This is a genomic window from Acinetobacter sp. 766875, from assembly GCF_000582055.1.
Lineage (GTDB): Bacteria > Pseudomonadota > Gammaproteobacteria > Pseudomonadales > Moraxellaceae > Acinetobacter > Acinetobacter nosocomialis.
In genome coordinates, this window is sequence record NZ_JEXX01000031.1 from 1 (window position 1) to 43,739 (window position 43,739).

42 protein-coding genes and 1 pseudogene are annotated in these 43,739 nt (G+C 40.5%); 34 read left to right on the top strand and 9 right to left on the bottom strand.

Features of this window, described 5'->3' with window-relative positions:
• The 17 genes from J576_RS20105 to J576_RS18060 form a co-directional block, all read left to right on the top strand.
• Positions 1–108, top strand: a 108-nt coding sequence (locus J576_RS20105; protein ID WP_001987077.1) for a CoA-transferase, incomplete at its 5' end; no start/stop codon positions are given.
• A gap of 18 nt (positions 109–126) precedes the next feature.
• Positions 127–780, top strand: coding sequence for a 3-oxoacid CoA-transferase subunit B (locus J576_RS17985; protein ID WP_033855716.1), 654 nt, complete (start codon positions 127–129; stop codon positions 778–780).
• A 12-nt stretch (positions 781–792) separates the two neighbouring features.
• Positions 793–2,004 carry a 3-oxoadipyl-CoA thiolase gene (pcaF, locus tag J576_RS17990; RefSeq protein WP_033855717.1) on the top strand — a complete coding sequence of 404 codons (1,212 nt, stop codon included), beginning with the start codon at positions 793–795 and terminating at the stop codon, positions 2,002–2,004.
• A 2-nt stretch (positions 2,005–2,006) separates the two neighbouring features.
• Positions 2,007–3,362 carry a 3-carboxy-cis,cis-muconate cycloisomerase gene (gene pcaB, locus J576_RS17995; protein ID WP_002048872.1) on the top strand — a complete coding sequence of 452 codons (1,356 nt, stop codon included), beginning with the start codon at positions 2,007–2,009 and terminating at the stop codon, positions 3,360–3,362.
• A complete protein-coding gene (pcaD, locus tag J576_RS18000) occupies positions 3,359–4,144 on the top strand; it encodes a 3-oxoadipate enol-lactonase (protein WP_002048876.1) in 786 nt (261 codons plus the stop codon). The genes pcaB and pcaD (J576_RS18000) overlap by 4 nt, the downstream gene beginning before the upstream one ends.
• 42 nt (positions 4,145–4,186) lie before the next feature.
• On the top strand, positions 4,187–5,542 hold the full coding sequence (gene pcaK / locus J576_RS18005; RefSeq protein WP_002048835.1) for a 4-hydroxybenzoate transporter PcaK: 1,356 nt from the start codon (positions 4,187–4,189) through the stop codon (positions 5,540–5,542).
• Positions 5,543–5,557: 15 nt separating this feature from the next.
• The gene (gene pcaC / locus J576_RS18010; RefSeq protein ID WP_000997505.1) at positions 5,558–5,971 is read left to right on the top strand and encodes a 4-carboxymuconolactone decarboxylase; all 414 of its coding nucleotides are present in this window, start codon (positions 5,558–5,560) and stop codon (positions 5,969–5,971) included.
• A gap of 10 nt (positions 5,972–5,981) precedes the next feature.
• The gene (pcaH, locus tag J576_RS18015; protein ID WP_000077913.1) at positions 5,982–6,707 is read left to right on the top strand and encodes a protocatechuate 3,4-dioxygenase subunit beta; all 726 of its coding nucleotides are present in this window, start codon (positions 5,982–5,984) and stop codon (positions 6,705–6,707) included.
• Positions 6,708–6,721: 14 nt separating this feature from the next.
• Positions 6,722–7,351, top strand: coding sequence for a protocatechuate 3,4-dioxygenase subunit alpha (gene pcaG, locus J576_RS18020; protein WP_002048841.1), 630 nt, complete (start codon positions 6,722–6,724; stop codon positions 7,349–7,351).
• A 69-nt stretch (positions 7,352–7,420) separates the two neighbouring features.
• Positions 7,421–8,248: a type I 3-dehydroquinate dehydratase gene (aroD, locus tag J576_RS18025; RefSeq protein WP_081400889.1), complete on the top strand. Its 828-nt coding sequence runs from the start codon at positions 7,421–7,423 to the stop codon at positions 8,246–8,248.
• Positions 8,249–8,267: 19 nt separating this feature from the next.
• Positions 8,268–9,719 (top strand): NosD domain-containing protein, encoded by a 1,452-nt coding sequence (locus tag J576_RS18030; protein ID WP_033855718.1) that lies wholly within the window; start codon positions 8,268–8,270, stop codon positions 9,717–9,719.
• 61 nt (positions 9,720–9,780) lie between these two features.
• Positions 9,781–11,100 (top strand): carbohydrate porin, encoded by a 1,320-nt coding sequence (locus J576_RS18035; RefSeq protein ID WP_002048877.1) that lies wholly within the window; start codon positions 9,781–9,783, stop codon positions 11,098–11,100.
• Between the two features lie 82 nt (positions 11,101–11,182).
• Positions 11,183–13,612 (top strand): glucose/quinate/shikimate family membrane-bound PQQ-dependent dehydrogenase, encoded by a 2,430-nt coding sequence (locus J576_RS18040; RefSeq protein WP_002048874.1) that lies wholly within the window; start codon positions 11,183–11,185, stop codon positions 13,610–13,612.
• A gap of 629 nt (positions 13,613–14,241) precedes the next feature.
• Positions 14,242–14,709, top strand: a complete 468-nt coding sequence (locus J576_RS18045) for a DUF6438 domain-containing protein (RefSeq protein ID WP_002048825.1) — start codon at positions 14,242–14,244, stop codon at positions 14,707–14,709.
• Between the two features lie 134 nt (positions 14,710–14,843).
• Positions 14,844–15,257: a YeeE/YedE family protein gene (locus tag J576_RS18050; RefSeq protein ID WP_002048868.1), complete on the top strand. Its 414-nt coding sequence runs from the start codon at positions 14,844–14,846 to the stop codon at positions 15,255–15,257.
• 4 nt (positions 15,258–15,261) lie between these two features.
• A complete protein-coding gene (locus J576_RS18055; protein ID WP_002048828.1) occupies positions 15,262–15,675 on the top strand; it encodes a DUF6691 family protein in 414 nt (137 codons plus the stop codon).
• Positions 15,676–15,679: 4 nt separating this feature from the next.
• On the top strand, positions 15,680–16,546 hold the full coding sequence (locus J576_RS18060) for an MBL fold metallo-hydrolase (protein ID WP_002048859.1): 867 nt from the start codon (positions 15,680–15,682) through the stop codon (positions 16,544–16,546).
• Between the two features lie 90 nt (positions 16,547–16,636).
• Here J576_RS18060 and pcaU read toward each other — a convergent pair whose 3' ends face one another.
• Entirely contained in the window at positions 16,637–17,449 is an 813-nt protein-coding gene (pcaU, locus tag J576_RS18065) for an IclR family transcriptional regulator PcaU (RefSeq protein WP_000030961.1), read from the bottom strand.
• 42 nt (positions 17,450–17,491) lie between these two features.
• Entirely contained in the window at positions 17,492–18,412 is a 921-nt protein-coding gene (locus tag J576_RS18070) for a LysR family transcriptional regulator (RefSeq protein WP_002048846.1), read from the bottom strand.
• An 88-nt stretch (positions 18,413–18,500) separates the two neighbouring features.
• On the opposite strand from J576_RS18070, the gene J576_RS18075 reads away from it, so the two are divergent.
• From J576_RS18075 to J576_RS18090, 4 genes are read left to right on the top strand one after another with little or no spacing between them, the layout of a single operon-like run.
• Positions 18,501–19,742, top strand: coding sequence for an acyl-CoA dehydrogenase family protein (locus J576_RS18075; RefSeq protein ID WP_002048860.1), 1,242 nt, complete (start codon positions 18,501–18,503; stop codon positions 19,740–19,742).
• Between the two features lie 17 nt (positions 19,743–19,759).
• On the top strand, positions 19,760–20,881 hold the full coding sequence (locus J576_RS18080) for a phosphotransferase family protein (protein ID WP_002048867.1): 1,122 nt from the start codon (positions 19,760–19,762) through the stop codon (positions 20,879–20,881).
• Positions 20,878–21,576 carry a histidine phosphatase family protein gene (locus tag J576_RS18085; protein WP_002048842.1) on the top strand — a complete coding sequence of 233 codons (699 nt, stop codon included), beginning with the start codon at positions 20,878–20,880 and terminating at the stop codon, positions 21,574–21,576. The genes J576_RS18080 and J576_RS18085 overlap by 4 nt, the downstream gene beginning before the upstream one ends.
• A gap of 15 nt (positions 21,577–21,591) precedes the next feature.
• Positions 21,592–22,335: an SDR family oxidoreductase gene (locus J576_RS18090; RefSeq protein ID WP_002048818.1), complete on the top strand. Its 744-nt coding sequence runs from the start codon at positions 21,592–21,594 to the stop codon at positions 22,333–22,335.
• A gap of 35 nt (positions 22,336–22,370) precedes the next feature.
• On the opposite strand, the gene J576_RS18095 is transcribed toward J576_RS18090, so the two are convergent.
• The 3 genes from J576_RS18095 to J576_RS18105 form a co-directional block, all read right to left on the bottom strand.
• Positions 22,371–23,627 (bottom strand): OprD family outer membrane porin, encoded by a 1,257-nt coding sequence (locus J576_RS18095; RefSeq protein WP_002048849.1) that lies wholly within the window; start codon positions 23,625–23,627, stop codon positions 22,371–22,373.
• A gap of 116 nt (positions 23,628–23,743) precedes the next feature.
• Positions 23,744–25,093: a spinster family MFS transporter gene (locus J576_RS18100; protein WP_002048847.1), complete on the bottom strand. Its 1,350-nt coding sequence runs from the start codon at positions 25,091–25,093 to the stop codon at positions 23,744–23,746.
• A gap of 410 nt (positions 25,094–25,503) precedes the next feature.
• The gene (locus J576_RS18105) at positions 25,504–25,971 is read right to left on the bottom strand and encodes a MarR family winged helix-turn-helix transcriptional regulator (protein ID WP_002048831.1); all 468 of its coding nucleotides are present in this window, start codon (positions 25,969–25,971) and stop codon (positions 25,504–25,506) included.
• 148 nt (positions 25,972–26,119) lie between these two features.
• On the opposite strand from J576_RS18105, the gene J576_RS18110 reads away from it, so the two are divergent.
• From J576_RS18110 to J576_RS18170, 13 genes and pseudogenes are all read left to right on the top strand, one after another.
• Entirely contained in the window at positions 26,120–27,229 is a 1,110-nt protein-coding gene (locus tag J576_RS18110; RefSeq protein ID WP_002048839.1) for an amidase, read from the top strand.
• 36 nt (positions 27,230–27,265) lie between these two features.
• Positions 27,266–28,414: an acyl-CoA dehydrogenase family protein gene (locus tag J576_RS18115; RefSeq protein WP_081404081.1), complete on the top strand. Its 1,149-nt coding sequence runs from the start codon at positions 27,266–27,268 to the stop codon at positions 28,412–28,414.
• Positions 28,415–28,442: 28 nt separating this feature from the next.
• The gene (locus tag J576_RS18120; protein WP_000387550.1) at positions 28,443–28,802 is read left to right on the top strand and encodes a hypothetical protein; all 360 of its coding nucleotides are present in this window, start codon (positions 28,443–28,445) and stop codon (positions 28,800–28,802) included.
• A gap of 10 nt (positions 28,803–28,812) precedes the next feature.
• Positions 28,813–29,340, top strand: a complete 528-nt coding sequence (locus tag J576_RS18125; protein ID WP_002048820.1) for a nuclear transport factor 2 family protein — start codon at positions 28,813–28,815, stop codon at positions 29,338–29,340.
• 29 nt (positions 29,341–29,369) lie between these two features.
• Positions 29,370–30,647, top strand: a complete 1,278-nt coding sequence (locus tag J576_RS18130) for an aromatic ring-hydroxylating oxygenase subunit alpha (protein WP_033855720.1) — start codon at positions 29,370–29,372, stop codon at positions 30,645–30,647.
• A gap of 10 nt (positions 30,648–30,657) precedes the next feature.
• Entirely contained in the window at positions 30,658–31,143 is a 486-nt protein-coding gene (locus J576_RS18135; protein ID WP_002048853.1) for an aromatic-ring-hydroxylating dioxygenase subunit beta, read from the top strand.
• A 10-nt stretch (positions 31,144–31,153) separates the two neighbouring features.
• Entirely contained in the window at positions 31,154–31,891 is a 738-nt protein-coding gene (locus J576_RS18140) for an SDR family NAD(P)-dependent oxidoreductase (protein ID WP_000815905.1), read from the top strand.
• Positions 31,892–31,926: 35 nt separating this feature from the next.
• Positions 31,927–32,880, top strand: coding sequence for a PDR/VanB family oxidoreductase (locus J576_RS18145; protein WP_002048865.1), 954 nt, complete (start codon positions 31,927–31,929; stop codon positions 32,878–32,880).
• 45 nt (positions 32,881–32,925) lie between these two features.
• Positions 32,926–33,882, top strand: coding sequence for a p-hydroxyphenylacetate 3-hydroxylase reductase component (locus J576_RS18150; protein WP_002048875.1), 957 nt, complete (start codon positions 32,926–32,928; stop codon positions 33,880–33,882).
• A gap of 198 nt (positions 33,883–34,080) precedes the next feature.
• Positions 34,081–34,995 (top strand): transcriptional regulator FeaR, encoded by a 915-nt coding sequence (gene feaR, locus J576_RS18155; protein ID WP_002048844.1) that lies wholly within the window; start codon positions 34,081–34,083, stop codon positions 34,993–34,995.
• 209 nt (positions 34,996–35,204) lie between these two features.
• Positions 35,205–37,520: pseudogene (gene tynA / locus J576_RS18160) on the top strand (primary-amine oxidase).
• A gap of 144 nt (positions 37,521–37,664) precedes the next feature.
• Entirely contained in the window at positions 37,665–38,882 is a 1,218-nt protein-coding gene (locus J576_RS18165; protein WP_081400891.1) for a hypothetical protein, read from the top strand.
• A gap of 32 nt (positions 38,883–38,914) precedes the next feature.
• Positions 38,915–40,402, top strand: coding sequence for an NAD-dependent phenylacetaldehyde dehydrogenase (locus J576_RS18170; protein ID WP_002048861.1), 1,488 nt, complete (start codon positions 38,915–38,917; stop codon positions 40,400–40,402).
• Positions 40,403–40,458: 56 nt separating this feature from the next.
• Here the strand turns inward: J576_RS18170 and pcaD (J576_RS18175) are convergent, their stop codons facing one another.
• From pcaD (J576_RS18175) to J576_RS20110, 4 genes are all read right to left on the bottom strand, one after another.
• Complete coding sequence (gene pcaD, locus J576_RS18175; protein ID WP_002048857.1) at positions 40,459–41,238, bottom strand: 3-oxoadipate enol-lactonase; 780 nt, start codon at positions 41,236–41,238, stop codon at positions 40,459–40,461.
• Between the two features lie 10 nt (positions 41,239–41,248).
• Complete coding sequence (gene pcaF, locus J576_RS18180; protein ID WP_033855721.1) at positions 41,249–42,463, bottom strand: 3-oxoadipyl-CoA thiolase; 1,215 nt, start codon at positions 42,461–42,463, stop codon at positions 41,249–41,251.
• 496 nt (positions 42,464–42,959) lie between these two features.
• The gene (locus J576_RS18185; protein WP_002048850.1) at positions 42,960–43,613 is read right to left on the bottom strand and encodes a 3-oxoacid CoA-transferase subunit B; all 654 of its coding nucleotides are present in this window, start codon (positions 43,611–43,613) and stop codon (positions 42,960–42,962) included.
• Positions 43,614–43,631: 18 nt separating this feature from the next.
• On the bottom strand, positions 43,632–43,739 hold a 108-nt coding region (locus J576_RS20110), incomplete at its 5' end, for a CoA-transferase (protein ID WP_001987077.1).

Consider the following 43,739-nt stretch of genomic DNA (forward strand, 5'->3'; position numbering starts at 1 on the left):
ATTGCCCAGGTTTCTGAAGTGGTTGAGCTGGGGGGATTAGACCCTGAACACATCATCACCCCAGGCATTTTTGTACAGCATGTTGTACAAGTACAGCCCGCACAGTAAGCAATAAGGAGAAATAACATGAGCTACCAGAAACTCAGCCGTGACCAGATTGCACAACGTGTGGCACAAGATATTCCCGATGGCGCCTATGTAAACTTGGGCATTGGCTTACCGACTAAAATTGCCAGCTACTTACCTAACGATAAAGATATTTTCCTTCATTCTGAAAATGGCCTATTGGCATTTGGCCCACCACCAGCTGTAGGTGAAGAAGACCCTGAACTGATTAATGCGGGTAAAGAGTTTGTGACCATGCTAGAAGGCGGCAGCTTTTTCCATCATGGCGACTCATTTGCCATGATGCGTGGTGGTCACCTTGATATTGCCGTGCTTGGAGCTTTTCAGGTTGCAGCGAATGGTGACTTGGCGAACTGGCACACAGGTGCACCAGATGCGATTCCTGCCGTAGGTGGTGCGATGGATTTGGCAGTTGGTGCCAAGAAAGTATTTATCACTACAGACCATGTGACCAAACAAGGTGAGCCAAAGATTGTGGCTGAGCTCACTTATCCGGTAACGGGTAAGCACTGTGTGGATCGTATTTACACTGACCTGTGTGTGATTGATGTGACCAAAGACGGTTTAAAAGTGATTGAGAAAGTTGAAGGTCTTAACTTTGATGAGTTACAGGCTTTGACTGGTGCAACTTTGATTGATGCGACTCAAGGGTAAGGACGTAGGGAAATGACATTAAAAAACGCTTATATCATCGATGCCATCCGTACTCCATTCGGCCGTTATGCCGGTGGCCTTGCACCTGTCCGTGCCGATGACCTTGGCGCTGTGCCGATTAAAGCTCTTATGCAGCGTAACCCAAATATTGATTGGGAGCAGGTCGATGATGTGATCTATGGCTGTGCCAACCAAGCCGGTGAAGACAACCGTAATGTCGGCCGTATGTCAGCACTGCTTGCTGGGTTACCTTATCAGGTGCCGGCAACCACCATTAACCGTTTGTGCGGTTCATCACTCGATGCAATTGCCATTGCTGCCCGTGCCATTAAAGCAGGTGAAGCGAACTTGGTGATTGCAGGTGGTGTGGAAAGTATGAGCCGTGCACCCTATGTGATGGGTAAATCTGACAGTGCCTTTGGCCGTAGCCAGAAGATTGAAGACACCACCATGGGTTGGCGCTTCATTAACCCGAAACTTAAAGAATTGTATGGTGTAGACACCATGCCCCAGACTGCCGAAAACGTGGCTGAACAGTTCAACGTCAATCGTGCAGATCAGGACCAGTTTGCCTTGGTGAGCCAACAACGCACCGCAAGCGCGCAAGCCAAAGGCTTTTTTTCTAAAGAAATCGTGGCAGTTGAAATCCCTCAGCGTAAGGGAGATGCTGTTGTGATTGATACCGATGAACATCCACGTGCATCCACCACACTTGAAGGCTTAAGCAAACTTAAACCAGTTGTAAAAGCAGATGGTACAGTCACTGCAGGCAATGCTTCAGGTATTAATGATGGGGCAGCAGCTCTACTGATTGCTTCTGATGAGGCAGTTCAGGCTTACAACCTCAAACCACGTGCCAAGATCATTGCTCCAACAGGGGTGGTTGTAGACCCCCGTATTATGGGTTTTGCCCCGCCCCCCGCCATTAAAAAATTACTTAAACAAACCAACCTGACTTTAGAGCAAATGGATGTAATTGAGCTGAATGAAGCCTTTGCTGCACAGGCTTTGGCAGTGACTCGTGATTTAGATTTACCAGACAACTCTGACAAGGTCAATCCAAACGGTGGTGCCATTGCTTTGGGTCATCCGCTTGGTGCATCAGGTGCACGCCTCGTAACCACTGCCTTAAACCAGCTTGAACAAACAGGCGGCCGTTATGCCTTATGTTCAATGTGTATTGGTGTGGGACAAGGTATTGCTTTGATTATTGAGAGAGTCTAATCATGAGTCAGTTATATGCCAGCTTGTTTTACCAAAAAGACGTCACGGACATCTTTAGTGACTCATCCTTAATCGCATACATGGTTCAGGTTGAAGTTGCGTTAGCCCAAGTGCAGGCACAAGTTGGCGTGATTCCTCAAAATGCAGCAAATACCATTGCTCAAGTAGGTGAGCAGGCGCTAGAAAAGTTTGATTTTTCGGCTTTAGCGGTAGCAACTGGCTTAGCTGGGAATATCGCAATTCCGTTTGTAAAGCAGCTTACGGCAATTGTTAAAGATACTGATGAAGATGCTTCCCGCTATGTGCATTGGGGTGCAACCAGTCAGGATATTTTAGACACAGCTTGTATTTTGCAATGCCGTGATGCGTTAAATATTGTGGAAGCTCAAATTCAACAATGCTATGCGACTGCATTACAGCAAGCCAAGCAATATCGCCATCAAGTCATGATTGGACGTACATGGTTACAACAAGCTTTACCAATTACGTTGGGACATAAACTTGCTCGTTGGGCTTCTGCATTTAAACGTGATTTAGACCGTATACAAGCTATGAAATCACGTGTGCTCACTGCTCAGTTAGGCGGTGCTGTGGGTTCATTAGCTTCTTTGCAAGACCAAGGTTCGCTTGTGGTCAGCGCATTTGCGAAGCAACTGAATCTGACTGTACCAACAAGTACATGGCATGGTGAGCGTGACCGTATTGTAGAAATTGCAAGTGTGCTTGGCATGATTGTCGGGAATACGGGCAAGATGGCACGCGATTGGTCACTCATGATGCAAACTGAAATTGCAGAGTTGTTTGAGCCAACCGCAAAGGGTCGTGGTGGTTCATCGACCATGCCTCATAAGCGTAATCCGGTTGCGGCAGCATCCGTATTAGCCGCGGCGAATCGTGTGCCTGCACTGATGTCTAGCATTTATCAAAGCATGGTACAGGAACATGAACGTAGCTTAGGTGCATGGCATGCAGAATGGTTAGTAGTTCCAGAAATCTTTCAGCTTTGTGCTGGAGCATTAAGCCGTACTAATGAAGTTCTACAAGGTTTTGAAGTTAATGCTGAGCATATGCAACAGAACCTTGAGTGTACCAACGGATTAATTATGGCAGAAGCTGTGATGATGGCACTTGCCCCCAAGATTGGCCGTTTAAATGCTCATCATTTAGTTGAAGCTGCATGTAAAACAGCGGTAGCACAAAACCAGCATTTGTTTGATGTTGTTAGCCAACTAGATGAAGTAAAAGGACAGTTTAGCCAGCAAGAAATACGAGATATTTTCAAACCAGAAAATTATTTAGGCAATATTCAGCAACAGATTGATGCGGTTTTGCAAGAAGCACAAGGAGAGTCAAAGTGAAACAGACTATTCGTAATCGTCAAGGAAAACAGTTAGCAGTTTATACAGATGGTCTAAAAGATGCTCCTGTGCTTGTGTTTTCTAATTCATTAGGAACAGACCATGGTATGTGGCAACCTCAGCTGAATGAGTTAAAAAGTCATTTTAATGTCATTACATACGACACACGTGGTCATGGTGAAAGTGATGTAATTAGTGACACCACATTGCAAAACTTAGCTGAAGATGTTGTTGATATTTTAGATGCCTTGAATATTGAAAAAGCTCATTTTTGTGGCATTTCAATGGGTGGTATTACAGGGCTGTGGTTGGGTATTCATCATCAAAATCGTTTTAATAGCATTACGGTTGCAAACTCAGCAGCCAAAATTGGTCAAACTGAGGCTTGGTTGAGTCGTGCTGAATCGGTAGAACAAGATGGTTTAGCTGAGCTGGTTAAAACCACGCATACCCGCTGGTTCAGTGAAAAATTCGACTATCAACATAATATTGTTGCACAGACAACGATTCAAAGTCTGGCAAACACACCAGCACAAGGTTATGCCAATGCATGTCGTGCTTTAGCGTATGCCGATTTAAGAGATGAAATTGCACAAATTCAAATTCCAGTACTGCTGATTGCAGGAACAGAAGATCCAGTAACTACAGTAGCAGATGCCGAATTTATGCAGAAGGCAATTAAGAACAGTCAGCTAGCAAAACTGGAAGCATCTCATCTTTCTAATATTGAGCAACCACAGAAATTTACTCAGGAATTGACTAGGTTTATTCAGCAAATCTAATCGCTTAGTAATTTAAAAGGAATTGGCCTTAAGGAGGCAAATATGGCGTCTCAGGATTACGCTACACCAAACAAAAGCATCGATGCTCAAGCACTGATTAATGATGCTCCACTTAGTAAATATCAATGGATGATCGCAATCATCTGTTTCTTAATTATTTTTACTGATGGTATCGATACAGCTGCGATGGGCTTTATTGCACCAGCATTGGCACAAGACTGGGGAATTGATCGTTCTCAGTTAGGACCGGTGATGAGTGCAGCACTTGGTGGAATGATTATTGGCGCTTTAGTTTCTGGTCCGACAGCGGACCGTTTCGGTCGAAAAGTTGTTTTAGCTGTGGCAATGCTTGTGTTCGGTGGTTTTACTTTGGCATCTGCTTATGCAACCAACTTGGATAGCCTTGTCGTTTTACGTTTTTTAACCGGTATTGGCCTTGGTGCAGCAATGCCAAATGCCACCACTTTATTTTCTGAGTACTGTCCAACCCGCATTCGTTCATTACTCGTGACATGTATGTTCTGTGGCTACAACTTGGGTATGGCTACCGGCGGTTTTATTAGTAGTTGGCTTATCCCGACCTACGGTTGGCATAGCTTATTTTTGCTCGGCGGCTGGTCACCTTTAATTTTAATGATTTTAGTGATTGTAGTGCTACCTGAGTCTTACCGCTTTTTAATTGTGAAAGGTAAGAATCCTGAAAAAGTACGCAAAATCTTAAATCATATTGCGCCAACACAAATTCAGAATGCGACTGCATTTCACGTTCCTGAAGAAAAAACTGAAACAGCTCAAAAGAAAAATGTCTTTGGAATTATGTTTTCTAAGCCATATGCCAAAGGAACAATTTTACTTTGGGTAACTTACTTCATGGGACTCGTGGTTGTGTACTTGCTGACAAGCTGGTTACCAACACTTATGCGTGAAACAGGTGCTTCGATGGAGCGTGCTGCATTTATTGGAGGTTTGTTCCAGTTCGGTGGTGTGGTGAGCGCATTGTTCATTGGCTGGGCAATGGACAAATTCAACCCGAACCGAGTTATCGCCATTTTCTACTTTGCCGCAGGTCTATTTGCAATTGCTGTCGGTCAAAGCTTAGGTAACTCAACCTTACTTGCCGTATTGGTGCTTTGTGCGGGTATCGCCATTAATGGTGCGCAATCTTCGATGCCGGCATTAAGTGCACGCTTCTATCCAACTCAGTGCCGTGCAACGGGTGTGTCTTGGATGACTGGTATTGGGCGTTTTGGTGCGGTATTTGGTGCATGGATTGGTGCGGTGCTACTCGGTAATGATTGGTCATTCACCGCTATTCTCAGTTTATTACTAATTCCAGCGACTGCTGCGGCTGTTGCTGTATTTGTTAAATCACTTGTTGCGCATACCGATGCAACTTAATAGAGGTCTATCACAATGAATGATGAACAACGCTATAAACAAGGCATTGAAGTGCGGACTGAAGTTTTAGGTGAAAAGCATGTTGGTCGGTCTTTGCAAAACCTAAATGACTTTAACCAAGATTTTCAAAATTTTATTAGCCGTTACGCATGGGGTGAGGTGTGGTCGCGTCCGGGCTTGCCACGTCATACACGTAGTTTAGTGACTATCGCAATTTTATTGGCACTGGGCCGTGAAGATGAACTACGCATGCATTTACGTGCTTGTTTCAACAATGGTGTAACCAAAGAAGATTTAAAAGAGCTGATCTTACACAGTTCACTCTATGCAGGTTTACCTGCTGCAAACGCTGCAATGCACATGGCTGAAGAAGTCTTTAAAGAGTTGGGAATAGAAGTAAACCCAATTGCAGCGAAAGAACAGGATTAAGGAGATAAAGATGTCACAACATAGCTGGGGTGCCTACGCCCAACGTAATACAGATGATCATCCACCAGCGTATACGCCAGGTTATAAAACAAGTGTATTGCGTTCGCCAAAAAATGCATTGATCTCTATTAACGAGACTTTAACTGAAGTTACTGCACCGCATTTTTCTTCAAATCTGTTTGGTCCAAAAGATAACGATTTGATTTTGAACTATGCCAAAGATGGTTTGCCAATTGGTGAGCGTGTCATTGTTCATGGCTATGTTCGTGATCAGTTTGGTCGTCCTGTAAAAAATGCACTTCTAGAAGTATGGCAAGCCAATGCTTCTGGTCGTTATCGTCATCCAAATGACAAGTTTATTGGTGCAATGGACCCTAACTTTGGTGGTTGTGGTCGTACCTTAACAGATGAAAACGGTTTTTATATTTTCCGTACCATTAAACCGGGTCCGTACCCATGGCGTAACCGTATTAATGAATGGCGTCCTGCCCATATTCATTTCTCATTAATTGCTGATGGTTGGGCGCAGCGTTTGATTTCGCAATTTTATTTTGAAGGCGACACGCTCATCGACACTTGCCCGATCTTAAAAACAATTCCTTCTGAAGATCAACGTCGTGCATTGATTGCACTAGAAGATAAAAACAACTTTATCGAAGCCGATAGCCGTTGTTACCGTTTCGACATCACTTTGCGTGGTCGTCGAGCGACTTACTTCGAAAATGAATTGACTTAATCGGGAGCACGAGCATGAATAACTGGAATTTTCAGGAATTAAAAGAAACTCCATCTCAAACAGGTGGTCCTTACGTTCATATTGGGTTATTGCCACAACAAGCAAATATCGAAGTGTTTGAAAACAACTTTAATAACCAATTAGTACAAGACCAGACTCAAGGTGAACGTATTCGTCTTGAAGGTCAAGTGTTTGACGGGTTAGGTCTACCTTTACGTGATGTGCTTATCGAGATTTGGCAGGCCGATGCAAATGGTATCTACCCAAGTCATGCCGATACACGGGAGCAAAAAGCTGATCCTGCATTTCACGGCTGGGGTCGTACAGGTGCAGACTTTGAAACAGGTATTTGGAGCTTCAATACGATTAAACCGGGCGCGACAGCAGGCCGTAAAGGCTCAACTCAGGCACCACATATTGCATTAGTCATTTTCGCTCGCGGTATTAACTTAGGTCTTCATACACGTGTTTATTTTGACGATGAAGCTGAGGCAAATGCTAACGACCCAATTCTAAATAGTATTGAATGGGCACCACGTCGCCAAACACTTATTGCGAAACGTTTTGAAGAAAATGGTGAAGTTGTTTATCGCTTCGATATTCGCATTCAAGGCGATGATGAAACTGTATTTTTTGATATTTAAGAAACACCTAAGGCTACACCTGATTATTCAAGGATGTGTGTAGCCTTTTTAAGGATGAACTCTATGAACATGAAAACATTATTAAGCCTAAGTTTGCTTGTAGTCCCATTTTTTACAGCACAGGCAAATGCTGAACCTGTCGTTTTGGCTGCTCAAACACAAACTGCATCTACAGCTGTTAAAACGATTGTTCCGATTACCGCAAAAACCAAAGAACAAGCTCTGGCACAGGCTCAAGTGATTGCAAACACAGCAGATGTTGATTTGGCAGAGTTCCGTATCGATTTATTAAGCTTTGCCAGCGATACAAAACAAGTCATTGCCTTAGGTCATGAGTTGAAAAAGATTTTAGGCAACAAGCCATTGATTGCCACCATTCGTACGAAAAACGAAGGAGGTCAGCTTGAAATTAGTGATGCGGATTATGGTAAGACCTATCAAGCTTACTTAAAAAATCCGTTCATGGACTGGTTAGATGTTGAAATGTTCCGTGATCAAAAAGTAGTTTCAGAAATTGTTCAAAAAGCACATCAAAAGAAAGTGCTCGTTGTCATGTCTAATCATGACTTCCAAAAAACACCAAGCCAAGATGAAATTGAAAAACGCTTGTTAAAACAAGATCAAATGGGCGCAGATGTTCTCAAAATTGCTGTAATGCCTAAATCTAAACAAGACGTTTTCACTTTAATGAACGCAACTTTAAAGGTAAGCCAGCAGACCACTAAACCTTTATTGACGATGTCGATGGGCCAATTAGGTACGATTTCTCGTGTTGCAACTGCCAATATGGGCGGAAGTTATAGCTTTGGCATGATTGGTCAGGCTTCTGCACCGGGTCAAATTGATGTGACTAAGCTCAAACAGATTTTACAAACCGTTCAACCAACAAATCCATAAATCATAAGGATATGATGAAATGAATACATTACGTTTAACTACTCTTGCATTAGGTTTGATGGTTTCAGGAGTAGCTGCAGCACAAACTTATGTGGTTGACCGTTATCAAGACGATAGCAATAAAGGCTCTTTACGCTGGGCAATTAAACAAGCCAATGCGAACCCAAGCGAAGCTAGCGATATCTTGATTCAAGCAGTAGGCAAAGCACCTTATGCAATTAAATTAAACAGCCCGCTTCCTGAAATTAAAGCACCTATCAAAATTATTGGAACCCAGTGGGATAAAACTGGTGAATACATTGCAATTGATGGTTCAAATTATATTAAAGGTGAAGGTGCAAAAGCTTGCCCGGGAGCAAATCCTGAGCAGTATGGTACCAATGTACGTACTATGACTTTACCGAGTTTTGTACTACGTGATGTCAATAATGTGACTTTAAAAGGCCTAGATATCCACCGGTTCTGCATTGGCGTATTGGTTAACCGTTCAAGCAATAACCTCATTCAACACAACCGTATTAGTAATAACTATGGTGGAGCTGGGGTCATGATCACGGGCGATGATGGTAAAGGCACCCCAACTGCAACCACGACTAATAACAACAAAGTTTTAGATAACATTTTCCAAGACAATGGTGATGGTTTAGAACTAACACGTGGTGCAGCATTTAACCTGATTGCAAATAACCATTTTGTTTCTACCAAAGTAAATCCAGAACCATCACAAGGTATTGAAATCTTGTGGGGCAATGACAATGCTGTAGTTGGAAATAAGTTTGAAAATTATTCGGATGGCTTACAGATTAACTGGGGTAAGCGTAACTATATTGCCTACAACGAAATGACCAATAACTCGATTGGTTTTAACATGACGGGTGATGGCAATATTCTTGATAGCAATAAAGTGCATGGCAATCGTATTGGTGTTGCCATTCGCTCAGAGAAAGATGCAAATGCAAGAATTACACTGACGAAAAATCTAATTTGGGACAACGGTAAAGATATTAAACGCTGTGAAGCAGGTGGTTCATGTGTACCAAATCAGCGTTTAGGTGCAATTGTATTTGGAGTTCCTGCGCTTGAGCATGAAGGATTTGTTGGTTCTCGTGGTGGTGGTGTGGTGATTGAGCCATCTAAACTACAAAAAACATGTACTCAGCCAAATGAACAAGGCTGTAATGCGCAGCCGAATCAGGGTATTAAAGCGCCTAAGTTAACAGCAAATAAAGGTTCAGTTAATATAGAAGTAAATGGTTTACCAAACCAACGTTACCAAGTTGAGTTTTTTGGCAACCAGAGTACGACATCAAAAGAAGCTGAGCAGTATTTAGGGACTATAACAGTTGCCACAGACGTACAAGGCAACGCAAAAGCCAATTGGAAGCCAACAGTCAAAGTTGCCTCAATTACAGCAAATGTAACGGATCACTTTGGTGCAACTTCTGAGCTTGGGTTTGTGCAAGTTAAATAACAAAAAAATAAAGCGCCTCAAAACAGGGGGCGCATTTTAGAAAAGATAAAAGGGACTTGAAATGCCAAACGTAATCAAACTGAGTGTATTAACAATCGCTGTATTAAGTAGCCAATTTGCACTTGCGAATGAGCCGTGGTCACAAGACCGCCAATGGTTACTGGGTGACTGGAATGGTGAGCGTCAACAATTAGAGCAACAGGGTTATAAATTTACAGCTTCTATCATGAGCCAAGCTGCCACAAATTTAGATGGTGGGTATAACGACAGCAATACTTTTGAGAATGCTGCGCAGCTTTCTTTGGGTGCAACTTTCGATTTAGACAAAATTGCTGGATGGAAAGATACAACCGCGAGCTTAGTTGTGACTAAACGTGACGGTAATGCGCTTACTTTAGAGCGTATTAAAGACCCACGCTCTAGCCAACTTGGTAACGCACAAGAGATTTATGGTCGTGGCAAAATCTGGCGTTTATCTCAAGCATGGATAAAAAAAGGCTTTGCTGATAATACCGTACAAGTCAAATTTGGTCGTATGGGAATGTCAGAGGACTTTAATAGTTCTCAATGTGAGTTTCAGAACTTATTGCTTTGTGGTGGGCAGTTAGGAAAATCAATTGGTTCAATTTGGTATAACTCACCAGTTGGTGTTTGGGCTGCAAACGTTAAATATCAGTTTGCACCTGAATGGACTTTGGGTGTTGGTGTTTATGAGGTCAATCCAGACAATATTAAAACCGAATCAAACAGTGATGGTTTTAATCTGGATATGAATAACGTCAAGGGCGCTACTATACCGGTTGAACTTGCATGGAAACCAAAACTTGCTGCTTTCAATGGTTTACCGGGTGAATATAAAGTAGGTGCACTTTACTCAACCGCAGAAGCAAATGATATTAAAACTGCAGGTAAAGTTCATGACGGAAAACAAAGCTTCTGGATTAATGCACAGCAACAACTTAGCCATGCCGGCCAAGATCCGAAACGCGGTTTATATGTAAGTTTTAATGGCGTTGTAAATGATAAAGCAACGACCTTTGTACAAAGTACACAACAACTTGCACTTTGGTATAAGGGGCCATTTGACAGCCGACCAAATGATTCAATTGGTTTTGGTATTGCCAATTATGTCGTTAATGACCGTGCTAAAGATAAGCAGATCGCGACAAATGAAAGCCGCGGATATTATAGCTATGATCCGATCGCATCTAACTATATTCCAATTCAGGACGACGAACTAAACGTTGAATTGAACTATACCTATCAATGGTCTCCGGCCGTCATGCTGCGACCAAATATTCAATATATCCATCAACCTGCTGGTGTAAAAGAAGTTGATGATGCTTGGGTGGCGGGTTTGAGTGTAAAAGTTAATTTTTAACAATATTGATGGCTGGTTAGACATAGTTTAACTGGCCCAAATGCTTGAACTATTTGTGTTCAGTATATGTGGAGTAGGATCTATGTCTGAGTCAGATTCTAAGTTTCATATTTTATTCAAAATATGGTGTTTTATTTTAGGTCTAGTTTTATTGGCTACCGGTGTTTTTTACATTGTAGGTGGTGGAAAACTAGTATCACTCGGCGGTTCTTGGTATTTCCTTATCTCAGGACTGTTTATAACCATTTCGGCAATTAGTATCTTCCGTAAAAAAGCACTTGGTGTCTGGATTTTTGCAGTTGTTTTTATCGGTACGGTAATTTGGTCACTGATTGACGCTGGATGGGAATTTTGGCCGTTATTCTCGCGCTTAATGTTTCCTGCTGGTCTTTTTGCTGCATTGTTATTTACCTTACCTTCAATTCGACGTTACCAATTTCAAAATGGTTCAGCATCTTCAGCATATGCTGTTGGTGGACTAGTCGTTGTCGGTATGTTGATTGCGCTTTACCAAATGTTTCAACCGCACCCGACAGTAGCAAGCTCAGGTCAAAAGCTACCTTTAGTGCCAGTTGACCCTGCTAAAAAACAGGTGAATTGGGAAAATTATGGTAATGATTCTGGCGGTAGTCGCTTTGTTGCTCTCGATCAAATTAATCGAGATAACGTTCATAAGTTAAAAGAAGCATGGCGCTTTAGAACAGGTGATTTTACAACGGGTAGCGGTAATGGTGCTGAAGACCAAATGACCCCACTACAAGTTGGAAATAAAGTCTTTTTATGTACGCCGCATAACAATATTTTTGCAATAGATGCTGATTCGGGTAAACAGCTTTGGAAAGCTGAGGTGAACTCTAAGGCCGATGCTTGGGAGCGTTGCCGTGGTGTTGCATACTTTGATTCAACAAAAACGCTTGTACAACCAACTTTAGCTGGTGCAACTCCGGTCACTACTGTTGCGGCCAACACAGCATGTCCACGCCGTGTATATACCAATACTCCCGATGCTCGTTTAATTGCAGTCAATGCAGATACTGGTGAACGTTGTGCTGACTTTGGTGTGAATGGAACAGTTAACCTGCTCGAAGGTTTAGGCGATGGAACAAAAGCTCCACGTTTTGAAGTGACTTCTGCACCAACGATAGCAGGTACTACTATTGTAGTCGGCAGCCGTATCGCAGATAACGTGGCAGCAGATATGCCGGGTGGCGTAATCCGAGGTTATGATGTGATTACAGGTAAACTCCGCTGGGCATTTGACCCACGTAACCCTGATCCTAACCATGTTCTAAAACCAGGTGAAACGTATAAACGTAGTTCGGCAAACTCTTGGGCCGCTATGTCGTATGACCCACAAATGAATACAGTGTTCTTACCGATGGGGAGTTCATCTGTTGATATTTGGGGTGGTAACCGTAATCCGTTAGATCACAAATACAATACTTCTGTGTTGGCACTCGATGCGACAACGGGTAAAGAAAAGTGGGTATATCAAACTGTTCATAATGACTTATGGGACTTTGATTTACCAATGCAACCAAGTCTAGTCGACTTTCCATTAAAAGATGGTACGACTAAGCCAGCTGTTGTGATTGGAACCAAATCAGGCCAATTCTTTGTTCTTGACCGTGTAACTGGTAAACCACTTACTAAAGTGATTGAACAGCCAGTGAAAGCTGCGAATATTCCGGGTGAGCAATATAGTTTAACTCAACCACGTTCTGTTGAAATGCCTCAAATTGGTAATCAGACTTTAACTGAGTCAGATATGTGGGGTGCTACACCGTTTGATCAGCTCATGTGCCGTATTAACTTTAAGTCAATGCGTTACGAAGGTTTATTTACTGCACCGGGTACTGATGTTTCATTAAGTTTTCCTGGTTCTTTAGGTGGCATGAACTGGGGAAGTATTGCTTTTGACCCGACTCATCGTTACATGTTCGTAAACGACATGCGTCTTGGTTTATGGGTTCAACTCATTAAACAAACCCCTGAAGATATTAAGATTCAGGCGAGTGGCGGTGAAAAAGTAAATACAGGTATGGGTGCTGTACCAATGAAAGGTACACCATATAAAGTGAATAAAAACCGCTTTATGTCTGCTTTAAGTATTCCTTGTCAAAAACCACCATTTGGTACCATGACTGCAATTGATATGAAAACTCGTCAGGTTGCATGGCAAGTACCACTTGGCACAGTTGAAGATACTGGACCTTTAGGTATTAAGATGGGCTTAAAAGCACCGATTGGTATGCCGACTATTGGTGGACCGATGGCAACTCAAGGTGGCTTAGTCTTCTTTGCTGCAACTCAAGATTACTACTTGCGTGCTTTTGATTCATCTACAGGTAAAGAGCTGTGGAAGTCACGTATGCCAGTAGGTAGCCAAGGTACACCAATCAGCTATGTCTCACCTAAAACAGGTAAACAATATGTAGTGGTTACCGCGGGTGGTGCACGTCAGTCTCCAGACCATGGTGATTATGTGATCGCATATAGTTTAGAGAAGTAATTAAAGAGGGCAAAAGGATAAATTTTCTTTTGCCCTTATTTTTTTAATATCTTTTTTCTATTAGAGTGTTTGCGGAAATTCTATAATTTTAGTGAGATAGCTTTACCAAATAGTAAAAAAGTGCTTGAAGTTATTGCTAAACTTAAAATATACCTATAAATGTTTTATTCTGAACGCTAGAGATAGCCGAACTATTAAGCATTTTTTATAATGTTTTACCTATAAATAAGATTAATAAGTTTATTAAGTTTTGTTTAACTTAAGATTGTGAATTTTAATTAAAAATAAACATTATTAGCTTTTTAGGCTTGAAAAACATGTTTTTTTTGTTGGAAAAACAAGCGTAAATATATACTTATATTATATTTAAATAATGTATTGCATTACTATAGAATGGTTGGCGCAGGTTATTACTACCCAGTAATAATTTGTATTTCAGGAATTTAAGCTTTAATTGGCTTAAGGCTCATCGAAAGATGGGCCTTTTTTTATGTGCTTTGTATTACAATTTCTTTATAAAATTAAAAATAGCCTAGTCTTATTAAATAAAAATATGAAAAATGAGTCTTTAATGACAATTTGGATCTGATTTGTTAGATTAAAGCCACTTGATAATAATAGGTGATGTAATGAGATTTTTAGTTCTTGCAACTTTATCCGGTTTGGCTTTAATGGGTTGTGCTTCTGTTCAGCAAGCACCTAATACACAAGAAACCATTCGTTATGCTTCTAGTCCATGTTTCGGCGCATGTCCAATTTATTCAGTAGAAGTGGCGCCTACAGGCTTAATTCGTTTTGAAGGTAAACAATATACAAAAACACTTGGTGTTAAAGAAATCCAAGGTAGCGTAAAAGATTATCAAAAACTTGCTGATGAATTAAAAACTTATCGTCCACAAACAGGAACTCAATCTAAAACTGCGGGTTGCCAGCAAACTGCAACTGACATGTCTAGCTATTACATTACTTGGATTCAACCAAATGGTACAGAAACAAAATTAAGCCATTACACAGGTTGTATCTCTCCAGCAAATAATAGATTAAATAAAGTCATGGAAAAATTACCTGAACAATTAGGCATTAAAGATCTAATTTAATGATAAAGCCCCAAAATCTTGGGGCTTTTTCTTGTTAAGAAGAATTATAGACTTAAAAGTTTTATATTAAGTATTTCTAAAAGAATCAGCGTATAATACAGATTACAAAAACATATATTGTTAAGAGTAGCTATATGTCAAATATTGTCTATGCTTTTTTGGGTGGTTTATTACTCGGCATCGCAACAGTTGGATATTTATATATAAATGGTCGTATAGCCGGAATTAGTGGTTTGATGGCACAACTTATTAGACCAACTAAAGATACTTTTAAAAGTTCTGCATTCTGGTTTATTGCAGGTCTCGTAATTACGCCTTTCATATACAGTTATTTTTATCAGCCCGACATTGAAATTAAAGCCAATTCATTTGCACTTATTCTGGCAGGGTTACTTGTTGGTTTTGGAACACGGCTAGGCTCTGGATGTACAAGTGGTCATGGTATTTGTGGTATGAGTCGGCTCTCAAAACGCTCAATAATAGCGACAGCAGTTTTTATGTTTGCTGGCATGTTAACCGTTTATATCATTCGCCATGTGTTGGGGTAATCTTATGAAAAATGTCTTTGCTTTTATATTTGGTGGTTTGTTTTCATTGGGGTTAATGATTTCTGGTATGTCTAACCCTGCAAAGGTTTTAGGGTTTCTAGATATTTTTGGGCAATGGGATATTAGCTTAATGTTTGTGATGCTAGGTGCAATTGCTGTGGCATTTATTCCGTTTCAAAGGGCTATTAAAAAACCAAAAACGATTTTTAATGAACAAATTCAATTACCAACGAATACACAGATTGACCAAAGGTTAATTGTAGGCGCTTTTATTTTCGGTATAGGCTGGGGAATAGCAGGTATATGTCCAGCGCCTGCCTTAACTCTTGTTGGATTAGGACATTTTGAAGCACTTTATTTTATTGTCGCGATGTTAGTAGGAATGTTTATTTTCCGAATTTTAAATAAAGGAAATTAAAGATATGCAACAACCTCTAGTAAAAGATTTTTTTGATGAAAATACCAATACTTTTAGCTATGTTGTTGCGGATTTAGCGACTCGTCAATGCGCGATTATTGATAGTGTGCTTGACTATGATCCCGCGTCGGCCACTACAAAAACGACTAATGCTGATTTAATTATTGATTATGTCTTGGCGCAAAACTTCAAAGTACAATGGATTTTAGAAACCCATGTACATGCCGACCATATGACTGCGGCTCAATATTTAAAATCTAAATTGGGTGGTACAGTTGCGATTAGTCAAAAAATCTCAGTTGTACAAAAAACATTTTCGACTATTTATAATTTTGATTTTAAGAAATTTAATGAAAATCAGCCCTTTGACTATTTGTTTGAAGATTATGAACATTTCAAAATAGGGGAGATAGAAGCCTATAACATCCCTACACCAGGGCATACACCCGCTTGCTTAAGCTATGTGATCAGTGATGCTGTTTTTGTAGGTGATACTTTATTTATGCCTGATTATGGTTCGGCCAGATGCGACTTTCCTAAAGGAAGTGCTGCTGCACTTTATGATTCGGTACAAAAACTTTACACACTTCCAGACGATATGCGTATGTTTTTATGTCATGACTATAAGCCCGAAGGTCGTGATGAATATGTCTGTCAAACTGATATAAAAACTCAAAAACAAAGCAATATCCATTTAAATCGACGAGTTTCCAAAGACTCATTCATAAAAATGCGTCAGGAAAGAGATGCGACTTTGGCAATGCCAAAATTAATTCTGCCTTCAATTCAAATTAATATGAACGGTGGAAATTTTCCGGAACCTGAAGCAAATGGTATCCGCTATTTAAAAATCCCATTTAATTACTTTTAGAAATAGCCTAAGTGTTCATTCAATCATTTTAGGTACTCAAATAGCCTAAGCAAAGTAAAATTAATTTTATGAAAATAGCCTAAGTAAGATTTAAAGAACTTGCCTTAAATCCCTCGCAGTCTCTTGCAATAATGGCAGAATATGTTGAATTAAATATTCTTCAGTTGTTCTCATGGTTGGAGAAACAATATTTAAAGCAGCCACCACTTTAAAGTCTTGTCCATAAATCGGTACGGCGAGCGCATGAACACCTAATTCGTGTTCTTCACGCGAATAACACCAATCTTGTTCTCGGATTTCTTTTAGTAACTCTAAAAATTTATCATTTTCGACATGCGTATATTTAGTTAAACGCTGAAGTGGATATTTTTGGAGCCAGTCCAATTGTTCTTCTTGGCTTAAATGTGCTAGTAAAATTTTACCCGCCGAAGTTGCATGAGCAGGTAAGCGGTTACCCAAATGCAAACCATATGGATTTACACGGTCAGTTTGTTGGTGGGCAGCACTACGGGCAATGGTAATGGCTTCATAACCATCAAGTACCATCACTGAATAAATGAGAGAGGTTTGGTTAGTTAGAAGATTTAATAAAGGCTGAGATACTTTTGGAAGCTGAGCTGCACCTAAATAAGCTCCTGAAAATTTGAGTACTTTTGGAGTTAAATAGTAATAGTGGCCATCTGACTCAAGATACCCTAAATATTCTAAAGTTAATAAGTGACGTCTTGCTGCTGCTCGGGTGAGTCCGGTTTTTTCAGCCGCCATAGAAATATTTAAACGATGTTGATTACTACTAAAGCTATCTAAAATCGCCATGCCTTTACCAATGCCAGCAATGTAATCTTCATGACGAATCGTTTTTTTGTTGTCCTGATTCTGGATTATCCGTTCATCTTTACTCATTACTGGTCCTTGTACGATAGAAGCTTAGTAGATCAATTTGCTTTACTGAAAAAGTTTAATAATTTCATGTCGCAAAAATTGATGCCTTAAATTATCCCTCAAATCTTCATGCCAAAACATACCCATTTTAATATTGGTCATCTCAAAAGGCAGAGAATGTAGGTGAATATCAGGGCTATAAGATAAATGCTGCAAAATCATACGAGGCATAGTGAGTATTGCGTCGGCTTGGGCTCCCAAAACTTGTAACGCTGTTGAGTAGTTTTGACAGCGCATAAATACATTTCTTGAAATTTTTTGATATTGGTTTAAATAAATATCTTCAAGTAAAGCGCCTGTACGGCGTGACGAAACACCAATGTGCCGACCACTGATATAACGAGCTAGATCGACTTCTTTAAGTTGACTACAAATGACAAACTCATCTGTGACCAGAAGATCAAAGGTAATTTTCGGAGACAAGTATTGTTCTAGGTCAATTACGAAATCGAGCTGTTGTGTCGCCAAGTCCGCCATAATATGTTTTCGATCGAGCTTCATACTGACAAACTGCAAATCTAAATTAAGATTTTGAAAATGTTGAGCCAATCTTGGGAGAATAATTGGCTCAATTTCGTCATGCACGGCGATTTTTAAGCTTTTTAAACTTGTTGGGTCGAACACATGTTTCTGCTGGCTAATATTTTGAATGGTTAAAAGTGCTTGCTTAACAGTTGGATAAATCTGTTCTGCAAAAGGCGTTGCAGACATTTTATTACCTACACGTATAAATACATCATCTTCAAGTTGCTGGCGTAAACGCTGCAAAGCATGACTTGCTGCCGATTGTGTAATATTGAGACTACTTGCCGCATTTGAAATACTTTTTTGCTCATAAATCGCGATAAAAAGCGGATATAAATTGATATCAATTCGGTGAAAAAAACTTAAGTCTAGGCCATGTAGGTTATGAATATTATTCATGAGACATTATTTAATAAAATCATTTCATTCATATTAAGTTTCAAGTTATGTTGATGTAAAGACCAGATAATGATGTAAAGGAAAAAGAATGTTTGAACTTTCAAAAAAAGCTCAAGATTTTACTGAGCGAACAAGAAAATTTATGCAAGAAGAAATAGAACCTGTCGAGGCAAAATTTTGGGAAGAAGTTCATGAGTTAAATCCAGATGGAAACTGGAAAAAATGGCAATGGCCAGACCTTTTAGAAACTCTAAAATCTAAAGCCAAACAGGCAGGCCTTTGGAATATGTTTTTACCCGATGAAAAGCTAGGTGCTGGGTTAACTGTTCAAGAATATGCACATATTGCTGAATTGACTGGCCGCAGTTTATTGGCACCAACCGTTTTTAACTGTAATGCACCAGATACGGGAAATATGGAGGTGTTATGGCGTTATGGCAGTGAACAGCAAAAACAGCAATGGTTAGAGCCTTTATTGGACGGAAAAATTCGCTCTGTTTTTTGCATGACTGAACCAGATGTTGCATCAAGTGATGCCACCAATATGCAAGCGACCGCACTCATTGACGGTAATGAAATTGTTTTAAATGGCAAAAAATGGTGGTCGTCTGGTTTAGGTGATCCAAATGCTAAAGTCATTATTTTTATGGCCCATACTCCAGATGAAACTAAAGACCGCCACCATCAACACTCTATGGTTTTAGTACCAATTGATACGGCGGGTGTCGAAATTCAACGTATGTTACCTGTGTTTGGTGATTATGATGCACCACATGGACATGGTGAAGTTCACTTTAATAATGTTCGAGTGCCTATTGAAAACTTTATTGGTGGAGCGGGTCAAGGTTTTGAAATTGCACAAGGTCGTTTAGGGCCGGGGCGTATTCACCATTGTATGCGCTGTATCGGAGCTGCTGAAAAAGCATTAGAGCTTATGATTGATAGAGGCATGTCTAGAACGGCGTTTGGCAAAGAAATTTTAAAACTTGGTGGGAACCTCGAACGTGTAGCCGATGCGCGAGTAGCCATAGATCAAGCCAGACTTTTAACCTTGTATGCAGCTTATAAAATGGATACTTTAGGAAACATGGCCGCTTTAACTGAAATATCTGCAATTAAAGTCGTGGCTCCAAGTGTATTAGAAAAAGTAGTCGACATGGCAATTCAGCTACATGGCGGTGCAGGCGTTTCACGAGATACACCTTTAACAGGTTTCTTTGCTCAAGCACGTAGTTTACGTTTAGCTGATGGTCCAGATGAAGTACATAAAGGCATGATTGCCAAATTAGAGTTGGCCAAACGTGGTTATGGTCGTCATAAGAAAGTATAAGTTTAAAGGAAGAGAATATGTCGGTAATTGATATTGGCGGTGAAGTACGTGAAGGTGAAGAACTTGATATTGGGGCAGTTGAAAACTGGTTAAAAAAGCAAGGTGTTGAGCTAGTTGGCCCAGCAGTCGTTACTCAATATACGGGCGGGGCTTCGAATTGGACTTATCGTTTAAAGTATGAAAATACGGATTTAATTTTACGACGTCCACCAAAAGGAACAAAAGCCAAGTCAGCCCACGATATGGCTCGTGAGTATACAGTGCAGAAAAACCTTACACCTTATTATCCAGTTCTTCCTAAAATGGTGGCACTTTGTCAGGATGAATCGGTCATTGGCTGTGATTTTTATCTCATGGAACGCATTGAAGGAATTATTCCTCGTGCAAAATTGCCGCCTGAGCTTGGCTTTAATGAAGAAGACGTTCATGAGCTTTGTGTAAATGTTATTGATAAGCTCATTGAGCTGCATCAAGTTCCTTATGAGAACACACCTTTAGCTGAACTTGGCAAAGGTACAGGATATTGCCGTAGACAAGTTGAAGGTTGGGATAAACGTTATGAAAAAGTCCGCACAATTAACGTTCCTTCATTTAAATATGTCCGAAAATGGCTAAACGATAATATTCCTCAAGACTCTACAACTTGCATTATTCACAATGATTGGCGTTTTGATAATGTAATTTTAGATCCAGAGCATCCAACAGAAGTGATTGGGGTGCTGGATTGGGAAATGGCGACCTTGGGTGATCCATTAATGGATTTAGGTAGTGCTTTAGCTTATTGGGTTGAGCCTACGGATAATATGATCTTCAGATCAACACGCCGTCAGCCTACTCACCTAAAGGGAATGTTCTCTCGCAAAGAAGTCGTTGACTATTATTTGCAAAAAACTGGTCTGGAACCTCAAAACTGGACTTTTTATGAAGTCTTCGGTGTATTCCGTTTAGCAGTGATCGCTCAGCAAATCTATTACCGTTATTACCATAAACAGACCCGAAACCCTGCATTTAAAGATTTCTGGATCGTGATCCATGCACTACATATGAGAGCTTTAAAACTTATCGCGCAGCAAAAATTGCAAGAATCGAAATTTGCTCAGCAATCTCTACAAAAAATACAGGGTATTTTAAGAAGATGACCACAATTTATCTGGTAAGACATGGACAGGCATCATTTGGTAAAAGTAACTATGATGAGTTGTCTGAAAATGGTGAAGCTCAAGCGACTTTATTAGGTCAATATTTTAAGAAAATATTGAAAGAACAACCTTATGTAGTTGCAGGAACTATGCGGCGCCATGAACAAACTGCACAGCTCGCACTAAAAGAATGTTTTCCAGATGCGGTAATTCATCATAATAATTTATGGAATGAGTTTAACCATCAACAGGTTTTTGCCCGTTATGAGCCACGTTTTGAACAGCCTGAACTGTTAAAAGCCGATGTCGCAAAAGAGCATAACCCTCGCGCGTATCTTGCCAAAATCTTTGAAGGTGCGATTGAACGATGGACCGACGGCGATTTTCATCATGAATATGATGAGTCTTGGCCGCATTTTAAAAGCAGAGTTGAAACGGCGCTACAGCAACTTTGTGATGAGTTGGCAAAAACCAAACCTCGTTATGCAGTCGTTTTTACCTCGGGTGGGGTGATTTCGGTAGCAATTGGCAAGCTACTTGAATTGAGCCCAAATCGAACTTTTGCTTTGAATTGGGCAATTACCAATACAAGCCTCACGACTTTACGTTTAGTTGGAAACGAAGCTCAGGTTTTAAGTTTAAATGAACACCATTTTATAAAAGCTGAGCGTCCAGATTTACTAACATGGATTTAAAAATAAGGATAAAGCATGGCAAAGACAATTTTAATTACAGGTGCAAGTTCTGGTTTAGGCGCAGGTATGGCGCATGAATTTGCAGCCAAAGGTTATAACTTGGCAATTTGTGCACGCCGTTTAGACCGATTAGAGACTTTAAAAACCGAACTAGAAAATGAGTACGGTATTAAGGTAATTGCGAAAAGTCTGGACGTTACCAATTACGATCAAGTTTTTGAAGTTTTTCGTGCCTTTAAACAAGAATTTGGCTATTTAGACCGAATTATTGTAAATGCCGGAGTCGGAAATGGTCGCCGTATTGGTAAAGGTAATTTTGAAATTAATAGAGCCACGGCCGAAACAAACTTCATTTCTGCTTTAGCACAGTGTGAGGCAGCAATTGAAATTTTTAGAGCGCAAAACTCAGGTCATTTGGTGGTGATATCATCCATGAGTGCGATGCGAGGGTTACCAAAACATTTATCGACTTATGCGGCAAGCAAAGCGGCGGTTGCTCACTTGGCCGAGGGTATTCGCGCTGAGTTACTGGATACTCCAATTAAAGTCTCAACCATTTTTCCGGGTTACATTCGTACTGAATTGAACGAAGGTGCAAAACATTTACCTTTTGAAGTCGATGCCAAAACAGGGTGTAAAGCTTTAGTCAAAGCGATTGAAAAACAGCCTGTAAAAGCGTATGTACCACAATGGCCATGGCTACCAATGAGTATTGCCATGAAAGTTTTGCCGTTAAAGTTGGTTAATAAATTAGGATAAAAAATCACCCCCTAAAATTAGGGGGTAATTTTTATTTAGAATTTTTTAGTGTAATTGACAAATAAACGATCTTCGCCAAAGTCATTGCCGTGTTTAACGTTGTAGTCAATACGAATATATTGCAGGGCAAAGCCTTTTAAGAAAGGCTGCTGAAAGGCATAGTTCAGAATGATGTTTGATTCGGTTTCATGGTTTTTCTCACCATTAGCTGCTTTAAAGTCATGACCGTAAACATATTTCACCATTGCGTTTAAGCCCGGTACATAATCTTTAAAGTCATAGCCATACATGACATGGTAAGATTTTTCATCTTCTTTGAAAAAGCCCGTAGCATTCCAGTTAATGAAATACGTCTCTGGTAAGAAACCATCCGGTAGCGGATAAGCTGACTCTCCAATAATTTGTTGGTACCCCAAACCAAAGGTATGGTTTTTTACTTTGACGGTTTCAAGTAAACCAATGTTCTGGGCATCAATATCAAAGGTATTGCCGTCATCCTTGGCGTTAAAGTATTTAAACTTAGAGGTGAGGGCAAAATTAGGCTGTTTCCAAGTATGTTCAAGCCCAACATAATGCTTGTTATACAGATCTTCTAAGTTGCCAAAGTAATATTCACCCTTGAGTGACGGAGTGAATTGATAGCGCAAGTCAATATAATTTAAGCCATCAGACTCTTTAGTAATTCCATTGGATGTGAAAGAAAACTTTTTAAAATCTTCTTCATTTCGCGGAGATACTTTTTCAACTCGACCAATTTCTGCATAGAGCTGATCTGAAAGCTGTGACTTAAGGTTAGTGCCCCAATAGGAAGTGAGTAACTGACGGCTAGCATCGACTGCTGTTACAGGTAAATCTAACCAGAGTTCACCGACACTTAAAAGTGTTTTGTCATAACCTAGCTTTAAGGTCGCGCCGTATTTTAGATAGTCAGATGCTTGAGATTGCGTTTCTTTATTAAAAGGTAGAACCGTATCTGCGACATGTTTGTCAGAACTTAAACGCACGGCGTATTGCACAGAAGCATCGGCCCCAATCGTAATCGGTTTATCTGCTATGACTAGCGGAGTGTCATGCATTTTCGATTTATAAAATAAAGATGCTGCCTGAGACCAGCTACCGGTATCTTTAAGGGCGTCATTATCAAAATCGCGGTTGATATAGGCATTTTTTAAAGTGAATTTCCATTCATCTTCAGGTTGCTGATTTGGATTTGCAGCCCATGAGCTGCTACACATAAGTATTAAAGTGGCAAGAGCTAAAGTATGTGGTTGAAAGCGGTGAAATAATTCCATAATCCATTTCCAAGATATATGCCAGTCCTCGGCATTACGTATTGTGAAATATTGGTGTGGTGTTCCCTAAATTGTTTAAAGGGAACTCCTGTTTTTATAAATGGCTGTTGCTTCAATTAATGTAATTTTTCAAGCTTCATGCTTTCACTAAAGGATTTACAGCCTTTAAAAAGTAGAGCTAAAGCCAGTACACAGGACAAACCACCCACAATAGATAAAGAAGAACCCACCATTAATGGATTGCCAAAAACCTTATCTGTAATAATTGCCACTAATGTTGTACCAACACCTAGTCCAATTAAGTTACTCACCAAAAGGAATAGGGCAGAAAGGCGTGCTCTAAATTGGTTGGGTGCTAACATTTGTAATGCTGTTGCCGAAATCACAAGCGGGAAGGAGGCAAAGAACATTGCAGGAATGAGCAAAGTTACTGAAAGCCAGAGTTGATCTGTTTGGGTAAAAAACGCAATTGGAATAATCAGGCCAATAATACCAATCACACCTGTGAACATCGGTGCATCTTGACGTCCTTTTTTAATAAACCAGTCGTTTAGCCATCCTGCACAAAACACGCCTAAAGTATTTGCAACCAGCAATATAGTGCCGAGCATATAGCCTGTTTCAGTCGGTGCGAGTTGAAACTTACGAATGTAAAATGCTGGTGTCCAACTAGTCAGACTGTAGAGTGCCATTGCATAAAAGGTAAAACCTAAATAATGACAAGCAAAAGTTTTTGCATGTTTTTTAATAAACTGAAGGCACTGTGTGAATTTAACTTGGTCAACTTGTCCGCTTTGGTTGAGTTGCTGGCCTTTACGTGCAGGGTCTTTAACTGTCAAAATAAATAACAAACCAATAATAATGCCGGGTAAGCCCACCACTAAAAAGGCAATTTGCCATGCTTTAAGTGCACCTAATAAAGGAACTTCAATGAGTGTCACGCCTTTAAGCAGGTTAATCACGTAACCGCCAACTAAAAAGGCGATACCTCCACCTAAGAAAGCACCAATTGAATAGATCCCGACCGCGCGGCCTAGTTTGTCTTTACTAAACATGTCACTAAACATTGAATAGGCCGCTGGAGATAAAGCTGCTTCACCAACGCCCACAGCCATACGGCTTAGGAATAGTTGAATAAAGTTTTTACTTAAACCGCAAGTGGCCGTTGCCAAGCTCCAGACAATAATTCCGATTGAAATCAGTTTTGGTCGGGAAAAACGGTCGGCAATATAGGCTAATGGTAAGCCCATCACAGCATAGAATAGTGAAAAGGCAAGGCCATGTAACAAGCTAAATTGAGTATCTGAAAGTTGAAGGTCTGCTTTGATGGGTTCAATCATCAACGCCAGAATTTGACGGTCAATAAATGAAAATATATAGGCCAACATACAAAGTATGACCACGTACCATGCATATGCATTGGTTTTCTTTTGTGTCCTTTCAACAGCGATATTAGTTTGGTTCATACACTTAATCCTTATGTATAAAACGCTTTAAAGAAATTGATTTCTAGCTTCTATTCATCCTCAAAATTTTTGTTACGTCCCCATTTGAAATGAATAATGAAACGGCTAGAAATGATTGAATTTGGTTTGGTAAGGACCTTGAAGAAGAGGTCTTAGCACAAACGGAAATAGTAAGATTGGGTAGATTGTTGAATAATTATTTTCTTTTTATATGTAAAATTCCATTACTTGTTGAGTATGTTTAGATACTTAAAAAGTATGTTAAGTGAGCTGCTGGAAGAATTTAATTAAATAACAATATGATTTTACTTATTTTTATTTTTAGTATTGGACTTTTTATAGTAAGCAGCTAAAGAATGACTAGCTTTAACTGCTCTAGAGCCAAGTTAATTTAGTGTCGATGGAAATAATTAACTGGATGGCATGAGATCAAATAATTTTTTTAACTGAGAATTTAAATTGTGTAGCTCGTCTTCTGAAAAAGCATTGAGGATCCCAGCTAAGGTAACCACACTAATTTGATTAATCTGTTCAACCAGCTCAACACCTTTGGCCGTTAATTTCACCATCGAGATACGTTCATCGGAAGTAGAAGAGTAGACTTCCACAATTCCATCTTCTACCAAACGATATACAGCCTTTGTGGCTGTTGTGAGTTTTAAAGTAGAAAGATTGGCAATGTCAGTGATACTGGCTTCCCCAAGTGCATTGGTACTTAAAATAATTTTACGGCGAGTATTATCAATGCCAAGTTTCTTTATAGATTTTTCAATAAGTTGTGAATATTTACCATTAACTTGGGAAACCCAGAAAAAGGGGAAGTTTTGAATACTCGACGGTTCTTTATTGGGAAGAAATTGTTCTAAATGATCAAGCATAGCTAAGCAATAACTTAGTAAAAAAGGGTAATCCTATTATAAACAAAAATTTGCATATTTCCCTGAACACACATTAGAAAAATTACTTGACAATTCCATTAAATTTTCTGATATTTTGGTTAATGTATAAAAATACATGGAAAAGTGAATGAATATTATTAGCCAAAGTGTGCAAAAAGGAAGCGGCAAACTTAAGGTAATGGTGAAGGACACTATAGATATTCAAGGTCTAAAAACCATTGCTGGTAGTAAAGCTTTATTAGAAGTTGAACCTGCGCACGATGATGCAGAGGTGGTTAAAAACATCTTAAAAGCTGATTGCGAAATTATTGGCAAGACAAATTTGCACGAATTGGCTTTTGGAATTACAGGCATTAATCACGCTTTTGGTACACCTATCAATCCTAAATATCCTGAACTTATTCCGGGTGGATCTTCGAGTGGTTCAGCCGCGGCAGTTGCAGCAAAACAAGCTGACTTTACTTTAGGGACAGACACAGGCGGCTCTATTCGTATGCCCGCTGCGTGTTGTGGAGTTTATGGTTTAAAACCGACTTTCGGTCGGGTAAGTCGCAAAGGCGTATACCCGCCGTCAAGTTCTTTAGATTGCGTTGGTCCTTTTGCAAATTCAGTCGAGATGATTGAAAAAGCCATGCAAATTATTGATCCAACTTTTAAGCGGGCTGAATGCACTCGTACACCAAAACTTGCAGTGCTCGATGTCAAAGCAGATGAGGTTGTTTGGAACTGTATTTATCAAGCGCTTCAAAAAGCAAATTTAGAGACCGTTTTAGAAAAAGTTGAACATTTTGAAGCAGCTTATGATGCAGGCATGCAGATTATTAACTATGAAAACTGGCAAGCTTTTGGTGAGTTAACCCAAACGGGCTTAATTGGTTCTGATGTAAATAATCGGTTATTAAAAGCGGCACACACCACTTTAGAGCAAGTAAAGCAAGCAGAAGTTGTGAAAGCACAGCTCACCCAAGAACTCGATGCACTATTAGACAAATATGATGCATTGATCCTACCGACACTACCGCAAATTCCACCAAAAGTTTCTGAAGCTGAAAACACGGTCGCTTTTTTGAACCTAACCGGTTTAGTTCGACCATTTAATTTATCAGGACATCCAGCTATTTCAGTGCCACTTGAAACCAGTGAAGGTTTGCCTGTGGGCTTACAGATCGTATCAAAGCATCAAAAAGATGAGCAATTATGTGCAATAGCAAAATTTTGTGTTGATGCAATGCAATAAATTACAAGGAGTTAGATGATGAATAAGTTGTCTAAAATGGAGTTTGCTTCTCAAGACCAAGCAGTTGACTTAGATGCTTTGTGTCAAGAAATTCGTGAGCGTGCCTGTGCAGGTGAGTTTGATAATCAGGCCTATGTGAGCCAAGACATTATCGAAAAACTTAAAAAAATTGGTGTTTACCGTGCCTTGGTGCCTAAACGTTTTGGTGGTGAGGAATGGTCACCACGGCAGTTTTGTGAGTTGATCGAAACTTTATCTAAAGCCGATGGTTCAGTGGGTTGGGTGGCTAGTTTCGGTATGAGCCCTGCGTATTTAGGAAGTTTGCCGGAAGAAACGCTGAAAGAGTTGTACCAAAATGGGCCAGATGTCGTATTTGCCGGGGGTATTTTCCCACCTCAGCCTGCCGAAATTACCGATGAAGGTGTGGTGGTGCGTGGACGTTGGAAATTCTCAAGTGGTTGTATGGGCGCTGACATTGTCGGCGTGGGGATTTCACCGCTTAAAAACAATGAAATGCAAGGTTTACCACGCATGGCAGTGATGCCTGCCAACAAAGCCAAAATCGAAATGACATGGGACACTGTTGGGCTAAAAGGTACCGGAAGCCATGATTTGGTGGTTGAAGATGTATTGGTCGAAAAGAAATGGACCTTTGTACGTGGTGAACCTTCAAACCTCAGCGAGCCATTTTTTAAATATCCGTCACTGTCTTTAGCGACTCAAGTCTTAACCGTGGTAGGTATTGGGGTTGCAGCTGCTGCACTAGAAGAATTTGAAAAATTAGCACCGGGTAAAGCATCTATTACGGGTGGGTCAGAAATTGCAAACCGCCCAGTGACTCAATATGAGTTTGCTCAAGCTGATGCAGAGTTTCAGGCTGCAAAGTCTTGGTTTTATCAAACCATGGATATTGTGTGGAATGAAATTATTGCTGGTCGTGAAGCAACTGCTGAACAGATTAGCGATATGCGTCTGGCATGTACGCATGCAGCTCGCGTTTGCGCCAAAGTGACCCGAAAAATGCAAATGCTCGCGGGTATGACAGCGATTTATACCAACAACCCATTTAGCCGTTTTGTAAATGACACCAACGTGGTGACCCAGCATGCCTTTATGGGTGATGCAACTTTACAAAATGCAGGTTTGGTCAGTTTCGGGTTAAAGCCAACCCCAGGTTATCTATAAGTTTAAATTTTTAAAAAGGAATATTGAGATGGAAGCTAAAAAACCATTACGCGTGTTGTTTTGCATGGGTATTAACCAGAACTTTTTTGATGCAGAACCTGCTGAAGCAAAAGCGGTTTGGGCAGCATTTGGTGAAATGTGGAATGGCATTCATGACCTACCTGGTGTGCATGTTTTTGGGAATCTTGATGATGACCAAAGCATGGTGGGTGCAAGTACGGGCTGGCCTTGGACTACTTATTTACTTGCAGATGTTCCGGATATTGAGACAGTACATGCAGCTTGTAACTTGTTTAGAACGACCGTGGTGGGTGAAGGGCCATACAAACTTTGGAAATATTGCAAAGTTGAAGCTCGTGTTGGGCGTGAATTGATTATTCAACGTTAAGGCGACCGCAATGACTGACAAAGTGAATATTGCAGAAATTATAAAACGGCTAGAACAGTTGGAAGCACACAATGCTATCCGTAACTGCATAAACCGTTATATGGAAATCTGCGACGAGCTCAATGCAAATACAGATCTTTATGAGTTGATGAATCTTTTTGATCAAGACTGTATTTGGGAAGGTATTGGTGACAAATATGCCAAATCCTTTGGTCGCTATGATTCTTGGCAGTCGATTTATGACATGTTCAAACGCTATACACAAAAAGAATCTCACTTTGTCATGAATGCACATTTTGTAAATTCAGAACAAATTTATTTAAATCAAAATGATGCAAATGCTTCATGGCTGATGTTGCAAACTTCAACTTTTCAAGATGGCCGTAGTCATCTAAATGCGGCAAAGCTCAAGGTGAAGTTTAAAAAGCAAGCAGATGGAACATGGAAAATTAAACATTTCCAAACACAGAATATTTTCAGTCGTCCGGTATCGCATTGGCACAGTGAAGCCGAGTTGCCGGTACCTTCCCAGGAATGACCCAGGACATATTTAAAAGGACTATTGATATGAACAGTATTATCCCAACGCATAACATTGGCATTGATTACGATGCTTTAGTTAAAAGTGACCGTGCCCATACCTCTCTTTATAAAGATGAACACATTTTTGATGAAGAGATGGAGAAAATCTTTTATAGCACTTGGGTGTGGGTTGCACATGCCAGCGAAATTCCGGAAGGCGGAAGCTATAAAACCATTAATATTGGTAAACAGCCTGTGGTTGTGGTACGTGACCGTAAAAAGAAAGTCCATGTACTTTTAAACCGTTGCCGTCACCGTGCAGCAACCGTATGCGAACATAAAAAAGGAAAAACCAACAGTTTTGTATGCCCATACCACGGATGGAGTTATGCACTTGATGGCAGTTTACGTGGTGTGCCATCTCCGGAAAGTTACGGCGATTGTTTAGATAAGTCTGAATTACCGCTGGTGAGTCTACGGGTAGAAGAATATAACGGCATGATCTTCGCTTCATTTAAAGAAGACATTCAACCGCTTGAAGAGTTCCTTGGGCCAGCAAAAAAATGGATCGACCTGTTTATGAAACAAGGTGCGGGTTATCCAATTAAAGTGTTGGGTGAACACCGTTTCCGTTTCCCGGGTAACTGGAAAATCCAGCTTGAAAATACCACCGATGCATATCACTTCCCGTTGGTACACAAGTCATTCTTAAGTTCTGTAGATGAAAAAACCGAAGAACTCTTTAACTTTGAAAACCAGCCAGGCTTTGTTGAAGACTTAGGTAATGGTCACAGTGTCATGGTGATGATTCCTGAACTGGTCGATTTAGAAGAAGACTTAATGGAGCGACCAATTCAAGAGCGTTTTGAAGACTTAGCTCAAGCTTTGCGTGATGAAGGCCATGAAGAGTTAGAAGTACGCCGTATTGTCCGTGCAGTGGGTGGTTCTGGCTTTAACTTAAATTTATTTCCGAATATTGCATGCTCAATGGCGTTCTTCCGTGTGTTACAGCCAATTTCAGTTGCTGAAACAGAAATTCATCACTCGGTGATTACGATGGACGGCGGTCCACAAATTGCCAATCAATATCGCTTACGTTTGCATGAACATTTCCAAGGCCCATTTGGTTTTGGTACGCCAGATGACTCTGAAGCTTGGGAACGCGTACAACACGGTGCCAATGCCGGTAATGATTTATGGATCATGCTCAACCGCGGTTTACCGGGCGAAGTCAAAACCGAAGATGGCTTAAAAAGTGATGTCAGTGCTGAAACAGGTATGCGTGCAGCATATCAGCAATGGAAAAAGATGATGACAGCTTAAGGAGAGAGCAATGAATATGAATCTGCAATTATTAAATGAAGTCACTGCTTTCATCTGGGCTGAAGCAGATATGTTAGACCACAGCGAGTACCGTGAATGGCTCAATTTATGGAATGAAAAGGGCGTTTATATCATTCCGATTGACCCGAACCTCACAGACTACGAAAACAACTTAAATTATGCCTATGACGATAATCATATGCGTAAGTTACGTGTAGAACGACTCGAAAATGGTGAGGCAATTTCTACGGCACCAAAGGCGAATACGGTACGTAGTATTTCGCGAGTACGAGTGATTCAAGACCATAATGATGAAATCGTTTTACGCTGTGCTCAAAATTTACGTGAATTCCGTAAAGAAAACCTCAAGCATTACACGGCCGATATTACGTACCATCTAACCCGTGATGCCGATACTGGTTTTAAGATTAACCGTAAAATCATTAACTTGGTTAACTCAACCGATACCTTAGCTGGTATTAGCTACATTCTTTAGGAGCGGTAACATGAAACAGGTTGTTTTAGTGACAGGTGCTGCTTCTGGACTCGGTAATGTGATTGCTGAATATTTTGCGAGCCAAGGCCATCAAGTGATTTTGTCAGCAAGCACGCTTGAAAAAGCCGAAAATGCCAAGGCACAAAGTCAATATGCCCAAAATATGTTTCCTTTAAAGCTGGATATTTCGGTCGAGGCAGATTTTCATGCAGCGGTGCAATGGATTGAAGAGAAATTTTCTAAACTTGATGTGTTAATTAACAATGCTACCGTCACCAAAGCAACACCTGTATTAGAAATTACCGCAGCAGATTTTGATTGGGTGACCCAAGTCAACCAACGCGGCACCTTCCAAGCTTGCCAAATTATTGGTCAATACATGGCTAAAAAAGGCTATGGACGCATCATTAATATGGCGTCGTTAGCAGGACAAAATGGCGGTACTGCAACGGGTGCACACTACGCGGCAACCAAAGGGGCTATTGTGACGTTAACCAAAATTTTTGCCAAAGAGTTTGCGGCAAAAGGTGTTACGGTCAATGCGATTGCACCGGGACCAATGGAGTCACCAATCGTTCATAGTGTGGTGCCAGACGAAAAAATGGAACAGTTCATCCAGAATATTCCGGTTAAGGCCTTAGGAAGTATGCATTTTATTGCTGAAACTTGTGGGTTGCTTGCGAGTCCAAATGCAAGTTTTGTGACTGGTGCAACATGGGATATTAACGGTGGTTTATTCATGCGTTAAGCCAATCGCTTAACCATGAAAAAGGGAGTTAAATCATGACTACACTTTATGATGTTGTCGTTAAAAATCGCCATGTGGAAGGTGGAAATATTGCAGTTATGGAGTTTGAATCTGCAACTTCTGCTGCATTACCAAGGGTTGAACCTGGTGCACATATTGATGTGCACTTACCGAATGGTATGGTGCGCCAATATTCGCTTTGCCAAAATCCAAATGACGAAGGTAAGTTTCGCCTTGGAATTTTACTTGATCCTGAATCACGTGGCGGCTCGATTTCTGCATTTGATGAAATTAAAGATGGTATGCAAATTCAGGTCAGTGAGCCGAAAAACTTATTCCCACTTTTAAAAGCCAAGCACAGTGTGTTAATTGGCGGTGGAATCGGGATTACGCCGTTAATTACGATGGCATATCAACTTGCACATGAAGGTGCATCATTTGAGCTTCACTACTGTGGTGCTAGCCCTGAAAAATGTGCTTTTGTTGATGAAATTAAAAATGGTGAGTTAGCAAAATACACAACGTTCCATTTTAAATCCGAAGGGGCAAGCCACAGAGCATTTTTTGAATCTGCCATTAAAGATATTGACCCTGAAAGTCATATTTATACCTGTGGTCCAGTCGGTTTTATGGACTGGGTGATTAACCTCGCCATGACTCACGATTTTCCTGAGCAGCAAATCCACAAAGAGTATTTCCAAGTCGAAACTGACACCTCGGGAGATTCATTTGAGGTGGTGGCTGAGCGTAGCGGAAAAATCATTATGGTCGAAGCTGGCGAAACCATTTTGCAGGCTTTGGCTAAAGAAGGTATTGAGATTGAAATGTCTTGCGAGCAAGGTGTATGTGGAACCTGCATGTGCGATGTGATTGAAGGCGAACCTGATCATCGAGATGTTTATTTTACTGATGAAGAAAAAGCCAGCAATGAACAAATATTGGTTTGCTGTTCACGCTCTAAAACACCGAGATTAGTTTTAGATATCTAATGCTCTCGCGATTTATATGGATGTAAGAGAAGGTTTAGGAGAAAGATGATGAATGTATTACAACAAATAGATGAGTTTACGGTTGATCCACTACAGTTCCGACGGGCATTAGGAAATTTTGCAACAGGCGTTACCATTGTTACCGCACAAAATGCACAAGGTGAGAAAGTTGGTGTAACCGCAAATAGTTTTAACTCGGTGTCACTCGATCCACCACTTATTTTGTGGAGTATTGATAAAAAATCGTCAAGTTTTTCAGTATTTGAAGAAGCAACACATTTTGCAGTCAATATTTTATCGGGCACGCAAATTGAGCTGTCTAATAAGTTTTCGAGACGCAATATTGATAAATTTGCCGACACAAACTTTCAACTTGGCGCAGGACGCGCACCCATTTTAGAAAATTGTTCTGCGGTGTTTGAGTGCGAACGTTATCAAGTGATTGAAGGTGGTGACCACTGGATTATTATTGGTAAAGTGGTTCGTTTCCATGACCAAGGCCGAAGCCCGTTGGTTTATCATCAAGGTGCATATTCTTGTGTCATGCCGCATCCGAGCCTTCAAGTTAAACAAACTGAACAGAACGGTGTAGACCAGACATATTATGGGCATTTATATAATAATGTCTGCTACTTGATGAGCCGTGCTTTTAAAGCTTATCAAACCGACTATATTCCTAAACAAATGGCTTCGGGTTTCCGTACCAGTGAATCACGTCTTTTGCTTGTTTTGGCAAGTGGTACTGCTTCAAGTAAGGAGGATTTACCACGAGATATTGCTATGCCAATGCAAGAAGTGGAAAGATCGGCTGAAATTTTAAAATTTGAAGGGCTATTGGTCGATCACGATAATTTGTATGCACTAACCGAGAAAGGTAAACAAACGGCGCAGTATTTGTTTGATATTGCCGATAGCCACCAAAATGAGGTGTTTAAAAAGTATTCTGAGGAACAAAAGGATATTTTTATTACCATGCTGCGAGACTTTGCGGGAGTAGCATAAGCCCCATTAAGCTGATAAATTAAATTGATTTATCAGCTTCTTTACATCTAGCTGACTATCATCAAAACAATTCCAAGGATAAGGAATTTTTGGCACACAATTTGTTTATCAATAAAACAAGATTGCGAATAAGCCAAGACAGTGCACCGTCACAGAAGCAAAAGCTTGAGCGGTAGCATATGTATAGAGAGGTAAGGGATGAACCAGTATGTAAGCGATGCATTACTCACATGGACGCACCATATTAAAAGTGTGTGCGGCAATTTTGAAACCGATTTTGACGGAACCCGTAATTTATTCATCGGTGAGGTCCAATGCTTTTTACTGGGCGATACCGAAATTGCTTTTATCAAAAACAATGCCAATAAAATTGTCCGAAAAGCCGATGAAATCGATCGAGTAAATAATCGTTTTTGTTTTTTGATTTTACAGTATTCGGGAAAAATGCTGCTCGAGTATAAAAATGAGACTCTAAGTCTGAATGAAGGCGATATTGTGTTGGTCGACCCAGTCGAAACTATTTCGATGTATCCGCAAGGATTAGTAAGCCAGATTTCAGTCCATCTGTCGCGTGAAAAATTACTGAAAGAAAATATTAGTACCGAATATTTTGGAAAACTGATTACTCAAAATATGAGTGGTTTTTTACTTAAAAATATTTTGAAAAATATGTCTGCTGAAAACATCAAACTTTGGTATGCAACCGAAGATGGTAATGCTTTTGAAGATGCACTGATTGCTCTAATCAAACCCACAATCAATTATAAAAATATAAATAGCTCAAATAACCTGATGGAAAAAGCTGAGCGTTTTATTATAGAGAACTTAGCAAAACCTGATTTAACACCTAAATTAATTGCAGAGCATATTGGGGTATCGCTGCGTCATCTTTATCGTTTATTTCTTCAAGAAAATTTATCTATTAACAAATATATACAGCTCAAGCGCCTAGAAAAAGTCAAAGCAGATTTACTCGATAAAAGAAATAAACAAAGCTCGATTACCCAAGTCGCCTTGAAGTGGGGTTTCTGGGACGGCGCTCATTTTTCAAAAATCTTTAAAAAGACCTATGGCATTTCTCCTAAAGAATTTAGAGAGGGTATGCCGGTTTAAATATTTCTTCTTTTAATGTCATTTTTAGACAAATTCGACGTCATTCTTGAACAAGCTAGCCCTATGTAACTGTGTTGAAATTAAATTCATTAGAGCAGGTTAGATAAGCTTAATAACCATAAAACTATTAAGTTGGTCTAATGAATTTCACTCACAGGAAAGTGCATTTTAACTGTCTGATTCAGATAGTTCAGGGATAGATGAAAAGGATGAAACCAATGCGTAAACAACGATTATTGAATGACATACAAAAAATACTGGCACTTAACTTATCAATCGCTGCAAGCTTTTGGGGACTCAATACTCAAGCGTTTGCGCATGGTGGAAAGGCCGACATGGTCTCACTTTATCAAAACATGAGTGAGCAAGGCGCGAAAGTTGTTAAAGATGACTTTACCAATACCTATACAATTACCAAAGGCTCTATGGTGGTGAGAGCCAAGCCAAACTGAAATCAGGTTTTAGTGAATGGCAAACCTTTAAAACTCAGCGTGCCTTTATTAATCAAGGAGGGTAAACCTGTTATTGGAAAAGATTTTTTTAACGAAGTCTTCCAGTCGGGTTTAGATCAAACTTTTAAAGTTGAAAATACCTTTCACCCGCTCAATAGCTTAAATTCTGATGAAATCAAAAAGACATTTGATGTGATTAACCGCTCGAAATACGCTTATAAAAATATGCGTTTTGCCGAGTTAAAGCTTAAAGAACCTGAAAAAGCCAAAGTATGGGATTACTTTATTAATCATAAAGATTTTAAAGAAGATCGTATTGCCTCATTTATTTTATTAAAGGGCAATCAAGCGATTGAAGGTGAAGTTAATCTTAATACTCAACAAGTCACAAAATGGAATGTACTTAAAGATACTCACGGTATGGTTTTGCTTGATAATTTTGAAGCCGTACAGCGCGTAATTGAGACGAGTAAAGAATATCAAGACGCGTTACGCAAACGCGGTATTACCGATGTGAAGAAAGTGATCGCTACTCCGCTAACTGTTGGATATTTTGGCGGTAAAGATGGTCTGGATAAACAACTCAATATATTAAAAGTCGTTGCTTATCTCGATGTCGGCGATGGTAACTATTGGGCGCATCCTATTGAGAACCTAGTTGCTGTAGTCGATTTAGATAAAGAAAAAATTATCAAGATTGAAGAAGGTGCGATCATTCCTGTGCCGATGGCAAATCGACCTTATATGTCGAATAAGCCCGTAGCAAGTAAGTTAAAACCACTCAATATTACTGAACCTGAGGGTAAGAACTTTAGCATTACCGGCCAAACCATACATTGGGGGAACTGGTGTTTGCATGTGGCATTAGATTCTCGTGTTGGCTTACAGCTTTCAACAGTGACTTACAAAGATAAAGGCGTAAAGCGGAAAGTCATGTATGAAGGTAACTTGGGTGGAATGGTAGTTCCATATGGTGACCCTGATATCGGGTGGTACTTCAAATCTTATTTGGACTCTGGCGAATATGGTATGGGAACACTTACCTCATCTATTCTTCCGGGAACAGATGCACCCGACAACGCTGTTTTACTTGATGCCGTGATTGCAGACTACAAAGGCCAACCACAAGTAATTCCAAATGCCATTGCTGTATTTGAACGTTATGCAGGGCCTGAATATAAACATCACGAAATTTTTGGCAATCAGGATGCCAGTGAAGCCCGCCGTGAACTTGTCGTGCGCTGGATTAGTACGGTTGGAAACTACGATTACATGTTTGACTGGGTATTTTCCCAAAATGGTGTAATTGGAATTAATGCGGGTGCAACGGGTATTGAAGCTGTTAAAGGCGTTAAATCACGCACCATGCATGACAGTACCGCCAAAGAAGATACCAAATATGGAACTTTAATTGACCATAATATTGTGGGTACAACGCATCAGCACATCTATAACTTCCGCTTAGACATGGATGTCGATGGTGAAAACAACAGCTTTATGCATATGGACCCTGTGGTGAAAGCCAATGACAAAGGTGGTGTCCGTACCAGCTCAATGCAAATTGACAGTAAAGTCATTACGAATGAGCAAAAAGCAGCTGAAAAGTTTGATCCATCTACCATTCGCTTACTCACGAATTTCAACAAGGAAAATAAATTAGGGAATCCGGTTTCTTACCAGCTCATTCCTTTTGCAGGTGGAACACACCCTGTGGCGAAAGGAGCCAATTTTTCTAAAGATGAATGGTTATTTAAACGTTTGAACTTTATGGATAAACAAATTTGGGTGACGCAATATAATCCGGATGAACGCTACCCTGAAGGGAAATATTCAAATCGTTCGACTCATGACACAGGGTTAGGACAGTTCATTGGCAACAATGAGAATATTGAAAATAAAGATCTTGTGGTGTGGATGACAACAGGCACAACCCATGTGGCACGTGCTGAAGAATGGCCAATTATGCCGACAGAATGGGTTTATACCCTAATTAAACCTTGGAACTTCTTTGACAACACCCCGACTTTAAACTTGGGTGAAGAAGGGCAAAGTACGCAGCACGACCATCACTAAAGACCAACATGAACGAGGATGGGTAACAAATAAGTTACCCATACCTGAGCACGGTTAGGCCGTTCGCAAAAAAGGAATTTCTCAATGAAAAATTTATTTTCTCAGGTTATGAGAGGGACTTTCTTTGTCTCATTTTTTTCAACTGTGCATGCTAGTGAGCTAGAAATTAAGCCAACTTTTGAAGCAACTTTTGGGGCTTTTAGTAGTGGTAAAAGTTATAACGGCGAAAACCTAGATGATGAAAGAATCAATTGGCAAGAAGGTCATCTTAAATATGGTGCTAAAGGACAATACACCTTTAAAAACAATCAGCTCTATGCAAGTTTGAGTGGTATTAGCTCGGCAACATTTGGTGATGGTGACGCAGGCCAAAATAGTAATGGTAAAGAACGCAAAACAGATGTAAATGAATGGGTCATTGGTTTTAAAGACGGCACCAATAAAGATGAGTTAACGACCTATGATTTAAGTATCTGTCGGCAAAATATCATGATTGGTGACGGGTTCTTTATTGCGGGTGATGCATTAAACCTTGGAAAAGCGCCTGCGGATGGCACACTCGATCGGGGCGGTGCATATTATCTGGCAGCTCGTCGAAGCTTTGATTTTACAAGTTTGCTTCAGTACAAACCGCAAGAGAATACAATGCTAAAGATGGCTTATTTAAAGTCAGATAATAAAGCACAATTTTCCCCAGAACTCTTTGTGACTGATCTGATGTATCAGCTTAAAGATAAGGGCGTTGGGTTTACTTACTTAAATGTATTAGACCTTGAAGATGCTGAACACGTTTCAGGGCGCGAAGATCTTAAAAATTATGCTTTACGTTTGAATTATCAGCCTTTACCAGAGCTACAAGTTAAAACTGAGTTTGTGGTTCAAGATAAAAAAGATAGCCAAGAAAATGCTGGCTACTTAGCGCTGAACTATAACTTTTTATCTTCAAAATATACGCCTTCATTAGGCTACCGTTTTAGTCATTTTTCAGACCAATATGACCCTATGTTTTATGGAAATACGGTCGGCTTTGGTACATGGTTTCAGGGTGAAGTTGCGGGAAACTATGCTGGACCATTCAATAAAAATGCAAATATTCATCAAGTTTCTTACATGATGAACTTGAAAGAAAATTTTATGTTGGGTGCTTTGGCCTATAAGTTCAAAACAGTTAATAAATCTTTAACTAATGTAGATGGACATGAACTAGATGTGTTTTCAGTTTGGTCGGTTAATAAAAAATTCAATGTTATTCCTTTAGTTGGGCTCTATAAACCGAAAAACGATATCCATAGTGGTGGTACACAAAACTACGATGACAAAACCAATGTCTATGCGCAGTTGATTCTGCAATACATCTATTAATAAATCCTTTTAAATGAATTGAGAGAAATAAAATGAGCGAAGTTCAGATTTTAGAAAGCGTACAGCAATTTATAGCGCGACAACATGGACATTTTATTGATGGAAAGTTAGTTGCTGCCGAGCTTTTAGATAAAGTGGATATTGTAAATCCATCTACTGAACAAGTCGTTGCTCAAATTAGCATTGGTAGTCAACAAGATGTCGAAAGCGCCGTCAAAAGTGCTGAACATGCTTTTCAAAATGCTTGGGCTGAAACGACGCCGTATGAACGTGGCGTTAAACTAAATAAGTTAGCAGATTTAATTGAGCAACATGGTGAAGAACTTGCACAGCTCGAGACGTTGTCTACAGGAAAGCTTATCAATATTTCCCGTCATCTTGAAGTTGCACAATCCGTTATTTTCTTAAGATATTTTGCAGGTTGGGCAACCAAAATTAATGGCCAAACCATGCAACCCTCTATTCCTTCTATGCAAGGAGAAAAATATACGGCCTTTACTTTAAGGCAACCAGTGGGTGTAGTTGCAGGGATTGTGCCTTGGAATTTTTCACTGATGATTGGAGTTTGGAAAATAGGTTCAGCTTTAACAACTGGCTGTACCATTGTGCTTAAACCAAGTGAGTTCGCCAGTTTATCATTATTACGTTTAGCTGAACTTGCTATTGAGGCAGGTATTCCGGCTGGTGTAATTAATGTAGTTACGGGTAAGGGCGATACAGGGCAATATTTAATTGAGTCGCCGCTCGTTAAGAAAGTCTCGTTTACGGGTTCGGTACCAACAGGTATTGCCATTGGTAAACTCGCAATGAGCAGCGATTTAACCCGTGTAAGTCTAGAGTTAGGCGGTAAAAATGCTATAGCTGTTTTGGCAGATGCAAATATTGATGAGATTTTACCGACTTTATTGCAAGCAACTTTTGTACATCAAGGCCAGGTTTGTGCATCTCCAGAGCGTTTTTTTGTACATCGTACAAAATATGATGAACTTGTTGAGAAACTCTCTAAAGCACTTTCTAGTTTAAAAATTGGATCGGCTATGGATGACGGAAGTATGTTTGGTCCACTCTCTAATCAGCCACACTTTCATAAAGTGAAACATTATTTAGATATGGCTAAAGCCAACAACCAGATTATTGCTGGAGGTGAGGCTTTAGATCAGACCGGATATTTTGTACAACCGACTTTAATTTCCTTTAAAAATACGGATGATCCTTTATTTTCAGAAGAAACTTTTGGTCCAGTGGTTGGTGTAATGCCATTCGAAACTGATGAAGAGCTCATTCAACTGATGAATCAGTCACGCTTTGGTTTAACGGCAAGTATTTGGACAAATGACTTATCTAAAGCTTTACGTTTAATTCCTAAAATTGAAGCAGGGACCTTATGGGTAAATATGCATACGTTCTTAGACCCATCAGTGCCATTTGGTGGGGTGAAAGCTTCAGGAATTGGCAGAGAGTTTTCAGATGCATTTATTGAAGATTACACCGAATTAAAATCGGTCATGATTCGGTATTAAGTTTCTACGAGATATAAAAAATGGCCTATATAGGCCATTTTTTTGAATCATTAAAATTAACCTACTAAAAAATCTTTTAAGATTTTATTAAAAACTTCTGGTTGCTCGACATTAGAAATATGAGAGGCATCTATTTCTGCAAGTTTTGATTGCGGAATACGTTGCTGCATAAACTCGCCATCTGCAACTGTAGTTACTGGGTCTTGAGTTCCAGCAATCACCAATACAGGAATTTTGATGTCTTTTAACTGCTCACGGACATCCGCTTTAGCCAAAGCCTCGCAACAATTGGCATAACCTATTGCGCTGCCAGCACTTAAGTCGTTACACAGGTTGTTGACAATTGAAGGATGACTTTGGATAAAGGGATCTGTAAACCATCGCGAAGCTGCTGTAGCTGCGATTGGCTGTAAACCTTGCTCACGTACTAATTTTGCACGGTCAAGCCACGCCTGCTCTTGTCCGATTTTAGCGGCAGTATTTGCAACAATGACATGACTAAAACGGTTAGGGTAGTGAATCGCAAGCCATTGACCTGTTAAACCGCCCATTGAAATACCACAAAAAGCAGCTTTGCTAATATTTAGATGGTCGAGTAAACGGACAACATCTTCACCTAATTGCTCTACAGTATATGGACCGTCAGGCGTAGATGATGAACCGTGGCCACGTGTATCATAACAGATCACAAAAAATTGATCTTTTAACTCATTGAACTGTTTTTGCCACATACCATAATTGGTGCCCAAAGAGTTTGAAAACACCAGAGCAGGGGAAGATGGCTCACCAAAGGTTTGATAGTTAATTTGTGCATCGGCAGATTGAAAAGATGGCATTTGTTTCTCCTTAAAGTGCTTCAACACGTTCAATAATCAAAGCAATACCTTGTCCTACACCAATACACATTGAACACAAGGCATAACGGCCGCCTGTTTGCTCAAGCTGGTTTAAGGCTGTAGTCACAAGACGTGCACCCGAGGCACCCAGTGGATGACCTAATGCAATTGCTCCACCGTTTGGATTGACCTTGTCAGAGTTGTCTGGCAAACCTAAATCACGGGTCACTGCCAAAGCCTGTGCAGCAAAGGCTTCGTTAAGCTCAATTACATCCATCTGCTCTAAAGTCAGGTTGGCTTGTTTCAGTAATTTTTTAATGGCGGGGGCCGGAGCAAAACCCATAATGCGTGGTTCTACACCCACCGCTGTTGAAGCAATGATCTTGGCACGTGGTTTGAGGTTGTAAGCCTGAACTGCTTCATCAGAAGCAATCAGTAGAGCTGCTGCGCCATCATTAATACCTGAAGCATTACCTGCAGTAACTGTGCCATCTGCTTTCACAACTGGTTTAAGTTTGCTTAAACCTTCAAGGGTGGTCGATGCACGTGGATGTTCATCGGTATCAATCACAACAGCATCGCCCTTACGCTGAGGGATTTCAACTGCCACAATTTCTTTAGAAAAAAAGCCTCTGGCTTGCGCGCTTGCGGTGCGTTGTTGGCTCACCAAGGCAAACTGGTCCTGATCTGCACGATTGACGTTGAACTGTTCAGCCACGTTTTCGGCAGTCTGGGGCATGGTGTCTACACCATACAATTCTTTAAGTTTCGGGTTAATGAAGCGCCAACCCATAGTGGTGTCTTCAATCTTCTGGCTGCGGCCAAAAGCACTGTCTGACTTACCCATCACATAGGGCGCACGGCTCATGCTTTCCACACCACCTGCAATCACCAGGTTTGCTTCACCTGCTTTAATGGCACGGGCAGCAATGGCAATGGCATCGAGTGATGAACCGCATAAACGGTTAATGGTGGTTGCCGGCACTTGGTAGGGTAAACCAGCAAGCAGTGCTGACATACGGCCGACATTACGGTTGTCTTCACCGGCTTGGTTGGCACAGCCATAGATCACATCATCGACCTGCTCCCAATCAATATTTGGGTTACGCTGCATAAGAGCTTTAATCGGCACAGCGCCAAGGTCATCGGCACGGACAGGTGCAAGGCCACCGGCATAACGGCCGAATGGAGTACGGATGGCATCGATGATATAAGCGTTTTTCATTCTTACATTTCCATTTTGAAATCTGTTGCTGTCATTGCTACATCGTGAAACTTTTTAGCATTTGCTGGTGCTGATCATGGTTACTAAGTTCGAAGTAGTCATGACGGAGTCTTATCGTGTTGAGTCAAATGCCAGTAGTTAATTCATGTCACTTTTTTAAAAAAGTAACCAAAAACCTTTGTTGAACAGAGGAGGCTTCCATGCCTCCCTGTCCAACGGGCGACATCCATGTCGCCTGTCACAATAGCGAATTACGGTAAAATCCAAATTAATAAACAAGAACCGCGTATTCAAAGAGTTCCATCCAGTGTTTCGCGTTGGCGACATGGATGTCGCCTCGTTACTCAGCACAACAGGGATGTTGTGTCTGAGTGACAAAGGATTTTTGTTACTTTTTATCCTTAAAAAGTAAGGTACTGCCTATACAAAGGGCTTTCGAAGACCACTATCATTTACAGGCAATGACAGTAGTAGCATTGGCTATGCTGTGTAAACTTTACCCTTGAGTTGCATCGATCAAAGTTGCACCCGTTAAAGCCTGTAACTCTTCAAAACTAAGACCCTCAACCTTCTCAATCACCTTTAAACCATCTTTGGTCACGTCAATCACACACAGATCGGTGTAAATACGATCCACACAGTGTTTACCCGTTACCGGATAAGTCAGCTCAGCCACAATCTTTGGCTCACCTTGTTTGGTCACATGGTCTGTAGTGATAAATACTTTCTTGGCACCAACCGCCAAATCCATCGCACCACCCACCGCAGGAATCGCATCCGGCGCACCTGTATGCCAGTTCGCCAAGTCACCATTGGCTGCAACCTGAAATGCACCAAGTACCGCAATATCAAGGTGACCACCACGCATCATCGCAAATGAATCGCCATGGTGGAAAAAGCTGCCGCCTTCTAGCATGGTCACAAACTCTTTACCCGCATTAATCAGTTCAGGGTCTTCTTCACCTACAGCTGGTGGTGGGCCAAATGCCAATAGGCCATTTTCAGAATGAAGGAAAATATCTTTATCGTTAGGTAAGTAGCTGGCAATTTTAGTCGGTAAGCCAATGCCCAAGTTTACATAGGCGCCATCGGGAATATCTTGTGCCACACGTTGTGCAATCTGGTCACGGCTGAGTTTCTGGTAGCTCATGTTATTTCTCCTTATTGCTTACTGTGCGGGCTGTACTTGTACAACATGCTGTACAAAAATGCCTGGGGTGATGATGTGTTCAGGGTCTAATCCCCCCAGCTCAACCACTTCAGAAACCTGGGCAAT

Bases quoted from the DNA above. Each gene is read 5' to 3' on its own strand.
- J576_RS17985 (WP_033855716.1), top strand. From the start codon at position 127: ATGAGCTACCAGAAACTCAGCCGTGACCAGATTGCACAACGTGTGGCA.
- pcaF (WP_033855717.1), top strand. From the start codon at position 793: ATGACATTAAAAAACGCTTATATCATCGATGCCATCCGTACTCCATTC.
- pcaB (WP_002048872.1), top strand. From the start codon at position 2,007: ATGAGTCAGTTATATGCCAGCTTGTTTTACCAAAAAGACGTCACGGAC.
- pcaK (WP_002048835.1), top strand. From the start codon at position 4,187: ATGGCGTCTCAGGATTACGCTACACCAAACAAAAGCATCGATGCTCAA.
- pcaC (WP_000997505.1), top strand. From the start codon at position 5,558: ATGAATGATGAACAACGCTATAAACAAGGCATTGAAGTGCGGACTGAA.
- pcaH (WP_000077913.1), top strand. From the start codon at position 5,982: ATGTCACAACATAGCTGGGGTGCCTACGCCCAACGTAATACAGATGAT.
- pcaG (WP_002048841.1), top strand. From the start codon at position 6,722: ATGAATAACTGGAATTTTCAGGAATTAAAAGAAACTCCATCTCAAACA.
- aroD (WP_081400889.1), top strand. From the start codon at position 7,421: ATGAAAACATTATTAAGCCTAAGTTTGCTTGTAGTCCCATTTTTTACA.
- J576_RS18030 (WP_033855718.1), top strand. From the start codon at position 8,268: ATGAATACATTACGTTTAACTACTCTTGCATTAGGTTTGATGGTTTCA.
- J576_RS18035 (WP_002048877.1), top strand. From the start codon at position 9,781: ATGCCAAACGTAATCAAACTGAGTGTATTAACAATCGCTGTATTAAGT.
- J576_RS18040 (WP_002048874.1), top strand. From the start codon at position 11,183: ATGTCTGAGTCAGATTCTAAGTTTCATATTTTATTCAAAATATGGTGT.
- J576_RS18045 (WP_002048825.1), top strand. From the start codon at position 14,242: ATGAGATTTTTAGTTCTTGCAACTTTATCCGGTTTGGCTTTAATGGGT.
- J576_RS18050 (WP_002048868.1), top strand. From the start codon at position 14,844: ATGTCAAATATTGTCTATGCTTTTTTGGGTGGTTTATTACTCGGCATC.
- J576_RS18055 (WP_002048828.1), top strand. From the start codon at position 15,262: ATGAAAAATGTCTTTGCTTTTATATTTGGTGGTTTGTTTTCATTGGGG.
- J576_RS18060 (WP_002048859.1), top strand. From the start codon at position 15,680: ATGCAACAACCTCTAGTAAAAGATTTTTTTGATGAAAATACCAATACT.
- pcaU (WP_000030961.1), bottom strand. From the start codon at position 17,449: ATGAGTAAAGATGAACGGATAATCCAGAATCAGGACAACAAAAAAACG.
- J576_RS18070 (WP_002048846.1), bottom strand. From the start codon at position 18,412: ATGAATAATATTCATAACCTACATGGCCTAGACTTAAGTTTTTTTCAC.
- J576_RS18075 (WP_002048860.1), top strand. From the start codon at position 18,501: ATGTTTGAACTTTCAAAAAAAGCTCAAGATTTTACTGAGCGAACAAGA.
- J576_RS18080 (WP_002048867.1), top strand. From the start codon at position 19,760: ATGTCGGTAATTGATATTGGCGGTGAAGTACGTGAAGGTGAAGAACTT.
- J576_RS18085 (WP_002048842.1), top strand. From the start codon at position 20,878: ATGACCACAATTTATCTGGTAAGACATGGACAGGCATCATTTGGTAAA.
- J576_RS18090 (WP_002048818.1), top strand. From the start codon at position 21,592: ATGGCAAAGACAATTTTAATTACAGGTGCAAGTTCTGGTTTAGGCGCA.
- J576_RS18095 (WP_002048849.1), bottom strand. From the start codon at position 23,627: ATGGAATTATTTCACCGCTTTCAACCACATACTTTAGCTCTTGCCACT.
- J576_RS18100 (WP_002048847.1), bottom strand. From the start codon at position 25,093: ATGAACCAAACTAATATCGCTGTTGAAAGGACACAAAAGAAAACCAAT.
- J576_RS18105 (WP_002048831.1), bottom strand. From the start codon at position 25,971: ATGCTTGATCATTTAGAACAATTTCTTCCCAATAAAGAACCGTCGAGT.
- J576_RS18110 (WP_002048839.1), top strand. From the start codon at position 26,120: ATGAATATTATTAGCCAAAGTGTGCAAAAAGGAAGCGGCAAACTTAAG.
- J576_RS18115 (WP_081404081.1), top strand. From the start codon at position 27,266: ATGGAGTTTGCTTCTCAAGACCAAGCAGTTGACTTAGATGCTTTGTGT.
- J576_RS18120 (WP_000387550.1), top strand. From the start codon at position 28,443: ATGGAAGCTAAAAAACCATTACGCGTGTTGTTTTGCATGGGTATTAAC.
- J576_RS18125 (WP_002048820.1), top strand. From the start codon at position 28,813: ATGACTGACAAAGTGAATATTGCAGAAATTATAAAACGGCTAGAACAG.
- J576_RS18130 (WP_033855720.1), top strand. From the start codon at position 29,370: ATGAACAGTATTATCCCAACGCATAACATTGGCATTGATTACGATGCT.
- J576_RS18135 (WP_002048853.1), top strand. From the start codon at position 30,658: ATGAATATGAATCTGCAATTATTAAATGAAGTCACTGCTTTCATCTGG.
- J576_RS18140 (WP_000815905.1), top strand. From the start codon at position 31,154: ATGAAACAGGTTGTTTTAGTGACAGGTGCTGCTTCTGGACTCGGTAAT.
- J576_RS18145 (WP_002048865.1), top strand. From the start codon at position 31,927: ATGACTACACTTTATGATGTTGTCGTTAAAAATCGCCATGTGGAAGGT.
- J576_RS18150 (WP_002048875.1), top strand. From the start codon at position 32,926: ATGATGAATGTATTACAACAAATAGATGAGTTTACGGTTGATCCACTA.
- feaR (WP_002048844.1), top strand. From the start codon at position 34,081: ATGAACCAGTATGTAAGCGATGCATTACTCACATGGACGCACCATATT.
- J576_RS18170 (WP_002048861.1), top strand. From the start codon at position 38,915: ATGAGCGAAGTTCAGATTTTAGAAAGCGTACAGCAATTTATAGCGCGA.
- pcaD (WP_002048857.1), bottom strand. From the start codon at position 41,238: ATGCCATCTTTTCAATCTGCCGATGCACAAATTAACTATCAAACCTTT.
- pcaF (WP_033855721.1), bottom strand. From the start codon at position 42,463: ATGAAAAACGCTTATATCATCGATGCCATCCGTACTCCATTCGGCCGT.
- J576_RS18185 (WP_002048850.1), bottom strand. From the start codon at position 43,613: ATGAGCTACCAGAAACTCAGCCGTGACCAGATTGCACAACGTGTGGCA.